Below are 56,040 nucleotides of genomic sequence, written 5' to 3' on the forward strand. Positions count from 1 at the left end.
GGCTCATCGACCAACAACCGACGACCCATCCCAGCCCACTGCGAACCCTGACCAGAAAACACAAAAACCACACCGTCGCGGCACGCACCCACATGCGGGCCCACCACATTCGGCGCCGAATACCCCTGCGCCAACGCCGTCAACCCCGCAACCGCCTGCTGACGATCAACAGCAGCCACCGTGGCAAAAACCGGATACCGACTGCGATGATGATTGAGCGTATGCGCCAACTCGGCCACACCGACCCGCTCACCACCCCCACCATCAAGCCAGCTCGCCAACACCTGCGCCGTCGCCGCCACCCGCGAAGCACTCTTCCCCGAGACCACCAACGTCGACACCACACCACCATCAGGCACACCCAGCTCACCCGATGCACCCGATGCACCCGGCTCACCGGCGGGGCCACCTGGCTCACCGGCCGGCTCCGGAGCCTGCTCCAACACCACATGAGCATTGGTGCCACCAAAACCAAACGACGACACCCCAGCACGACGCACCCGCCCCGTCACCGGCCACGGCATCAACTCATCAACAACCCTCAACCCCAACTGCTCAAACGGAATATGCGGATTCGGAGTCACAAACCCCCGCGTCGCCGGCAACTTCGCACGCGAAACCGCCAACACCGCCTTGATAAACCCCGCAATACCCGCAGCAGCCTCCAAATGCCCCAAATTCGACTTCACCGCCCCCACCAACAACGGCGAACCCGCATCACGACCACGACCCAACACCGTGCCCAACGCCCGAGCCTCAATCGGATCACCTAACAACGTGCCCGTACCATGCGCCTCCACATAATCAACCTCACGAAACCCCACACCCGCATTCGCATACGCCGCACGCAACACCGCCATCTGAGCCGACGGATTCGGCGCCATCAACCCATTAGACCGACCATCAGAATTCACCGCCGACCCACGCACCACCGCCAACACCCGATCACCATCAGCAACCGCATCAGCCAACCGCTTGAGCACCACCACCCCAGCACCCTCACCACGAACAAAACCATCCGCAGAAGCATCAAACGCATGACACTCCCCCGACACCGACATCGCCTCAGCAACATCAAAACTCCGCGTCACCGCCGGCGACAACACCACATTCACACCACCAGCGACCGCCACATCCGCATCCCCACACCGCAGACTCTGACACGCCAAATGCACCGCAACCAACGACGACGAACACGCCGTATCCACCGTCAACGACGGCCCACGCCAATCAAAAAAATACGACACCCGATTCGCAATAACACTCAACGCACCGCCAGTACCCGAATACGCATCCACACGACCCAAATCCGACGACGCCAAATACCCATACTCACCCAAACACGCACCCGCAAAAACACCAGTCAAACTGCGCCGCAAAGACTCCACCGGAATCCCAGCATCCTCCAACGCCTCATACACAACCTCCAACAACAACCGCTGCTGAGGATCCATCTTCACCGCCTCACGCGGCGACACCCCAAAAAACTCCGCATCAAAACCAGCAACATCATCCAAAAACGACCCCCACCGCGTCGTACCCGCCAACGCCGCAGCCGCCTCAGACGACCCCAACCCAAACGAATCCCACCGACCAGCAGGAACCTCACCAACAGCCGACAAACCCTCACACACAAACCGCCACAACGCCTCCGGACCACACACCCCACCCGGAAAACGACACCCCACACCCACCACAGCAACTACATCATCACCACCACCACGCGACGACGCCTGCAAATCCGGCACCGGATCAACACCCGGACTCACCAAATACTCAACCAACCCATCAACACTCGGATACGCCCAAAACTCCACCGGCGACACCAACCGCCCCACAAACTCCGACAACTCCCCCGACAACACCACCGCATCCCGAGACCCCACACCCAAATCCCAAAACAACGCACCCGAATCAACATCCCCACGACCACAACCCAAAACCACCACCAAACGATCAACCAACCAACGCCGCAGGTCCTCTTCGGTTGGAGCCGCGGTCATTCGGTCGGGCCCGCAGAGTCGGTGTCGTCCAGGCGGTGGAAGCCCTGGCTGCGGTATAAATCAGCGCACGCGGAACGGCGGATCTTTCCGCTGGTGGTGATCGGGATGGAGCCGGCATCGACCAACACCAGGTCCGCGGCGCGCACCCCGTGATACCGCGAGATGGCCGCGGTGATCTCGCGTTTGGCCTTCAGCAGACGGTTGCGCGCTTCTTCCTCGGACGCGCCTTTTCGGCGCATCTCGACGATAACCGCCAGTTGCTCGCTGCCGTCGTCACCGACGGTGATCGCCGCCGCACGGCCGTGGCTGATCTCTTGGACCGTTGCCTCGATGTCGTCGGGGTAGTGGTTGCGTCCGTCGACGATGAGCAGATCCTTGATCCGGCCGGTGACGTAGAGCTCGCCGTCGCAGAGCACGCCCAGGTCCCCGGTGCGCAACCACGAACCCTGCGGGGTCCCCGGCGACGGGTCGACCAGGTCGGCGCCGAACGTCCGCTGGGTGGCCTCGGGGTTACGCCAGTAGCCCTCGGCGATGTTGTCCCCGTGCGCCCAGATCTCCCCGACCTTTCCGGCGGGGTTCTCCGTGCGCGTCTCCGGGTCCACGATCCGAACGGTGCACGCTCGCGGCGCGCCGTTGCTGACCATCTCGACACTGGCGTCGGCCTCGCTGCGCTGCGCGTAGCCGGCGGCGAGCTTCTCGTAGTCGAACCGGGCGGTCACCGGGGCGCTCGCGGTGTCCAACGAGGTCAGATACACGTTGGCCTCGGCCAGCCCGTAGCCCGGCCGCAGTGCGGTGGCCGGCAGGTTCAGCGCCGAGAACCGGTCGATGAAGCGCCTCAGCGTGGCCGGCTGCACGCGCTCGGCTCCGCTGGCGATGCTGAGCACGCCGCTGAGGTCCAGTCCCGCCATGTCCTCCTCGGAAGTCCGGCTCACCGCAAGCTCGAACGCGAAGTTCGGCGCACCGGAGAACGCGTTGGGGTGGGTGGCCAACAGCTGCATCCAGCGCGCCGGCTTCTGCAGGAATGCCATGGGGCTCGTCGTGACCGCCTGCAGCCCGGCCAGGATCGGGTAGAAGATCCCGAATTGAAGCCCGAGGTCGTGGTAGAAGGGCAGCCACGTCACGACAGTGGTGTCTGCCGGCGGGACACCGCCGTCGCGGCCATACTGATCCGACATCATCTGCTGGAGATTCGTGATGATGTTGCGGTGGGTGACCACCACTCCCGCCGGCGAGCGCGTCGATCCGGAGGTGTACTGCAGCAATGCGGTCGTGCACACGGCGCTCTCCGGCAGCGGTGCCGGGGTCGCAGTGAAGTCCAGGGCGTCGACCTCGATGATCTGCGGATTCACCTGCCGAACGACCTTGACGCAGGCCATGACGGCGTCGACAGCGGCCGAGGTGGTCAAGACACTCACCGGCGCCGAATCGGCGAGCGCACCCGTGACCCGCTCATCGTGCACACCGAACATCGGCACGGACAACGGAACCGCGATGAATCCCGCCGCCATCGCCCCGAGCAGCCCGACGATGTACTCCAAACCCTGCGGAGCGACGATCGCGACCCGGTCACCGGGAGATCCGTGTGCGGAAAGCTCGGCGGCGACAACATTCGCCCGGTTGAAAAGATCGGCCCACGTGAGGGTTTCGGTGAACCCGTCGGGGTTGACGTCGTAATCGATGTACGTGAACGCCGGCTGATCGGGGCACTCGTGGGCACGTCTGGCGAGCACGGCCGGTATCGACGATTCGATCGTCTCCGTTGTTTCGGTCGTCAAAGTCATAAACACCCTCCCCGAGTTCCGGACTACCGATGGAGTCGACCCCCCGCGATCGACCCCCTCAGGCTAACACTACTCTCAAGTAATTTTCATTCTTCCCAGGTTAGCTACAGTAATCGGGAGGTGGATCGGAGTGGGAACGTGAATCGACCCAATGATCTAGTGTGCCACGCCAATACACATCTGAACCACCAACGCTCGTCGGCACATACAGCACCGTCGCGACGTTGCTGTCGCGTGCGATGAGGGCGACCTCGGACTAAACCGTCATACAGTGCGCAGGTGTTTCACAGGCGTCAATTCCCCCGGAGACGAGTCCGCACTGCCCCACCCGGGACGCGCACCGATAGCGCCGAGATGCCGAAGACCCCCACCCCGTGAGCGAGGACCTGGCGGTACCGAAACAGCAGCCGGACACGCGGGTTCGAACATCGCTATCAACTCCACCCCGTTAGGTGATGTCACGCTGTACGTCTACCGGACGCCGATGTCCGGCTCTCCCCGACTCGCTCGCCACGCTACCACGCTCTCGTTCCTGTGTAGAGGGTGAAGATTATTAATGCGAACGTCAAAACCGTGTTACGAGACCGTGTTTCATTTGCTCACCGCTACCCAACCGCAGGTCAGGTGATAGCGGGCCGTGCGCCGGAACCGGCTACTACGGCGCGCAGTAGACGCTGATTTTTTCTTCGATCGCCCCGGCGAGTTCGTCCAAATGGTCGTTGAGGAAGAAGTGGTGGCCGGTGAACTCCCGCGCTGCGAAGTCCGCTGTGGTGCGTTGCGCCCAGGGCGCCACCTTCTCGGCGGTCGCGACGTCGTCATCGTCACCGTGAAACGCAAAGATCGGGCACGACAGCGCCGCGTCATCGGGGCAGCTGTAGTCCACGATCGCGCGGAAGCCCCGAAGTGTGGGCAGGATCTTCGCCGCGAACTGTTCGTCTTCGAGAAATTCCGGACTCACTCCGGTCATCTCGCCGACCGCTGTGAGCAAACCTCGATCTGATTCCGGGATGTAGTCATACCCGCTGCGACCTGGCGCTGCGCATGCCGAGACGAACAGTGCGGCAATCCGGTTGCCGTCGGCTTCGAACCGACGCGCCACCTCGAAGGCCAGCAGGGCGCCCATGCTGTACCCAAAGAACGCCACGGGGGCATCCGAGGAATCCAACGGCGCAAGCGTTCGACACACACGATCGGCGAGGGCGGGGATCCCGGTGAACGAGGCCAGATCGTGGGTTCCGTCGCGCCCCGGATACTGGACCGCGACGCACTGCACAGCGCCACTGAAGGTCTTTGCCAGCGGCAGGTAGTACTGTGGCGACCCGCCGGCATGCGGAAATACGTAGAGTTTGGTTCGTCCCCCGGTCACCGCGTCAGGTTATCGCATAGTCCGACAACGGGAACCGATCCTGACTGGCAACCGTCTTGCGCACGGTCGTCGGTCGAAACAGCGGGGCGTCTCCGCTCGGGTCGAACCAGTACGAGCGTGACCCCCCGCAGCGTCCCAACCGGAAGACCGAGTCATCGAGCAACGTCGACATCCGGTTGAGAAAGCGATCGTTGGCTTCTTCGGTCACTTCGAACGTGCGCCCCTGTCGCCGCTGCAACTCGCCGAACAGTCTCTTCATGTGGCGCATCTGGCATTCGACGGTGTTGAACCACGACAGCCCCAACCAGGCGTAGGGACCGGCGACGACGAGGAGATTCGGGAAGTTCGGCACCGAAACCCCCTCGTAGGCCTGGAATCGCGTCTCTCGCCACCATTTTCCCAGGTTGCGTCCGTCTCGTCCGATCACCTCGAACGCCGGCAGGTTTTCTTCCCAGACGTCGAAACCGGTCGCCAGCACCAACGTGTCGATGCTCTGCTTGCGCCCGTCGGTGGTGACGATCCCGTCGGGTTCCACTCGGTCGATCCCGGCGGTCTCCAGGTGCACATGGTTTTTGGCGAACGTCCGGTAATAGGTGTTGGACACCGTCGGGCGCTTACATCCGTAGTCGTATCCGGGGCGCAGTTTGGCGCGCAATTCCTTGTCGCGGATCGACAGGAACCGCATCGCGGTGGAGACCCGCATGGCTGCCCTGTTGACAGAGCGGAAGCGGCGGAACCGCCACATCGCCAGCACCATCATGAACTCCAGCCCCGTGTCGGTGAACCACCGCAGCGTGCGCTGCAGTCGGGGTACCCGCGCGAACAGACGTTGCAGCATCGGGGAGAATCCGACGTCGATCTTGGGTAGAACCCAGATCGGAGTGCGTTGGTAGACGGTGAGTTCCCCGACCTCCTTGGCTAATTCAGGAATCAGTTGCACTCCGGTGGAGCCGGTGCCGATGATCGCGGCGCGCCGGCCCGTCAGGCGGTAGTCGTCATCCCAGGCTGCTGCGTGAATAGTTCGGCCCGCGAAGGTATCGATACCGGGGATGTCCGGCACCCTCGGTTGAGACAAAAAGCCCGTCGCAGCAATCAGGAACTGCGCGGTCAGCCGCTCTCCGTCGGCGAGGACCACATCCCACTGCTGGTCGTCGGCATTCCACTGGGCGCCGGTGACCGTGGTGTTGAAGCGCATGTGCCGGCGTACGTCGTACTTGTCGCTGACGTGCTCGGCGTAGCGTTTCAATTCCGGGCCCGGGGCGAACAGCCGCGACCAGTACGGATTGGGTTCAAACCAATAGGAGTACGTGCTGGAGGGCACGTCGACGGTCAACCCTGGATAGCGGTTGACATGCCAGGTCCCCCCCACGTCGTCCTCGCGGTCGAGGATCACGATGTTGTCGTAACCCAGTTGCTTGAGTTGGATCGCCGCCCCGATTCCCCCGAATCCGGCACCGACGACGATTGCGTCGAAGTGCTTCACGCAGACCAGCATAGGACCTCAGCAGAACATGCAGGTAGTTCCGCCGACGGGTTGACCGGTCCCGGTCACACCAGCGTCAAGATCTCCGCACCGTCGTCGGTGACCACCAGGGTGTGCTCGAACTGCGCTGTCCATTTGCGGTCCGCGGTCACGACGGTCCAATCGTCGTCCCAAATCTCGTAGTCCAGGGAACCGAGATTGATCATCGGTTCGATGGTGAATGTCATCCCGGGTTCGATGACGGTCTGCACGGCCGGCTGATCGTAGTGCAGCACGACCAACCCGTTGTGGAAGGTGGTGCCGATCCCGTGGCCGGTAAAATCACGAACGACGTTGTACCCGAAACGGTTAGCGTAGGATTCGATCACCCGACCGACCACCGACAGGGCGCGACCGGGTTTGACCGCCTTGATGGCGCGCATCATCGCTTCCTCGGTGCGCTCCACCAGCAGACGGTGTTCCTCGGCGACGTCGCCCGCCAGAAACGTCGCGTTGGTGTCGCCGTGCACGCCGTCGATGTAGGCGGTGACATCGATGTTGACGATGTCACCGTCGGCGATCACCGTGGAATCGGGGATGCCGTGGCAGATCACTTCATTCAGCGATGTGCAGCAGGATTTCGGATAGCCCTTGTAGCCCAGCGTCGATGGATACGCACCGTGATCGATCATGTAGGCGTGGGCGATGCGATCGAGCTCGTCGGTGGTGACCCCGACCTCCACCGCCTTGCCGGCCTCGGCGAGCGCTCCGGCGGCTATCCGGCTCGCCAGTCTCATCTTCTCGATGACCTCGGGGGTCTGCACCCAGGGTTCGCTGCCCTCTTGGGCGCTGGGTTTGCCCACGTACTCCGGGCGGACGATGGATGTGGGCACCGGCAGCGTGGGCGAGACCACGCCGGGACTCAACGGGGCGCGAACGGACATCTGGTCAGTTTAGTCAACCCCGTCGTCGCAGCCGGCTCAGCCGGGTCCGGCGACGCGGGCCGCGGATGTCCAGCGACCCGCAGATGATCCGGCCGGTGAACACCACATGCGGGCTGCCTTCGGTCGCGGGGGCCTTGCGGTGGTCATGGGCGCTACCGACGTAGACCTGCACGTCGTCGATCGAGGCGCTGGCTCCGTGCGGCAGGCGCACGTCGACCCCGCCGACGCGCATGTCCAGCTCGATGATGACCACCGGGCCGGCGAACCGCGCGCGCGTCAGATCCAGATCCACCGACCCCATCCGTCGGACCAGCGCCAGCCGGGTGGGCACCACCCATTCCCCGTGCCGTTTCAGCGAGCCGGCCCAGCCGCGCAGCTCCAGGCGGTCGGTCGTCGATGTCGCGATCGCGCCGGGCCCGGGCAGGTCGTTGACCAGGGCATCGAGTTCGGGGCGCATCCGTGCGTGCGCGACGGCCGCCGAGCGCTCCTCGAACTCATCGATGTCGATCAACCCCAGCGCCACCGCACTGTGCAGCCGGCGCAGTGTGCCGTTGCGGTCGGCATCGGAGATCCGCAGCTCGACCCGGTTGTCGTCGATCTCGGTCATGGGCCTTCCTGACGCTGGAGGTACCCCCGTAATCTACCGCGAACGCGGCGACCGGCGTCTCACGTCAGGAAGTTGTCCGGGAGGCTGTCGAACATGATCTTGGTCATCCGCACCGCGTACTCCGAGCTGCCCCCGCCGATGATCAGCGACGCGAACGCCAGGTCGCCGCGGTAGCCGGTGAACCACGAGTGCGAGCCGCCGGCGAACTCGGCCTCCCCGGTCTTCCCGAACACCGCGCCGCAGTCCCCGATGTCGCGGGCGGTGCCGTTGGTTACCACCAGCCGCATCATCGGCCGCAGCCCGTCGATCATCTTCGTGGTGATCGGGGCGGCCTGGCCGTCGGTCTCGGTGGGCCGGCCCAGAATCAGCTGCGGCACCGGGGTCCGGCCCGCCGCCACCGTCGCCGCGGCCAGGGCCATGCCGAACGGGCTGGCCAGCACCCGCCCCTGACCGAATCCGTCCTCGGTGCGCTCGACCATGTCGACGGTCGGCGGCACCGACCCGGTCACCGTGGTCAGCCCGGCGACGTCGTAGTCGACGCCGAGGCCGTAGCGGGCGGCCGCCTGGGTCAGCCCGCGCGGGGGCATCCGGCTGGCCAACTCGGCGAACGTGGTGTTGCACGAACTGGCGAACGCCCGCGCCATCGGGACCATGCCCAGATCGAACTTGTTGTAGTTGGCCACCACCCGGTGGGCGATGTCCAGGGTGCCCGGGCAGCCGAGCAGGGTGTTCGGCGTGGCCATGTCCCGTTCGATCGCCGCGGCCGCGGTGACCATCTTGAACGTCGAGCCGGGTGGGTAGAGCCCGGTGGTCGCCAACGGCCCCTCGGCGTCGGCACCCGGATTCTGGGCCACGGCGAGGATTTCACCGGTCGACGGCTTGATCACCACCATCATCGCCTGCCCGCCGCGGCTGTTCACCGCGTGCTGGGCGGCGTCCTGCACCGCACGGTCGAGGCTGATCGTGATCGACGGCGCCGGCGCCGGCGCCACCTCGTGGAGCACCGCGGTGTCCACACCGTTCTGGTTGACGCTGACCACCCGCCAGCCGGGCTCCCCGTCGAGATCGTCGGCGACGAGCCGTTTGACCTCGCTGATCACCGTCGGGGCGAAACCCTCGTCGGTGGGCATCAGCTCGGCCTGCGGGGTGATCACCACCCCGGGAAGCGGTCCGAGCAGCGGGGCGATGCGATTGTTGTCGTCGCGGCGCAGCGTGATGAGATCGCGCGGGCCGGTCAACGAGCTGGTCTCCTCGGCGAGCAGCTGCGGATCGTTGAAGCTCTCGTCCAGCGGGTGCAGCACATCGATGACGGTGCGCGCGGTGCTCATGAGGTCCGCTCCGGCGAGCTTCGCGTCCAGCGCATAGTGGTACAGATAGCCCGGCACCAGCACGTCGGTGCCGCCGACCTCGTTGACCGAGGCGCGGTGCGACGGGGTTGACTGCAACGAAAACGTTTGGTGTTCACCGAGTTTGGGGTGCAGGTTGGTCGCACTCCAGCGCACCTGCCAGGCGCCCTCGTTGCGGGCCATCTTCAGCTGTCCCTCGTAGGACCAGGTCCGGTTCTTCGGCAGATGCCAGGTGTAGCGGTAGGAGACCGTCCCGGTGTCTCCGGTGTAGCGCGAACCGAGCACCTGGGCCTCGAGGTAGCTGGCCTGCAATCCCGCCCAGGCGGCGTTGAGGGCGTCGCGCGCCTCCTCGGGGCTGTCGGCGAGGGCGGCGGCCGCCGCGGTGTCGCCGGTGGCCAGCGCCGCGAAGAAGGACTCCGCCGCCGGGGCGGGGCCGTCGGGACGCGGGGTGCAGGCACCGACGAGAGCGATCACGAGGATCGCCACGACAGCGGATGCCACTGAGGTTCGTGTTGCCATTGTGGCTGATGTTAGGAAAGTGACGCGGTGAATCGGTGGAGGCGCACCGACATCAAATCGTTATTCGCCGCCGGATCAGTCGAGCAGCACGGTGGCGAACGTGCCGACCTGGGTGAACCCGACCCGCTCGTAGGTGGCCAGTGCCACCGCGTTGAAGTCGTTGACGTACAGGCTGGCGGTGCGTCCGGTACCGACGATCACCGCCGCCAGTGCCGCCGTTCCGGCCGCGCCCAGGCCCTGGCCGCGTTGGCGGGGATGCACCCACACCCCCTGGATCTGGCTGACCGCCGGCGACTGGGCGCCGACCTCCGCCTTGAACACCACTTCGCCGTCTTCGAATCGCGCCCAGGCGCGGCCCGCCGCGATCAGGTTGGCCAAGCGGCGCCGGTAGCTGCGTCCGCCGTCGCCGAGGCGGGGATCGACGCCGACTTCGCCGATGAACATGTCGATCGCGGCCACCAGGTAGGCGTCGATCTCGTCGGGGCGGACCTGCCGCACCTCGGGATCGAGCGCGCAGGCCGGGAAGGTGTCCAACGCCATCAGGGGTTGGCGGGCCCGCACGTCGCGGGCCGGACCCCAACTGTGCTCCAGGCGTTGCCACATGGGCAGCACCAACTCGGCGTATCCCACCAGCGACGAGCAGCGCCGCGACACGCTGGCCGCCTTGTCCGCGAACGCGACCAGATCCTGCGGGTCGCCGCGCAACGGCACCAGGTTGGCCCCGGCGAAGCACAACGACTCCTCCACCCCGCGCCGGGTCCACAGTTCCCCGCCGATCGCGGCCGGTTCCACGCCGTAGTCGGCCACCCGACCGGCGACCATGCAGGAGCCGACCGGATCGGCGTCGAGCACCCGCCCCACCGCGGCCGCGTCGCGCACCACCGACACCCGGCGGTCATCGACCAGGCGAAAAATGGGCGGAGCCGACATGGCGTGACTCTTTTCCGCGGTGTGCTGGAGCTGCTGAGGCGTACGGCCCTCAGCTTACGGTCACCGACGGCGAACCGCTGGTTGTTGCGTCCGGGTCGTGTCCCTTCTCCGCGGCGATCCGGAGCGCCTCCTCGATGAGGGTCTCCACGATCTGCGCCTCCGGGACGGTCTTGATCACCTCGCCCTTGACGAAGATCTGCCCCTTGCCGTTGCCCGACGCCACCCCCAGGTCGGCCTCCCGGGCCTCGCCGGGCCCGTTGACCACGCACCCCATCACCGCGACCCGCAGCGGCACGTCGAGACCCTCTAGCCCGGCGGTCACCTCGTTGGCCAGTTTGTAGACGTCGACCTGGGCCCGTCCGCACGACGGGCAGGACACGATCTCCAGCCCCCGCGGACGCAGATTCAGCGACTCCAGAATCTGGGTTCCGACCTTGACCTCTTCCACCGGCGGCGCCGACAGCGACACCCGGATGGTGTCGCCGATGCCGCGGGAGAGCAGCGCCCCGAAGGCGACCGCCGATTTGATGGTGCCCTGAAACGCCGGTCCGGCCTCGGTCACACCGAGGTGCAGCGGATAGGAGCATTGTTCGGCGAGTTGTTCGTAGGCGGCGACCATGACGACCGGGTCGTTGTGCTTGACGCTGATCTTGATGTCGGAGAACCCGTGCTCCTCGAAGAGCGAGGCCTCCCACAGCGCCGACTCGACCAGCGCCTCCGGGGTGGCCTTGCCGTATTTGGCCAGCATCCGCGGATCCAGCGAACCGGCGTTGACCCCGATGCGGATCGGGATGCAGGCGTCGCCGGCCGCCTTGGCGACCTCGGCGACCCGGCCGTCGAACTCCTTGATGTTGCCGGGGTTGACCCGTACCGCGGCACAGCCGGCGTCGATGGCGGCGAAGATGTATTTGGGCTGGAAGTGGATGTCGGCGATCACCGGCAGCTGGCTTTTGGCCGCGATCGCCGCCAGCGCGTCGGCGTCCTCCTGACGGGGGCAGGCGACACGCACGATGTCGCAGCCGGTCGCGGTGAGCTCGGCGATCTGCTGCAGGGTGGAGTTGATGTCGTGGGTTTTGGTGGTGCACATCGACTGCACCGAGATCGGGTAGTTGCTGCCGACGCCGACATCGCCGACCATCAGCTGGCGGGTCGGGCGGCGCGGCGCCAGGGTGGGTGCCGGCGAGGACGGCATCCCCAGGCCGACGGTCATGAGGTCTCCTTCTGAGGTCGGTGTCCGGTCCGGGCCGGCTATTGGAACAGTTTGATCGGGCTGACCACGTCGGCGGTGACGGTCAACAGCATGTAGCCGACCACCAGCACCAAGATTACGTAGGTCGCCGGCATCAGCTTGAGGTAGTCGACCGGGTCGGCGGCCATCACGCCGCGCGCCGAGCGGATCATGTTGCGGATCTTCTCGTAGACCGCGATCGCGATGTGCCCACCGTCGAACGGCAGCAGCGGCACCAGGTTGATCACCCCGAGCACGAAGTTGAGCTGCGCCAGGAAGAACCAGAACGCCATCCACAGGCCGTGGTCGACGGTCTCCCCGCCGATCAGGCTGGCCCCGACCACGCTGATGGGGGTGTCCAGGTCGCGTTCGCCGCCGCCGATGGCGTGCAGCAGGGCGCCGACCTTGGTGGGGATCGCGATCAGTGCCTTGCCCAACTCGATGCCCAGATCCCCGGTGAACGCCACCGTGGCGGGGATCGCGGTCGCCACGTTGTAGTGGGTGGGTCCGTACTGGGCGGCGCTGACCCCGATCGCGCCCACCTCGGTCGGGGCGGGCTCGCCGTCGCCGTCGGCGATCCAGCGGGTGGTCGGGGTGACCTGGACATAGGCGGTCACCGACTGTCCGTCGCGCTGCACGACGACCGGCACGGTGCCGTGGCTGGCGCGCACGGCGGCGGCCATCTCGGCAAAGCTGCTCACCGGGGTGTCGCCGACCTGGGTGACCACGTCACCGGCCTGGATGCCGGCCGCGGCGGCCGGCCCGGTGCCGGTGCACTGCTCCAGTTCGCCCGGGGACACCTCCGCGGGGATGCAGCCGGTGTCACCGACCACCGCGGTGGTGGGCGGATGCAGGTTGGGCAGGCCCCAGATCACCGCGATCGCATACACCAGCACCACGCCGATGACGAAGTTCATCCCGGGCCCGGCGAACAGCACCGCGACCCGTTTCCAGGTAGCCTGCTTGTACATGGCGCGGTCGGCCTCGTCGGGTTCGAGTTCCTCGATCGCGGTCATCCCGGCGATGTCGCAGAATCCGCCCGCCGGGACGGCTTTGAGCCCGTACTCGGTTTCACCGCGCCGGGTCGACCACAGGGTCGGCCCGAAGCCGACGAAGTAGCGACGGACCTTCATCCCGGTGGCGCGCGCCACCCACATGTGGCCGCACTCATGCAGCGCCACCGACACCAGGATGGCGACGGCGAACAGCACGATGCCGACAACGAACATCATCGGGTCGGAACTACCTTCCTGGCGGTGGTGATCGCCTGCGCCGCCCGCTCCCGGGCCCAGCGCTGCGCATCGAGGACATCTTCCACGGTAGCCGGTGGGGCGGCCCACGAGTCGGCCTCGTCGAGCACGGCGGCGATGGTCGCGACGATGGCGGGAAACCCGATCCGGCCGGCGAGGAACGCTGCCGCCGCCTCCTCGTTGGCGGCGTTGTACACCGCGGGCAGGCAGCCGCCACCGCGGCCGGCCCGCCGGGCCAGCTGCACCGCCGGGAACACCGCGTCGTCGACCGGCTCGAACTGCCAGGTCGCGGCGGTGGTGAAGTCGCAGGCCGGCGCGGCCGCGGCGACGCGGTCCGGCCAGCCCAACGCCAGCGCGATCGGCAGGCGCATGTCCGGCGGGCTGGCCTGCGCCACGGTGGAGCCGTCGACGAAGGTCACCATCGAATGCACGATCGACTGGGGGTGGACCACCACGTCGATGCGGTCATAGGGCACCCCGAACAGCAGGTGGGTCTCGATCAGTTCGAGTCCCTTGTTGACCAGCGACGCCGAGTTCAGCGTGTTCATCGGACCCATCGACCAGGTGGGGTGCGCCCCCGCCTGCTCGGGGGTGACCCCGGCCAGCCCGGTGGCGGTCCAGCCCCGAAACGGCCCCCCGGAGGCGGTGAGCACGATCCGGGCGACCTCGTCGGGGCGCCCGCTGCGCAGGCACTGCGCGATCGCGGAGTGTTCGGAGTCCACCGGCACGATCTGGCCAGGCGCCGCCGCGGCGGTGACCAGCGGCCCGCCGGCGACCAGCGATTCCTTGTTGGCCAGCGCCAGGCGCGCCCCGGTGGCCAGCGCGGCCAGCGTCGGGCGCAGGCCCAACGCGCCGACCAGGGCGTTGAGGACGACATCGGCGCCGGTGTCTTCCACCAGTCGGGTGACCGCATCCGCGCCGCTGTAGGGGACGTCACCGAGGGCGGCCGCGGCACGCTCGTCGGCGACGGCGAGGTTGGCCACCCCGGTCTCGGCGCGTTGCCGGGCGAGCAGCTCGGGGTTGCCGCCGCCGGCAGCCAGCCCCACCACCTCGAAGCGGTCCGGGTTGGCGGCGATGACCTGCAGCGCCTGGGTGCCGATCGACCCGGTCGAGCCGAGGATCAGCACCCTGCGCCGCGTCGTTGTCACCCGTTCATTGTGCCTTGCCCACCGGGGCGGGTGTGCCCGGATAGCTGCCGAACGACCAGAGGTTGCCCTCCGGGTCGCGCACCGCGAACTCGCGCGACCCGTAGTCGGTGTCGGCCAGCGGCACCACCACCTCGGCGTGACTCTCGCAGACCCGCCGATACAGGGCGTCGGGGTCGGCGGTGGCGACGTAACCACCGGCGGAGCCCGGTTCGCGACACCACGCCCGTTCCGGCCGGTAGCTGCCCATCATGATCCCGCCGACGCCTTCGGGCCAGCGCAGCTCGGCGTGGGCGACGGTGCCGTCGTCGCCGTCATAGCGGGCGGCGACGACGAAGCCGAAGGTCGTCGTGTAGTAGTCGATCAGCGCCGCGGCGTCATGCGCCTGCAGGGTCAACCAGACCGTGGGATTGGGGAGCGAACGTTGCGTGGTCATGGCACCACGGTGCCTCCGCGGTGTGCCCGCCGTCTTGAATGTTTCGGAACTCCTCGGCGAGCCATCGGCGTGGGGCGATCCCGGCGAACCGGCTGAATTCGCGGGTCAGGTGCGCCTGGTCGCTGTAGCCGGTGCCCACGGCGATCGCGGCGAGATCGACACGTCCGGCGCGCGCCGCCGCGGCGATGCGGGTGCGTGCCCCGGTGAACCGCATCAGCTCGGCGACGGTTTTGGGGGTCTGGCCGACCTCGCGGCGAAACAGCGTGGTCAGGTGCCGCGGACTCAGCCCCACCCGGTCGGCGAGCGCGCCGACGCGTATCCGCCCGCCGTGGTGCTCCAGCAACCACCAGGCATGGGCGATCTCCGGGCGCGGTGCCGTCGTGTCGCGGTGGGCGGCCCTCAGATAGCCGGCGACGGCGCTGAAGGCCTGAGCCCACCCGGCGGCGTCGCTGACCCGGCCGTGAAGATCCGCGAGCCCACCACCGAGCACGGCGGCGGCGTCGAAGTCGGCGCCGGTGAGTTCGGCGGCGGGCATCCCGAACAGGGCGCGCGACGCCAGCGGGTGCACGGCGAGCTGCACACCGGCTTGGCCGCGGCGTTGCTGCACCCGGCTGGCACGGGTGCGCAGGCCCGCGAGCAGCACCGGGGTGGGGCGCGCAACCGACAGCCCGGCGAGGGTGTCGGCGGCCTGGACTCCGGCGTCGAGGCTGACGATGAAGGTCAACGCCGCCGACGGCAGCCCCCGGTGCACGGTTTCGGGCAACGCCAGGCCGCGATATCCGGTCATCGAGGTCACCCCCGGCGCGCATCCCGGGGGCGCCACCACGAACTCGCTGCCGCGTTGTTCGGCGCCCATCACCCCACGCTAGCGGTCGACCGGCCGAACCGGTATGCCACAATATGCTGACATCAGTACCCGTCCCCAGCAGGAGGAATCACCGTGGTCAGTACCGAGGTGGAACGCGACAGCGGTGTCGACACGGCCGAGGTGCCGTCCGCGGAGTGGGGCTGGAGCCGAATCAACCACAACACCTGGTACATCGTCGGTCTCGGTGTCATCGGGCTGCTGCTGCTGATGCTGCGGGGCAACCACGTCGGCCACATCGAGGACTGGTACCTCGTCGTTTTCGCCTCGCTCGCCGCCGGCGCGCTGGTGCGCGACTGGTGGTTGCGCCGCCGCGGCTGGCTGCGCTAAGCAGCTACCCGCCTTCGGCGGCCAACTGCCCGCACGCCGTACCCCATCCGCGGCGCTGCAGCTACCCGCCTTCGGCGGCCAACTGCCCGCACGCGGCGGCGATCTCACGACCGCGGGTGTCGCGCACCGTGCACGCCACCCCCTGCGCGCGGACGCGCCGCACGAATTCCCGCTCCACCGGTTTCGGACTGGCATCCCAGTCGCTGCCCGGTGTCGGGTTCAGCGGGATCAGGTTGACGTGCACGAGCGCCCCCAGTGCGGCGCGCAGCCGTTTGCCCAGCAGGTCCGCCCGCCACGGCTGATCGTTGACGTCGCGGATCAGCGCGTACTCGATCGACACCCGCCGGCCGGTGCGATCGGCGTAGTAGCGGGCCGCATCGAGCACCTCCGCCACCGCCCACCGGGTATTGACCGGCACGAGCGTGTCGCGCAGTTCGTCGTCGGGGGTGTGCAGCGACACCGCCAACGTCACCCCGAGGTCCTCGTCCGCCAATTTCCGGATGGCCGGGGCGAGCCCCACCGTCGACACCGTCACCGCCCGCGCGGAGATCCCGAACCCGTGCGGCGGCGCCGCGGTGATCCGGCGCACGGTGGCCACCACCCGCGCGTAGTTGGCCAGCGGCTCCCCCATCCCCATGAACACCACGTTGGACAGCCGGTCGCCATGGGTGTCGCGCAGCACGGCCGCCGCGGCACGCACCTGTTCGAGGATCTCCGCCGCCGACAGGTTCCGCTTGAGCCCACCCTGACCGGTGGCGCAGAACGGGCAGGCCATCCCGCACCCGGCCTGCGAGGAGATGCACACGGTGTTGCGCTGCGGATACCGCATCACCACCGACTCGAACGTGGTGGCGTCGACCGCGCGCCACAGCGTCTTGCGGGTCTGCCCGTCATCGCAGGTGATCTCGTTGACCGCGGTCAACAGCGTCGGGAACAGCGCCTCACCGACGCTGCCGCGCACCCCGGCGGGCAGATCGGTCATCTGCGCCGGGTCGGCCAGCAGCCGGCCGTAGTACTGGTGGGCCAGTTGTTTGGCCCGAAACGCCGGCAACCCCAACTCGGCGACCGCCGTGGCGCGCCCCGGTTCGTCGAGGTCGGCGAGATGGCGCGGCGGCATCGCCCGACGCGGCGCAGTGAACACCAGTGGTTGCTTCATGATCGGTTCCAGTATGGCGGGCCGGCGCCCTCCCCCGGTAGCCCAGGGCGGCTCAGTGCAGCACGGTCAGCACGATCCACGTCACCGCCGCCGCCGGTAACAGCCCGTCGAGACGGTCCATCATGCCGCCGTGGCCCGGCAGGGACCGGCCCATGTCCTTGATCCCCAGATCCCGCTTGATCTGCGATTCGACCAGGTCCCCCAGGGTCCCGGTGAGCACCAGCAGCACACCGAGCGGCAGCCCCACCCACCAGTGCCGGCCCGGCAGCAGGAAGGTGACCGCCACCACCGCCCCGCTGACCCCGAACAGCAGGGACCCGGCCAGCCCCTCCCAAGATTTCTTCGGGCTGATCGCCGGGACCATCGGATGCTTACCGAAGAGCACCCCGGCGGTGTAGCCACCCACGTCGGACAACACCACCGCGAACAGCAGGCAGAACACCGCCCCGGAGGTGAACTCCTTGCCCGAACCGTCGTCGTGGAAGATCAGCAACACCCCGAAGGCCATGAACAGCGGCACCCAGACGGTCAGCATCACCGTCGCCGACATGTCCCGCAGATAGTTGACCGGAGTGTGCGTGAGCCCCTGGCCGACCAGCCGCCACACCATGCAGACGACCACCGTGGCGCCGAACGCGCCGAGCACCCCGGTGGTCCCGAACGGCCACGACAACCAGATCATCGCCTGCCCCCCGAGGGCCACCGGGATGAACGGAACGTCGTAGCCGCCTTCGCGCAGTCGGCGCACCACTTCATGGGTGGCGATCGGGGTGGCGATCGCCAGAATCACGATCCACAGCACCGGCGCGAACACCAGGGCGCCGACCAGCATCCCCGCCAACAACAGCCCCACCGTGATCGCCACCGGCAGGTTGCGCCCGGCCCGCGAGGTTTGCTGCGGCCCGGCCGGGGGGTTGACGCTGTCTACCACGAGGATGTCGCTGGCGGTCCGCTAGACCTCCAGCAGCTCGCCTTCTTTGTGTTTGACCAGCTCGTCGATCTGGGTGACGTACTGCTGGGTGGTCTTGTCCAGATCTTTCTCCGCGCGGCCGACCTCGTCCTCACCGGCGTCACCGTCTTTGCGGATGCGGTGCAGTTCCTCCATCGCCTTGCGCCGGATGTTCCGCAAGGCGACCTTGGCTTCCTCGCCCTTGGCCTTGGCCTGTTTAACCAGCTCACGCCGGCGTTCCTCGGTCAGCTGGGGTACGGCCACCCGGATCAGCGTGCCGTCGTTGGTGGGGTTGACCCCCAGATCGGAGTTGCGGATCGCGTTCTCGATCGCGCCCAGCTGCGACGCCTCGTAGGGCTTGATCACCACCAGCCGCGCCTCGGGCACGTTGATGCTGCTCAACTGGGTGATCGGGGTGGTGGCGCCGTAGTAGTCGATGACGATCCGGGAGAACATGCCCGGGTTGGCCCGTCCGGTGCGGATCGTGGCCAGATCGTCGCGGCCGACGGTCACCGCTTTCTCCATCTTCTCCTCGGCGTCGAAGAGGGTTTCGTCAATCATGGGCGCGGCTCCTTCTGCTGGCTGCGCTGCGCGTCCTCGCTGGCGCGGATCATCTGTTCTCCCGGTTAGGTGCTGACCAGTGTGCCGATCTTCTCACCCGCCACCGCCCGGGCGATATTGCCATCGGTGAGCAGATTGAACACCAGAATCGGCATTCCGTTGTCCATACAGAGACTGAACGCGGTGGCGTCGGCGACGGCGAGGCCACGGTCGATCACTTCACGGTGGGTGACCGTGGTGAGCAACTCGGCGTCCGGATGGGTGCGCGGGTCGGCGGTGAACACCCCGTCGACCGCCTTGGCCATCAGCACCACCTCGGCGCCGATCTCCAGCGCCCGCTGCGCCGCGGTCGTATCGGTGGAGAAATACGGCAGGCCCATGCCGGCGCCGAAGATCACCACCCGCCCCTTCTCCAGGTGCCGCTGCGCACGCAACGGGATGTAGGGCTCGGCGACCTGACCCATGGTGATCGCGGTCTGCACCCGCGTGTCGATACCTTCCTTTTCCAGGAAGTCTTGCAGCGCAAGGCTGTTCATCACGGTACCGAGCATGCCCATGTAGTCCGAGCGCATCCGCTCCATACCGCGCTGTTGCAGCTGCGCGCCGCGGAAGAAGTTGCCTCCGCCGATGACGACCGCCACCTGCACGCCGCGGCGGACAACCTCGGCGATCTCACGGGCGACCTGGGCGACGACGTCGGGATCCAAACCGACCTGTCCGCCGCCGAACATCTCTCCACCGAGCTTGAGCAGCACCCGCGAATACCTGGGCTGATAGTCGGCCGGGAGCACAGGACCCGGACCGGCGCTCGTTGACTCGCCCATCGGCACCCCTCGCAGATGATCGCACGGAAGCGCCATCCGGACCACCACCGGACGGCCCCCCCATCCTGCCTCATCGCGGCCGGCCGGTGCCGCCGGGGTGTGACGCGAACCGGCGCTACGCGTCCAGATGTGCCGAGAGCAGCCAGCCGGGAACCGATTTGCGCCCGTTGGCTTCCTCGCGCAGGTCGACCACCGGGAACTCCGCCGGCATGGGGTCGGGGAAGTTGGCGTGGATGCGCGCCGGTCGGACCTCATCGATGGTCCAGTACTTGCCGACGACCTCGCGCAATTCGTCCTCGGTGACCGGGTTGGCGGGGCTCTCGGGCATACCGGCCCGGTCGAACACCAGCACGAAGTACACCGCGCCGGGTGCTGCGGCGCGCACGATCGCCTGCTGGTAGCCCTCCCGCAACTCCACCGGCATCGAGTGGAAGAGCGTCTGATCGACGATGGTGTCGAAGCGGTTCTCGCTGCCCGGCGGGTATGCGGTGAAATCGGCGATGTCGGCGACCGCGAACGAGGCGGTGCCCAGCCCTCGGCGCGCCGCCTCCGCGGTGGCCAACTCGATCGCGGTCGGCGAGGCGTCGAGCCCGACGACCTCATGGCCGCGCGAGGCCAGCTCCAACGCCAGCGCCGCTTCCCCGCAGCCGGCGTCGAGGACGGTTCCGCGGATCTTGCCCGCCGCGATCAATGCGGCGATCTCCGGCTGGGGCTCACCGAGACTCCACGGTGGCCGCTGACCGGGCCGGAACCCTTCGGCCTCACCCCGGTAGGCCGGATCGAAGTCGAAGTCGAAATCGGATGTCCCGGAGGCCCCGGGGCTCTTGGAGGTCTGGGCGTTCCGCGAGGTTTCAGTCATACCGTCGTGTTTATCAATGTGATTGATATATGTCAAGATGGTTGATATGAGCCAGTTGCGCGACGCTCCGCTCGGGTATCTGCTGCACCGGGTCCACACAGCGCTGAGGCCGCCGATCACCGACGCGCTGCGCCCCTTGGAGCTCTCCCTCGGAGAGTTCGTCTGCATGCGCATGCTGTCGCTGTCCCCGGGGCTCTCGAGCGCGGAGTTGGCACGGCTGGGCAACGTCACACCGCAGGCGATGAACACCGTGCTCCGGCGGTTGGAGGCCCTCGGCGCGGTGACCCGGCCCGAGTCGGTGCCCTCGGGCCGGTCCCTGCCGGCGTCACTGACCCGCTCCGGACGGTCGTTGTTGGCCCGGGCCGAAGCCGCCGTCGCGGTCGCCGACGCCACCCTGCTGGCCAAACTCAGCCCAGCCGAGCGCCGCGAATTCACCCGGATGCTGGCAATCCTCGGCGCCGATCCGAGCTGAGCGCACTCACAGCCGGTGCTACCGACGGTGACCCGACGCGCAAGCCCGAGCGGTTAGCGCTTGGCGGCCTGGATGCACGCCCACGGCCGGGCTTCCTCGAGCTCGTACGCCAGCTCCAACAGCCGGGCCTCGGCGCCGGGTTCGGCGGAGAACATCATGCCCTGCGGCAGACCGGCCGCGGTCTGGGTCAACGGCAGCGAGATCGCCGGATCTCCGGTGGCGTTTTGCAGCGGGGTGAACGCCACCCAGTCCATCAACCGGTCGATGATCTGCTCGTAGTCGGCGGTCGGGTCGAAGTGACCGACCTTCGGGGTCTGCTCGGCCACAGTCGGGGTGAGCAGCACGTCGTAGTCGGCGAAGAACCGCGCGCTGCGCCGCCGGGCGGCGGCCAGCCGCGCCACCGCCGCCGGAAGCCGGTGGATGTGCCGCCGTGCGTGCCGGTCGAGCCCCAGGGTGAGATTGTCGAGTTTGCCGCGGTCGAAGGTGGGGCCGAACATCCGCCGCCCGCCGCGCACCAGCGCGGTCGCCAAAAACGCCCAGTACAGCAGGAAGTCGTCGGCGAATCGAGCCGGCACCGGCGGGTCGGCGACGTGTTCGACCCGGTGGCCGAGTTCCTCGAGCAGCGCGGCGGTCTGCAGGGTCAGCGCGGTCACCTCCGGGCTCGCATCCCGGTTGATCGAGCGGGTCACCACCGCGATCGTCAGACGCCGACGGCCCGGCCCGGTGACGTCGCCGACGACGGGCAGCCGCCGCGCGGGCTGCAGTCGCTCGGCTTCCCGGAAGAACGCGGCGGTGTCGCGCACCGACCGGGTCAACACCCCGTTGAAGACGATGCGCAGCGGCATCATCCGGAAGTCTTTGTCCAGCGGCAGCCGCCCGCGGCTCGGTTTGAGGCCGACCAACCCGTTGCAGGACGCGGGGATGCGGATCGATCCGCCCCCGTCGTTGGCGTGCGCGATCGGCACCACCCCGGCGGCCACGAACGCCGCCGACCCCGACGACGACGCACCGGCGGTGTAGTCGGTGTTCCACGGGTTGCGCACCGGCCCGATACGCGGATGCTCGGCCGCGGCGCTGAACCCGAATTCGCTGAGCTGGGTTTTACCCAACACGCTCAGGCCCACCGCCCGATACAGCCGGGCGAAAGCCCCGTCGGCAGCGGCCGGGTGCGGCGACCAGGCGTCGGTGCCCTGCATCGTGGGCATCCCGGCGGCGTCGACGTTGTCTTTGAGGAATGTCGGCACGCCGTCGAAGAAGCGGGGCCGGTCCGGCGGCGGTTGGGCGGCGCGCTCGCGGGCGCTCTCGAATGCCGCGTAGGCCAACCCGTTCAGTTTCGGATTGACCCGGTGCAGCCGGGCGACGGCCGCATCGACGACCTCCGCCCGCGTCACCTGGCCGGACTGGATCGCCTCGGCGAGCCCGACGGCGTCGTGATCGCCGAGTGCGTCATCGCCGAAGGCGTGCACGTGTTCCATCACCTGAAGTTAGCAACCACGCCGCGGAAACGAGCGTGCGCCCACGGCGATCATCCGACTCGGATGCCGCCGTGGGCCCACCCCCGGTGGTTCTCGCACGCCGGGTACCCCCGGCGCACGGTGCGATCAGCTCTGGCCGACCTCGAAACGGGCGAACCGGGTCACGGTGACCCCCGCCTCGTCGAGCAGCGCCTTGACGGTCTTCTTGTTGTCCGACACCGACGGCTGGTCGAGCAGCACGATGTCTTTGAAGAACCCGTTGAGCCGGCCCTCGATGATCTTCGGCAGCGCCTGCTCGGGCTTGCCTTCTTCCTTGGCGGTCTCCTCGGCGATGCGGCGCTCGTTGGCCACCACATCGGCGGGTACCTCGTCGCGGTTGAGGTACTTCGCCTTCAGCGCTGCGATCTGCAGGGCCACCGAGTGCGCGGCCTGGCGTGCGTCGTCTCCCGAGCCGCTGTACTCGACCAGCACCCCGACCGCCGGCGGCAGATCCGATGCCCGCTTGTGCAGGTAGGTCTCCACGGTGCCGTCGAAGTAGGCGACCCGGCGCAGGGCGAGCTTCTCGCCGATCTTGGCCGACAGCGCCTCGACCGCCTCGGTGACCGTGCGGTCACCGGTGCTGGCCGCCTTGAGCACCTCGACGTCGTCGGTTTTCGCCGAGAGTGCCGCGGTGAGGATCTCGTCGGCCAGCGCCTGGAATTCCGCGTTCTTGGCGACGAAGTCGGTCTCGGAGTTGAGCTCGATCAGCGCGCCGTCGCGGGCAGCCACCAGACCTTCGGCGGTGGCCCGCTCGGCGCGTTTGCCGACGTCCTTGGCGCCCTTGATGCGCAGCGCCTCAACCGCTTTGTCGAAGTCGCCGTCCGCCTCGGCGAGGGCGTTTTTGCAGTCGAGCATTCCGGAGCCGGTCAGCTCCCGAAGCCGTTTGACATCGGCGGCAGTGAAATTCGCCATTACAGCTCTCCTAGGATGCGTCGGTGGTGGTCGAGTCGGCGGCCGGGGCGGCTGCCGCCCCCTCGGGCGCGCCGGCGGCCGGGGCGGTCGTCGCCGACGCCAGCAGCTCCTGCTCCCACTCGGCCAGCGGCTCGGCGCCGTCGGCGTCGGGCTTCCCGTCGGCGCTGCCCTGCCCGGCGCGGGCCTGCAGACCCTCGGCGACTGCGGCGGCGATGACCTTGGTCAACAGCGCCGCCGAGCGGATCGCGTCGTCGTTGCCCGGGATCGGGTAGTCGACCTCGTCGGGGTCACAGTTGGTGTCGAGGATCGCGATCACCGGGATGCCCAGCTTGCGGGCCTCGCCGACGGCGATGTGCTCCTTGTTGGTGTCGACGACCCACACGGCCGAGGGCACCTTGTTCATGTCGCGGATACCGCCGAGGCTGCGCTCCAGCTTGTTCTTCTCCCGGGTCAGGCCCAGCACCTCTTTTTTGGTGCGGCCCTCGAACCCGCCGGTCTGCTCCATCGACTCGAGTTCCTTGAGCCGCTGCAGCCGCTTGTGCACGGTGGAGAAGTTGGTGAGCATCCCGCCGAGCCAGCGCTGGTTGACATAGGGCATGCCGACGCGGGTCGCCTCGTCGGCGATGGACTCCTGAGCCTGCTTCTTGGTGCCGACGAACAGGATGCTGCCGCCGTGGGCGACGGTCTCCTTGACGAATTCGTAGGCCTTGTCGATGAAGGTCAGCGTCTGCTGCAGGTCAATGATGTAGATGCCGTTGCGGTCGGTGAAGATGAACCGCTTCATCTTGGGGTTCCACCGTCGGGTCTGATGCCCGAAGTGGGTGCCGCTGTCCAGCAGCTGTTTCATGGTTACAACAGCCATGATCGGCCAGTCCTTATTTGTTGTCGGTTGTCGCCCGGCGTCGGGTGAGGCCGGGCCCTGGTATCCGCCGGGACACCGCGCCCCTGCCGGGCAGGGGACCGTGCGATGCCACCGTTGTGGTGCGGACACGCGAAGTCAGCCCGTTGACACGGACTGCGGTGGTGAGTTTACACCCTTCGATCAGGTCGTTTGTCCACAGCGCCGCCCGGCGCTGACTGGCACGGCGGCCGGCCCGGCGCTGAACTGAACCGATGCGACGGTGGCGGGGCCCCACAGCGGCGCTGGCGGCGCTGGTAGCGGCGGTGCCGGCGGTCCTGGGGACACCGGTGGGTGCGACGCCCGCCGATTCCGGCGTCCGGCTGGCCTGGCCGCTGCGGCCGCCGCCGGCGGTGCTGCGGGGTTTCGACGCCCCCCGGCCGAACTGGCTGCGCGGCCATCGCGGCGTCGATTTGGCGGGAACAGCAGGTCAGCCGGTGTATGCCGCCGGTACTGCGACGGTGATCGTCGCGGGGATGCTGGCCGGGCGGCCCGTGGTGGCGCTGGCCCATCCCGGCGGATTGCACACCAGCTACGAGCCGGTGGCCGCCCTCGTACGCCCCGGCCAGGCGGTCACCGCCTCGACGGTGTTGGGCACCCTGGCTCCGGGGCACCCGGGGTGCGCGGCGGCATGCCTGCACTGGGGCGCGATGTGGGGTCCGGCGGCCCGCGGCGACTACGTCGACCCGCGCGGTCTGCTGGCCGCCACCCCGGTGCGGCTCAAACCGTTGCGCCCCGGCGGCCCGCGGCCGGCCGGCGGCCGCTAAAAACCCTCGGTGTGCCCGGCGGAGATGACGAAACCGTGGCGTTGCGTGCCGTTGTCCATGACGCAGGCCAGCTGCCAGGAGGCATCGCGCACGCACTGGGCCTGGTCGAACGCGTAGTCGAGAGCCGGTGGCAGCGTCCGCAGCGGGGTGCCCTCGAACTGCACGGGCCCGGGCCCGGTCTCGACCGGCGCGGCCGTGAACGCGACGGGCTCGAGCACGTTCCCGGAGCGACGCAGGTGCACCGTGTTGGCGTCGTCGGGAGCACCGGGCAACGGGCCGGAGGGGCTGAAGCAGTCCAGTGAGGACATCCCCCGATGTGTCGAGGAGGTGCAGAACACGCCTTCGGGGGTGGTGAAACCGCGCACCGAGTACACCTGGGTGTCACGCACCACGAAATCCTTGGCGTCGGCACGGGGGTAGGCGCCGAAATCCGGCAGTGCCGGCGTGGCCGCCGCGCCGCCGGCGGCGAGCACGCTCAGTGGTGCGGCCAGCGCGGCAGTCACGGCGACCAGCGCGGCGCGCGCCCCAGAAGACCTCATGGTTATCAGTATCCCCGCGCGGCGCGACGGTGCTCGGCGTTTTTCCCGACCCGCCGGCGCCGGCCGGTTCAGGCCCGCGGATGCGCCTGATCGTGCACCCGCCGCAGCCGCGCGACGCTGACGTGGGTGTACAGCTGCGTGGTGGCCAGGCTGGTGTGGCCGAGCAGTTCCTGCACGATGCGCAGGTCGGCGCCGCCTTCCAACAGGTGGGTGGCGGCACTGTGGCGCAGCCCGTGCGGACCGATGTCGGGAGCCCCGTCGACCGCGGTCACCGTCTGGTGCACGACGGTGCGGGCCTGACGGGGGCCCAGTCGCCGCCCCCGCGCCCCGAGCAGCAGGGCCGGTCCGGATTCGGCGGTCGCCAACGCCGGACGCCCCCGATCCAGCCAGGCCGCCAACGCTTCGGCGGCGGGCTCGCCGAACGGCGCACTGCGCTGTTTGTCGCCCTTGCCGAGGACCCGCAGCACGCGGCGACTGGTATCGACGTCGTCGACGTCGAGGCCGCACAGCTCACTGACCCGGATTCCGGTGGCGTAGAGCAGCTCAACGATCAGCCGGTCACGTAACGCCAGTGGATCATCTTGTTGCGCCCCTGTTTTCGCCGCCGACATGACGTCAAGGGCCTGGTCGGCGCGCAGCACCGCGGGCAGGGCGCGCCCGGTGCGCGGCGTCTGCAGCCGTACGGCCGGGTCGTCGGCGAGAAGGCCGCGCCGGCTCGCCCACGCGGTGAACGTCTTCACCGCCGAGGTGCGCCGGGCAAGGGTGCTGCGGGCGGCCCCGGCGCCGGCCTGCGAGGCCAGCCAGGACCGCAGCATCGGGAGAGTCAGACCGTCGAGTCCGCCCTCACCGAGGAACTCCAACAGCGAGCGCAGGTCGCCTCGATAGGCGCGTCGGGTGTGCGCCGAGTACCCGCGCTGCAACGCCAGGTGCTCATCGAAGTCGGCGAGGATCTGCTCCACCGGTCCACGGTGACAGAGCCCGACGCCGCCGCTCGGGCGACGCGCCGGATCGCGGGGGCGATGAGACCGATTCGCGACGATCACGCGTCCGCGGGGCGCTACAGTGCGACCGTGGAGGAGTTCGACTACGTCGTTGCCGGCGGCGGCTCGGCCGGATGTGTGGTGGCCAGTCGCCTCAGCGAGGACCCGTCAGTGCGGGTCTGTCTGCTCGAAGCCGGCGGTGAGGGCCGAAACCTGTTGATTCGCATACCACTCGGGTTCGTGGCGGGAATGCCGCGCGGCTTCAACAGCTGGCATTACGAGACGGTCCCGCAAGCGGGGTTCGCCAACGGGCGGCGAGGTTTTCAGCCGCGGGGCAAGGCGCTGGGGGGGTCCAGCACGATCAACGCGATGATCTACGCCCACGGCCACCGCTCGGATTTCGACCGCTGGGCGGCGCTGGGAAACCCCGGGTGGGGTTTCGATGATGTGCTGCCGTATTTCACCAAATCCGAGAACAACACCGTTCACCGCGATTCGCCCTACCACGGCACCGCGGGGCCGCTGACCGTCAGCGCGTTGCGCGACCCCAGTCCGCTCAACCAGGTCTTCCTGCAGGCCTGCGTCAATCAGGGCATTCCCTTCAACCCCGACTACAACGGTGCCCAGCACTTCGGCTGTTACCACGTCCAGGTCACCCAGCGCGACGGCGAGCGCCACAGTGTCGCAGCGGCGTTCATTCACCCCAACCTCGACCGTCCCAATCTGGAGGTGCGGACCAAGGCCCACATCACCGGTGTCGAGTTCAGCGACCGGCGTGCCACCGGGGTGACCTTCCGGCACGGCCGGCAGGTGCACACGGTGCGCGCCCGCCGGGAGGTGATCATGGCCGCGGGGGCCTTCGGCACGCCGCAGATCCTGATGGCGTCGGGTCTCGGGCCCGGCGAGCACCTGCAGCAGCTCGGGATCACCCCGATCCGCGAGATCGCCGGGATGGGCCAGAACCTGCAAGATCACATCTCCGCGCTGCTGATCTACCGGGCGCGGACCACCGCGGACACGGTCGGGATCTCCCCGGTGGGTGTGGCGCGGATGGCGCGGGCGGCATGGCAATGGCGCCGGCACCGCCGGGGTCTGCTGACCAGTTGCGCCGCCGAGTCGGGGGCCTATTACAAGTCCGATCCCGATGTCGAGGTGGCCGACATGGAGATGGAGTTGATCATCGGCAAAGGCGCCGATCACGGACGGACACCGCCGATCGGGCACGGCTATTCGGCGCACCTGCTGCTCGCCCGCCCCCAGAGCACCGGCGAGGTGCGGCTGGCCAGCCGCGACACCGCGGTGGCCCCGCTGATCGACCCGAAGTACTTCAGCCACCCCTACGACATGCCCACCCTGGTCAAAGGCACCCAGGTGGCCCTCGACGTGATGAACGATCCGGTCTTCGACCGCCACCGTCGAGACATGCTGATCCACTATGACCGTGACGACCCCGAGCAGATCGAGCGGACGCTGCGCGAGCACGCCGACACCGAATACCATCCGTGCGGAACGGCGAAGATGGGCCCGTCGAGCGATCCGCTGGCGGTGGTCGACGCCGACCTGCGGGTGCGTGGCGTCGACGGGCTGCGGATCGCCGACGCCTCGGTCATGCCGACCGTTCCCAGCAACAACATCCATGCACCGGTGTTGATGATCGCCGAGAAGTGTGCCGACCTGATCAAATCATCGGCGTAGAGCCGCCGACGGGCGGTGTCAGCCGGTGCGGAGCAGCGCCTCGGGGGTCAGCTCGGCGCGGGTCCGGTAGCCGTCGACGGCCATGATCAGATCGGCCTCGGCGAGCAGCGAGCGCAGCACGTGGGTCACCCCGGCGTCCCCGCCGAGAGCCAGGCCGTAGGCGTAGGGCCGACCGATGCCGACTGCGGAGGCACCCAGCGCCAGCGCTTTGACGATGTCGGCGCCGGTGCGCACCCCGGAGTCGAACAGCACCGGCAGCCCGTCGGCGGCGTCGACGACCGCAGGTAGGCAGTCCAGCGCGGCCAGCCCGCCGTTGGCCTGCCGCCCACCGTGGTTGGAGCAGTAGATGCCGTCGACCCCACCGTCTCTGGCGCGGCGCGCGTCGTCGGGATGGCAGATCCCCTTGACGATCAGCGGCAGGTCCGTCAGCGACCGCAGCCACGGAAGGTCCTGCCACGTCAAGGGATTGCCGAATGTCTGAACCCAGGCCAGCACAGCCGCCTGCGGGTTCTCCTCGGGTGGTTGCGGCAGACCCGCCCGAAACACCGGGTCGGAGGTGTAGTTGGCCAGGCAGTGGCCGCGAAGCTGCGGAAAGTTGGCCGTCGCCAGATCCCGTGGCCGCCAGCCGGGCACCCAGGTGTCGAGGGTGACGATGATGCCCCGGTAGCCGGCGGCCTCGGCGCGGGCCACCAGGCTGGCCGCCAGGTCGCGGTCCTTGGGGGTGTAGAGCTGGAAGAACCCCGGGGTGTCGCCGAGCTGGGCGGCGACGTCCTCCAGGGGGTCGGCGGTGAGGGTGGAGACCGCCAGCGGCACCCCGGTCGACGCGGCGGCGCGTGCGCACGCCAGGTCGCCGTGGCCGTCCTGGGCGCAGATGCCGGCCACCCCGATCGGTGCCATGAACACCGGCGCGGGCCACCGCACGCCGAACAGGTCCACCGCGAGGTCGCGGTGGTCGGCTCCGACGAACATCCGCGGCACAAGCCCCCACCGCTGGAACGCGGCGACGTTGGTGCGCTGGGTGTGTTCGTCGCCGGCACCGCCGGCCACGTAGGACCACACCGACGGGGACATCGCCGCGGCGGCCCGGTGTTCCAGGTCGGTGAACGTCATCGGCAGCCCGGGCACCACCCCGGCCAACCCCTGCAGATAGATCTCGAATTGGTAGTCGCCGAACGCCATGGCTGGTGAGCCTACGGGTTCGGGGGCGCGGGACGACAGCGATCAGCCGGGGGCCTCGGCCGCGGCCAGTTCCTTCTTCCATTGCCGGAAGGTCTCCTCGGTGCGTCCCCGGCGCCAATATCCGGAGATCGACGCCCGATCCGCGGGCACGCCCCGTTCCTTGCGGATGTAGGGCCGCAGGTTGTGCATGACGGCCTGGGCCTCGCCGTGGATGAACACCTGCACCTGACCGGGCAGCCATGCGGCGTTGCGCACCGCCTCGATCAGCGGCGCGTGATCCCCGGCCCGGTCGTCGGGGACCAGATCGGCGCGGCCGCCCCGATGCACCCAGTGCACCGGCACGCCCGGCGGGTGCTGCAGCGTCAACTCGTCGTCGGGACCGGCCACCTCGATGAACGCCGCGCCGACGGCGTCGGCCGGCAGCGCCTCCAGCGCCGCGGCTATCGCCGGCAGTGCCGCCTCGTCGCCGGCCAGCAGATGCCAGTCGGCCGCCGGGTCGGGGGCATAGGCTCCGCCGGGCCCCATCAGATACACCGGTGCGCCCGGGTCAACGCCGGCCGCCCAGCGACCGGCGGTGCCCTGCTCGCCGTGCACCACGACGTCGATCGCCAGTTGGCGGGTTGCGGGATCGGCCCAACGCACCGTCAGGGTGCGCACCACCGGCTGCTCGGCGGGCGGGAGCACATCGAAGCTGTCCCGGGTCAGCGGGCGCGGTAGCGCGTCGACGTCGACGTGCGCGCCGACGAAGATGACCTTGACATAGGAGTCGGTGAACTCACTCGGCGTGAAGGTGTCGAATCCCTTGCCACCGAGCACAACCCGCACCATGTGCGAGCCGACCGGCTCGGTGCGGAGCACTTCGAAGGTGTGCACGGGTCGGCCTGCCACGGTTCCTCCTCGACGGTGATTGGGGCTGCGACCGACTATACGGACGGTCCGTCCCGGCGCACGATCGCCCAGCGTCCGTCGCGGCGTTCGGCCAGACCGGCGACCTCCAGCAACGCCAACGGGCCGAGCACCTCCTCGACGGGCAGGGCGGCCCCCACGGCGATCTGCTCGACGCCGGCGGCCCCGCGCCCGGGCAGCGCTTCGTAGACCCGCCGCTGCAGACCGTCGAGCCCGTCGAGGGCGGTGGTGGGGTGGGCCATCTCCGGCGCCAGCTCCCCCATCCTGCCGACGAGCTCGACGATGTCGGCCGAGCGGGTGATCACCTCCGCGCCGGCACGCAGCAACACATGAGCGCCCACCGAGGCGGCGGAGGTGACCGGGCCGGGCACCGCGCCCACCACCCGGCCCAGCGATCGGGCCCAGGCGGCGGTGTTGGCCGCGCCGCTGCGCAGGCCCGCCTCGACGACGACGGTGGCTCCGCTGCCGACGGCGACCAACCGGTTGCGGTAGAGGAAACGGTGCCGGAAGGGCCGGGAACCCGGTGGGTATTCGCTGATCACCGCACCGGTGCGGGCGATGCGGTGCAGCAAGGCGGAATGCCCCGCCGGATAGGGCACGTCGAGCCCGCCGGCGAGCACCGCCGCGGTGGTGCCCCCGCCGGCGAGGACGGACCGGTGGGCGGCGCCGTCGATGCCGTAAGCGCCGCCGGAGATCACCGTGACGTCGGCCTCGACCAAACCCGCCGCCAGGTCGGCGGTCACCTGCTCGCCGTAGGCGGTGGCGGCGCGGGTCCCCACCAGCGCCGCACAGCGCTCGGTGAGGTCATCGAGGCGGGCGGGCCCGATCACCCACAAGGCCAGCGGGGGCAAGCAGTCCGGGCGATCCGCGGCGCCGGCAAACGCGGTGAACGCCCACGCCGGCCACTCGTCGTCGTCGGCGGTCACCAACCGCCCGCCGAGCCGATCGAGGTGTTCGAGGTCCTCGGCGGCGCAGTCGAGGTCGCGTCGTGCCGCGGTGCGGCGGGCCAGCCCGGCGGTAACCGCGGCGCGGCGAACCCGGTCGGCGGCATCAACCGGACCGACCTCACCGACCAGTGCCGACAGCTCCCGGCAGGGTGGCTCAGCCACCCGGGACAGATACGCCCAGGCGTGCCGTGTCCGGTCGGTCATCGTGCCGCTCCCGCCTGTCGGAAACTCAACGCGACGGCGATGTCGTCGCTGCTGGGGCTGAGCCGCCCGGCCAGATCGGCCAATGACCAGGCAACGCGAAGACTTCTGTCGAGCCCGCGCAGGGACAACAGACCGCGCTCCAGGGCGGTGTGCAGCGGGGCCATCACGGAGCGGTTCAGGCGGAACCGGCGCCGCAGCAGTGGACCGGCGATCTCGGCGTTGGTGCGACAGCCGTACGGTCGCCAGCGTTCGGCGGCCGCCTCCCGCGCGCGGGCCACCCGGGCGCGTACCGTCTCGGTCGACTCCGCGCGGGTCCCGTCGAATCCGCCGGCACGCACCGGATGCAGGTCGACCCGCAGGTCCACCCGATCCAGCAGCGGACCGGACAGCCGGCTCATGTACCGGCGTTTGACCGTGGGCCGACAGGTGCAGTCCCGGGGGTCCGCCGACGCGCACGGACAGGTGTTGGCCGCCAGCACCAGCTGGAACCGGGACGGATAGCAGGCGACCCCTCCCCGGCGGGCCAGCCGGATCTCGCCGTCCTCCAGCGGTGTGCGCAATGCGTCGAGGACATTGACCGGCATCTCGGCGCATTCGTCGAGGAAGAGCACCCCGCGGTGGGCCCGGCTGATCGCACCGGGCCGGGCGGTGCCCGAACCGCCGCCGACGAGTGCGGCCACGCTGGAACTGTGGTGCGGGGCGACGAACGGTGGCCGGGTGATCAGCGGGGTGTGCTCGCTGAGCAGCCCCGCCACCGAGTGGATCGCGGTGACCTCCAACGACTCCTGCTCGGTCAGACTCGGCAACAGGCCGGGAAGCCGTTGCGCCAGCATGGTTTTGCCCACGCCCGGTGGACCGGTCAACATCAGATGATGCGCCCCGGCGGCGGCCACTTCCACGGCGAACCGCGCCTGCGCCTGGCCCACCACCTCGGCGAGTTCGGGAGCGGAGTCCGCAGCGGTGCTGACGCTGGGCAGCCGGGCGCTCAGTTGCGCGCCCCCGTCCAACCAATCCTGCAGTTGTCGCAGTGAACTGACCCCACCGACGGTGATCCCGTCGACCAGGCTGGCCTCGGCCAGGTTGTCCCGGGGCACCACCACCGTCGACCAGCCTTCGGCCCGGGCCGCCAGCACCGCGGGCAGCACCCCGCGTACGGCGCGCACCCGCCCGTCGAGGGCCAGTTCACCGAGCAGCACGGTGCTCGCCAGGCGCGGCCATCTGCGCCCGCCGGCCGCGAGCACCGCGGCCGCCAGGGCCAGGTCGTAGACCGACCCGACCTTGGGCAGGGTCGCCGGCGACAGCGCCAAGGTCAGCCGCGACATGGGCCAGGAGTTGCCACAGTTGGTGATCGCCGCCCGCACCCGATCGCGCGATTCGTGCAGCGCCGCATCGGGCAACCCGACCAGGTGCACACCGGGCAGCCCCGAGGTGATGTCGGCCTCGATCTCCACGACCTGCCCGTCGAGGCCGCAGACCGCGATCGAAAACGCCCGCCCCAACGCCATCAGCCGGCCCCCCGAAGGTGATGGATGCGCGCGCCGGCACCGCGATCGAGCCGCACCCCGATCAGGTCGAGGCGGATCAGTGGATAGCGCCTTGGCTGGTCGGCCAGCCACTGCCCGGCCAGCAACCGGAGCCGCCGCACCTTCGCTGCGGTCACCGATTCGGCCAGCCCGCCGAAGCCGTCGCCGGTTCGGGTCTTGACTTCCACGAACACCAGGGTCGGCCCCTGGGGGTCGACCGCAACGATGTCGAGTTCGCCGTGGCGGCACCGCCAGTTGCGGGCCACCACCTGCCAGCCCGCGGCGGTGAGGTGGCGCACCGCCAGTTCTTCCCCGAACGCCCCGAGTCGCGCCCGTGTCCACGTCGTCATGGCCCCAGCCTGCGCCGCGCCGAGGACACCGGCGCCTCACCACCACCGCCACCCGGGGGTGCACCGGCGAGTTATCCCCAGTGCGGTCGCGCTGCACAGCCCGGCGCGCCACCATTCGGCGCGGCGGGAACAGTCAGTACCGGTGATCGGCGACGTCAACCCCGGCCGGACCACCGGTGACGAGGGCGGGCACCATCTCGCTGGTCACCAGACCGTCGACGCCCGTGAGTTCATCGACCACCGAGAACGATTCGGCGATCCCGGCCGGGGTGTCGATGATGATCGTCGCCACCGGGACTCGCCGGGTCACCGCGAGCAGCCGATCGCCGTGCGGGCGGTGCTCACCGTGGAAACCCCAGATGCCGCGCAGCACGGTGGCCCCGCGTGCACCCGGCCGCTGATGCAGCCGCCGTGCCAGCGCCCGGTGGATGGGTTCACCGTCGTAGCGTGCCGCTGCGGAGGTGTAGACCGTCAGCTTCTGCCACAGGGGCAGGCCCCTCTCATCGCTGCCCGGCAATGCGTGTGGGGCTCCCAGCAACGCGCCGTCACGTTTACACACCTGGACCCGTTCGACGGTCAGCGACGCATCGGGGACCGCACGCGTCACCTCCGGCAGCGTCGCGGTCAGCGCCGCGGTGTCGCCGACCACGACGATCATCGTCGGCACCGCGGTGTTGCGGCCGAAAAATCGCGCCCGCTGCCGCTGCCCGAAGACGGTGCCGTCCACACCCAGGAACACCGAGGCGCCGGCCAGCCCATGCCGATGCATCAGGGCACAGATCGCCACATGGGCGGCGGTGCCGTCGACGCGCTGCTTGCGACCCAGATAGACCGTGAGCTTGCTCGCGTCGGCGTGCTCCGGCCCGGCCAAAACCTCGCCGGCAGCGAGCAGCTGTGCCCGCTCGAGGGTGAACAGCCCGCGGATGCCGGTCGCGCGCACCGACGCCAACAACCCCTCGATACCCGCACGGGAGTCCACGGCGGTGACCATCACCGGCGGATCCTCCGACAGACTCAACGACCGGTCGGTGCGCAGGATGCGCCGCGGGCCGAAACCCCCGACACCGCGCAGCAGAATGCTGGAGGCAACCCGGTTGCGTTCATACAGGTCCATCAATTCGTCGGCGACGAAACGGTTTTCGATGCGTTGCCGTTCGTCGAAATAGCCGGTGAGCTTGAGACAATCGTTGTTCATCGATGCTCACTCCCCATGCGCTCCAACCGGTATCGCTGCTAGTCTGCCATCACCCGGCGCCGGAAGTGTTCGCGCCGGCGGTGCGGCGGCGGCCGGCCCCGCTGCCGGAACTGCCGTGTCGGCCACCGGCCACCGTCATGGACGTCGAGGGAGCCGCAATGAGCACTGTCACCCGGGTGTATCTGGCCCGCCACGGACGCACCGCACTCAACGCGCACGGGCAACTGCGCGGCTTGAGCGACCCACCTCTCGACGAGATCGGTCGCAGCGAAGTGGCGCGGCTGGCGCAGGCGCTCGCCGGATTCAAGCCCGAAATTGTCGTGTGCAGTCCGTTGCAGCGCGCGGTCGCCACCGCGCGTGCCATCGGCGCCGCCGCCGCGGCCGAAGTCCGTATCGATGATCGACTCAACGACCGCGACTACGGCCCCCAAACCGGGCTGTTACGCACCGACGTCGAAAACCGCTACGGCAGTGTCGATGCCGCCCCGGGGGTGGAACCATTGGCCGCGTTGACGACGCGGGCTCGACGGGCGTTCTTTGAACTGGTCGACGAACTCGGACCGGGCCCGGTGGTCATGGTCTCCCACGACGCATTCAACCGGGCACTGCTGGGCCGACTCGACCCCACACTCACCGAGGTCGCGCAGGACACGGCCTGCTGGAACCAGCTCAGCCTCGTCGACGGCGCCTGGCGTGTCGACGCGTACAACCGCACCGCCGACTCCTGAACGAACCGGAAAAATTCCTTTCCTCACGGCCTTTCGTGTGTAGAATCAAATCGGCGATGAAGCTCGCCCTTAACCGCCGAACCCGGCTGATGGCTTCTACCCGAAGATGATTCGTGGTGGAAGGAGGCTGGGTGATGAGCGAACCCACTCCTTTGGCGGTATCTTCTGCGGCATCTGCCCACGCTGTGCATTCCGGTGACGCGTCCGCCCAAGGTCGCGCCCCTCCCCGATCGCATCGACATCCCCACCCCACCTGACGGAATCGTGTAACGCGATCCCGCGATGTCTGCTGCGTTCGTCCGGCCTGCCGCCGGAACTCCTCTGATTGTCACTGTCCCCCAACTACGTTCAGGAGCGACTCATGTCCTACATCACCACCGACCCCGCCTTGCTGGCGGCTGCCGCCGGCGACCTCCACGGCATCGGCGCGACCGTCACCGCGGGCAATGCCGCTGCCGCGGCGCCCACGACCGCGATCGTCCCGGCGGCGGCCGACGAGGTCTCGGCGCTGACCGCAGCCAGGTTCGCAGCCCACGCCCAGCTGTATCAGGAGATCAGTGTGCAGGCCGCGGCGGTGCACGAGATGATCGTGGCCACCCTGTCGGCCAACGCCGGCTCCTACGCGGCCGCCGAGGCAGCCAACGCCGCGGCGATCGGCTGAGCGGGCACCGACGATGCTCGACTTCGGCGCCCTGCCACCGGAGATCAACTCGGCACGCATGTACCTGGGTGCGGGCGCGGGTCCCCTGCTGGCCGCGGCGGCGGCATGGGACGGGCTGGCCGGTGAGCTGTTCGCCGCCGCCGCGGCATACGCCGCAACGCTCACCGCGGTGGCCGCCGACTGGCTGGGTCCGTCCGCGCAGCTCATGGCGCAGGCGGCGACACCGTTTGTCACCTGGCTGCAGGAGGCGGCGGTGCGCGCCGAACAGACCGGAGCCCAGGCGAAGTCGGCGGCCATCGCCTATGAGGCGGCGTTCGCGATGACGGTGCCGCCCGAGGTGGTCGCCGCCAACCGGATGCTGGAGGCAACGTTGGTCGCGACGAACTTCTTCGGACAGAACACCCCCGCGATCGCGGCGACCGAAGCGCTCTACGCCGAGATGTGGACCCAAGACGCCACCGCCATGTACGCCTACGCCGGCGCCTCGACGGCAGCCGGCCGGCTCACGCCGTTCTCGCCGGCTCCCCCGGTCACCGACCCGGGCGGGGTCGGCACGGCCGCCACCCTGGCGCACGGCCTGGCCGGTGCCGCGACCCCGACCGCCGCGCAACTGGCCGCGCCCACGGTGACGACGACCTCACCGACCCTGGTGGATTACCTCGAGCACATCCCCAACATCGTCAACACGGTCGTCTCCGACACCAACGGGATGGTCACCGGGCGCAGCATCTCCATCACCAACACTCGGTTGAACTATCAACAGACCCGCCATCCGCTGCCCGCCTACGGCGGCGGCCAGTTGGTGGCGGCTCCGCTGGTCACCGCCGCGGTCACCGACGCTGTCATCGCCGCCAGCGGGCGGGCGGTCACGGTGGGCGGGCTGTCCGCTCCCCCGGTGTGGGCCACCGCCGCGCCGCAGACACCGCCGATCGCGGTGGGATTGGCCGCCAGCCCCGCCCCGATCGCCGAGACCGCCGCGGGGGTGCTGCCCGGCTCGGTCGCCGGACCGGCGAGCCTGGCGGCGCTGTCCGCTCCCGACACCGACCGGCGGCGGGAGAAGACCCGGCCCGAACTCGTCCGTTCAGCGGCCGTGCGCTGACCCGAAAGGCAGACCGATGGATTTTTCGCTCCTTCCCCCCGAGATCACCTCGATGCGGCTCTACACCGGTCCGGGGTCCGGCCCGCTCATCGCGGCGGCGTCCGCGTGGCGCACCCTGGCCGAGGATCTGGAGACCGCAGCGGCCGGCTTCGCCTCGGTGCTGGCCACCGTGGTCGCCGACGTCTGGCGGGGGCCGTCGTCGACGGCGATGGCGACCGCGGCGAGCACCATGCTGGCCTGGATGCATCGCACCGCCGCGCAGGCTCAGCAAACCGCCGGACAGGCCACCGCGGCGGCGGGCGCCTTTCAGACCGCGTATGCGATGGTCGTTCCGCCGCCGCTGATCGCCGCCAACCGCACCCAGTTGCTGACGTTGATCGCGAGCAATTTCTTCGGCCAGAACGCCCCAGCGATCGCGGCCACCGAGGCCCACTACGAGCAGATGTGGGCCCAGGACGTGGCCGCGATGCAGGGCTATGCGCTGTCCGCGTCGACGGCCAGCGAGTTGACCCCGTTCACCGCCCCGACGGCGGTGACCTCGGGCACGGCGCTGGCAGCGCCGTCGCCGGCCGCGGCAGCCCCGGCGGTGAGCACGCCGGGGATTCTCACCTACCTGCTGCAGATTCCGTCGTTGACCAGCGCGGCGGCCTCGGTGTCCAGCTCGTCGTTCGGCGGGGCGTCGATCTACACCACCAACCACGCGCTGGCGGTCAATGCGCTACGCGACGACGCCCAGGGCATCGGACCGTTCTGGGTCGGCGCCCCCGGCGCGGGCGGCCCACCGCCGGCAACGACCACCGGGGTGCCGCGTCCGGTGCCGGTCAGCGCCGCACTCGGAGAGGCCAGCGGGGCGGGGCGACTGTCGGTGCCGGCGACCTGGGCCAGCACCGCGCGACCGGTCGCGACCATCGCCGCGGAGCTGCCCACCGCCGCCGGCGCCGCGGCACCGGTCACATCGCTGCCGGCGAGCGGGGTCGCCGGTGAGGCGCTGCTGGGCACCTTGGCCGGGCGCGGCGTCAGTGGCGCGGCGGCCAAGACCCGTCGACGGTCGGTCATGCCCCGCCCGCCCGCGGCCGGGTGAGCGCGCTACTCGGGCAGCCGCAGTTCGGGTTTCTCGACCTCTTCGATGTTGACGTCTTTGAAGGTGACCACCCGCACCTGTTTGACGAACCGGGCCGGCCGGTACATGTCCCAGACCCACGCGTCGGCCAGGCGCAGCTCGAAATAGACGTCGCCGTCGGCGTTGCGGGGCACCATCTCCACGCTGTTGGCCAGATAAAACCGTCGCTCGGTCTCCACCACGTAGCTGAACTGCCCCACGATGTCCTTGTATTCGCGGTACAGCGAGAGTTCCATCTCGGTTTCGTATTTCTCGAGATCTTCGGCACTCATCGGTTCGGCTGTCCTTCTCGGTCGGTCCCGGTCATCCTGGCCCCATCTTCTCTCACCGGACCCCCGCGGTGGGTAGCCCGGCACGCCGGACGTTGACAAACGAGGTGCGGTGGACCGCGCTGGGACCCAACGTCTGCAACGCGGCCGTGTGTGCCGCGGTGGCGTACCCCTTGTGCCCGGCGAACCCGTAGCCGGGGTGGTCGCCGTCGAGTTCCACCATCAACGCGTCCCGGCTGACCTTGGCCAGCACGCTGGCCGCGGCGATGCAGGCGGCCGCCTCGTCGCCACCGATGACCGGCAGCGACGGCACCGCCAGCCCGGGCACCCGGAACCCATCGCTGAGCACGTAACCGGGTGAGACCGCCAGCCCGGCCACCGCGCGACGCATCCCCTCGATGTTGGCCGCGTGCACACCACGCCGGTCGACCTCGGCGACGTCGATGACCACCACGTGGTAGGCGACGGCGGTCGAGCAGATCACCGGGTAGAGCCGCTCGCGTGTTTTCACCGACAGTTTCTTCGAGTCGTCCAGATCCGCCAGCGCCGCGTGGCGCCCGGGGCCCAACACGCAGGCGGCCACCACCAGCGGACCCGCGCAGGCGCCGCGACCGGCCTCATCGACCCCGGCGACCGGGCCCAGACCGCCCCGGTGCAGCGCCGCTTCCAGGGTGCGCAGACCCGCGGTCCGGCGGATCACGGCGCGCGGCGGCCACCTGCCGGCCACCGTCATCCCCCCTGCTGCGGGTTCACCGCGGACACCGTCCCCCACCGCCCGGGCGGCCAGGCGATGAACCGGGTCTTGCCGATCACGTTGTCCACCGGCACCGTCGCCAGGATCGGGTCTTGCTCGCCGGTGCAGTACACGTTGCCGGCGGGGTTCTGCGGATCCAGATCGGCGGGGTTGTTGACGCAGTGCCCGCGCGAGTCCGAGGAGTGACTGCGGTTGTCCCCCATCACCCACAACCGGTCCGGCGGCACCGTCACCGGCCCGAACTCCATGTTCAGCCCGCCGCTGCCCAGGCAGGGGAACTCGCGCGGGTCGGCGCCCATGGTGGCCGGGTCCAGGTACGGCTCGACGAGGCGCTCGCCGTCGACGGTCAGGCCGGTGTCGAGTCGGCACTGCACCGTCTGCCCACCCACCGCGATGACCCGTTTGACCAGGTCGTTCTCGTCGGGGGGCACGAAGCCGACCACGCTGAGCGCGTTCTGCAGCCAGCGCAGCGCGGTGTTGTCGGAGCGGATCGACTGATAGCCGAGATTCCACGACGGCGGACCCCGGAAGACCACCACGTCCCCGGGCTGCGGGGCACTGAACCGGTAGGTGAGCTTGTCGACGACGATGCGGTCCCCGACGCACCCGGCGCACCCGTGCAGGGTGGGTTCCATCGACTCCGACGGAATCAGGTACGGCCGCGCCACGAACGTCAACATGACGTAGTAGATCGCCACCGCGATCACCACCAGTGTGGTGGTCTCGCGCAGCGCCGACTTCTTGCCCCCGCTCCCCTCACCATCGGCGACGGCGTCGTCGCGCCCCGGGTCGGGTTCGTCGGGATCGGTGGGACCGGCCTCAGAAGAGGGGTGCTCGGCGTCGGTCACGGCATCAGCGTAGTCAGCGGCCCGACGGCCACCGGATGGGCCACCGGGTTGGGCTCAGCGGCGTTCCTTGATCTTGGCCCGCTTGCCGCGGCGCTCCCGCAGGTAGTACAGCTTCGCGCGGCGCACATCACCGCGGGTCACCACCTCGACGTGGTCGATGTTGGGCGAATGCACCGGGAAGGTGCGCTCCACGCCCACCCCGTAGCTCTCCTTGCGGACGGTGAACGTCTCGCGCACCCCGCCGCCCTGGCGGCGGATGACCACGCCCTTGAACACCTGGATGCGCTCCTTGGCGCCCTCGATGACCTTCACGTGCACGTTGACGGTGTCGCCGGGCCCGAAAACCGGGATGTCGTCGCGCAGCGACGCCTTGTCGACGAAGTCCAGCGTGTTCATATCGGAAGACACATCCTTGCAGGTCGCGGCCGCGGGACCGGCGCCACGCGGGAGCGTGGCCGACGGTCACCGGACCGATGGTTCGGGCATGGTGGCTGTCATCGGCGACCGGCGGGCTGCGTCCGACCCGCCGCGAGCTGCCGAGACAACTGCTCAATTGTGCCAGACTGCCCCGGCACAGCGAAATCCAGGCAGGCCGACCGCGCTGCCCCACCGGGACCGGTCCGCATGATAAATCTGATGCTGAGCGTCGGTTCACACTCCGAGGAGGAGACATGCCCGCACGGCCACCGAGACCGGCCCGACTGGTGGCGATCGGGTTCGCCGCAGTCCTTCTCGGCGGCTGTGGGGCGCCCGGCGTGGCCGCCACCCCACCGGCGGGCCCGTCGCAGCCGCGAGTCCACTTCGTCACGCCGCTGGCCACCGCGATCGCACCGGCCCCGCAGGTGCCGTTCGGGCTGCCCAACCCGGCGCTCGACGGTGTCGCCGAACGGATCGGCGAGGCCACCGACGCCGCCGCGGCCCGCGGTGCCCAGATCTCGGTGACCGTGCTGGACCGCTCCACCGGCCAGATGCTGTCCAACGACACCGCGACCACGATGGCGATCGCCTCGGTGGCGAAGCTGTTCATCGCCGACGATGTGCTGCACAGCGGGCCGCTGGCCCCCGAGGACCGTGCCCAGCTCGACGCCATGCTGCGGTCCTCCGACGACAACGCCGCCGAGGATTTCTGGAACCGCAACGGCGGCGACGCGATCATCACCCGGGTGGCCGGGCGCTACGGATTGGGCGCCACCACACCGGGCTTCGACGGCCGGTGGTGGAACACCGTCAGCACCGCGACCGATCTGGTCCGCTACTACGACATGTTGCTCAGCGGATCCGGGGGGCTGACGGTGAGCGAGGCCAACATCATCGTGGACAACCTCGCCCAATCCACGCCCACCGGGATCGACGGCTACCCGCAGCGGTTCGGTATCCCCGACGGTCTGTTCGCCGAGCCGGTCGCGGTCAAGCAGGGCTGGATGTGTTGTGTGGGCGCGGACTGGATGCACCTGTCGACCGGGGTGATCGGCCCGGACCGGCGCTACGTGATGGCGATCGGGGCGTTGCAGCCCGGCGACGACGCGACCGCGCGGGCCACCATCACCGACGCGGTGGCCACGATCTTCCCCACCGGGCGGATTTAATCGCGGTACAGGTCCGGGCGGCGCCGCCGGGTGCGCGCGCGTGATTCCTCCCGGCGCCACGCCTCGATCCGGGCGTGGTCGCCGGAGAGCAGCACCTCCGGCACATCGAGTCCGCGCCAGCTGGCGGGCCGGGTGTAGCTGGGACCCTCCAGCAAGCCGTCCCGTCCCGGTGAATGCGAATCATCATGGTGCGACAGCGGATTGCCCAGCACGTCCGGCAGCAGCCGCAGCACCGCCTCGATCATCACCAGGGTCGCCGATTCCCCTCCGGCCAGCACATAATCACCGATCGACACCTCGGCGACACGCATCCGCCGGGCAGCATCCTCGGCCACCCGGGCGTCGATGCCCTCGTAACGCCCGCAGGCGAACACCAGATGCGACTCGCCGGCCCACCGGCGCGCGGTGTCCTGGGTGAACAGCTCACCGGCCGGGGTCGGGATCACCAGCAGCGTGTTCGGGCCGCACACGTCGTCGAGTGCGGCACCCCACACCGGGGCCTTCATCACCATCCCCGGCCCGCCCCCGTAGGGAGTGTCGTCGACCGAGCGGTGCACATCGTGGGTCCAGCGACGCAGGTCATGCACCTGCAGATCCACCCGCCCGGACTGAATCGCCTTGCCCGGCAAGGACTGGTGCACGGGTTCAAGGTAGCCGGGAAAGATCGTGACGACGTCGATACGCATCGTGTCAGGCCGGATCCAGCAATCCGTCGGGCGGGTCGATGGTGATCACCCCGTCCTCGAGACGCACCTCGGTGACGATTGCGGCCACGAACGGCACGAGCACCTCGCCGACGGCGCTGTCGCCGGCCCCGCCGGCCCCGCCGGCGTCTTCGCCGGTGCGTACCGTGAGCACCTCGCCGGCACCGGTGTGCAGGACATCGGTGACCGTACCGACCGCATCCCCGGAGACGGTGCACACCCGCAGCCCGACCAACTGGTGGTCGTAGTACTCGTCGGGGTCGTCGATCGGCGGCAGCGCCGCGGTGTCGACCAGCAGCAGCGACCCTCGCAGCGCGTCGGCGCCGTCACGGTCATCGACGCCGACAACCCGCAGCAGCAGGCGGGCACCATGGTCGCGGACGGTCTGCACCACCACCTCGCGGCGCGACGAACGGTCCCGTGGATCGGCGGCCTGCAACCGCTCACCGGGGGCGAAACGGCCCCGCGGGTCATCGGTGCGCACCTCGACCACCATCTCACCGGTGACCCCGTGGGCCTTGACCACCCGGCCGACCACCACCTGCATGGCGCTGGGCGCTACCGGTCGGTGTCCACCACGTCGACGCGGATCCCACGGCCACCGATACCGGCCACCAGCGTGCGCAGCGCGGTGGCGGTGCGCCCACCGCGGCCGATGACCTTGCCGAGATCATCGGGGTGGACGTGGACCTCCACCGTGCGGCCGCGCCGGTTGGTCAGCAAATCGACGTGAACGTCATCGGGGTTGTCGACGATCCCGCGGACCAGGTGTTCGACGGCGTCGACGACGACTGCGCTCATCGGGGCACTCAGCTCTCGGTCTTCTCGGCGGCGTCGGTGGTCTCGGCGGGCTTCTCCGCAGCCTCCTCGGCCTTGTCGGCCTTAGCGTCCTTGTCGGCCTTGGCGGTCTTCTTTTTCTTCGGGGTGGCGGCCTCGGTGGTCGGTGCCCCGTCGGCTTCGGCCAGCGCCGCGTTGAACAGGTCGAGCTTGCTCGCCTTGGGCTCCTTGACCTTGAGGGTGCCCTCGGCGCCGGGCAGACCCTTGTGCTTCTGCCAGTCGCCGGTGATCTTGAGCAGTTTGAGCACCGGCTCGGTGGGCTGGGCCCCGACCGACAGCCAGTACTGGGCGCGCTCGGAGTCGATCTCGATCAGGCTCGGCTCCTCCTTCGGGTGGTAGCGGCCGATGATCTCGATGGCGCGGCCATCGCGGCGGGTGCGCGCGTCGGCGACAGCGATGCGGTACTGGGGGTTACGGATCTTGCCCAGCCGGGTGAGCTTGATTTTCACAGCCATGATGCGGCGATACTCCTCGTGGGTGTCACGCTGCAATTCAGCGATCAGGGCGGGAGTGCCCGGATCCGGTTTTGCCTCGCGTGTGTGACTGCCGGCCAAGCACCCGAAACCTCGGGCGGGTCGCCCGACAGACAGCGCTGAATTCTGCCATAACCGCACGCCCACCCGGTAATCGACCAGTTAGACGCCCAACACCAGCTTCGCGATGAGGAAGTACACCAACAGCCCGGTGGCGTCGACGAAGGTGGAGATGAACGGATTGGAGAACACCGCCGGGTCCGCACGGATGGCGCTGGCCAACAGCGGCATGCTGCCGCCGACGGTGGCGGCCATGGTGCACACGCTGAGCAGCGACAACCCCAACACCGCTCCCAGCGAGACGTCGTAGACGACGGTGGCCAGCAGAAACGCCACACTGCCCAGCAGCAGCCCCAGCGACAGCCCCACCCGGAACTCCCGGGCCACCACTTTGGCGATGTCGCGGGACCCGATATCGCCGAGCGCCAACGCGCGGGTGACGGTGGTCGCCGCCTGGTTGCCGGTGTTGCCGCCGGTGCCGATCAGCAGCGGCACGAACAGCGCCAGCGCCACCACCTGGCTCAGGGTGGCCTCGAACACCGACAGCACCTGCACGGTCAGGGTGGCGCCGACGGCGAGAACCAGCAGCCACACCACCCGGCCGCGCACCAGGTTGCGCACCGGGTTGGTCAGGTACGGCTGGCGCAGCGGTTCGGTACCACCGGCGCGCGCCTGGTCCTCGGTTTCGGCGGTCTCCAGGATCCGCAGCGCGTCGTCGACGGTGAGGATGCCCACCAGGCGTGATTCGTTGTCGACCACCGGCAGCACCAGCGCCTTGAGGTCGGCACAGCGCCGGGCCGCGTCCTCGGCGTCGTCGGTGGCCCGTACCGGATAGGCGCGTTCCATCAGGTCGCTGATGCGCGTCTGCGGATCCGCACCCATCAACTCCCGCAGGCTGACCACCCCGACCAGGGTGCGATGGTCATCGGTGACCGGCAGGATGTAGACGGTCTCCGCGTCGACGAGATGCCGCGACACCCGCGACAATGCCACTTCAGCGGTCGAATCAGCGCGCACCGCAACGAATTCCGGGCTCATCCGGCGTCCGATCGACCCCTGCGGGTAGCCCAGGATGCTGGCGGTCATCTCGCGTTCCCGCCACGGCAGACCCTGCATCAACCGGCGCGCAACCTTGGCGGGCAACTCGTCGAGCAGCTCAACCCGGTCGTCGGGGTCCATCTCGGCGAACAGTGCTGCGACGTCGTCGTTCTGCAGGCCGCCGAGCAGGTCACTTTGCAGGCTCGCGTCGAGGTCTTCGAACACCTCCAGCGCCTGCTCCTTGGAGAGCAGCCGGTAGAGCACGGCGCGCTGCGTGCCGTCCAATCGCTCCAGCACTTCGACGATCTCGGTCGATCCCAGGGGGCGCACGGCGGTGGTCACCGCCGGCAAATCACGGTCGTCGAGGCTGCGTTCGATGGTTTTCGTCACCGCCTCGCGGTTCCAGTCCTGCATCCGTTGATCCCCTGCCCTGTGCCGTCGGCGACTCCGTCGATTGAACACGATCGCGCCACCACGTTAGGCTCGGCGTCCGTGCGCACCCTTGCCGTGTTGTTCGCCTCACTGACCATTGCGCTGACGAGTCCGTTAGCGAGCCTAGGCCTCGCACCGGCGGCGTGGGCGGACACCGCGGTTCAGCCGCCCGGCACCGCCGCGGTCCCCGACGGCCCGGCACCGAACTGGCTGATCGCCGACCTCGACAGCGGACAGGTGTTGGCGCAGCGCAACGGCGACGCCGTGCGACCGCCGGCCAGCACGATCAAGGTGCTGTTGGCGCTGACCGCCCTCAACGAGGTGCCCCTGGACGCCACCGTGGTGGCCACCCCCGCCGACACCGACGTCGAGTGCAACTGTGTGGGGATCGTGCCCGGACGCAGCTACAGCGCCCGCCAGTTGCTCGACGGGATGCTGTTGGCCTCCGGCAACGACGCGGCCACCACGATGGCCGACCTGCTCGGCGGATATGACACGGCGGTCGCCAAGATGAACGCCACCGCCGCCGCCCTGGGCGCCACCCACACCCATGCCGCCACCCCCTCGGGGCTTGACGGGCCCGGCGGGTCGGGGGCGACCACACCGCGGGACCTGGCGGTGCTGTTTCGTGCCGCGCTGGCCAACCCGGTGTTCGCCGGGATCGTCGCCTCACCCACCGCGTCGTTTCCCGGTGAGAACGGCCCGATCACGCTGGTCAACACCAACGAGTTGCTGGGGCGCTATCCGGGGGCGCTCGGCGGCAAGACCGGATTCACCAACGCCGCCAAGAAAACCTACGTCGGCGCCGCCGCCCGCGATGGGCGCCGGCTGGTCGTCGCGATGATGTACGGGTTGATCCACGAGGGTGGGCCCACCTACTGGGATCAGGCGGCGGCGCTGCTGGACTGGGGTTTCGCCCAGGACCCGCAGGCATCGGTCGGCCAGCTTTAGCCGATGCCGCCCGACCGGGCCGTGGTCACCGGAGCTGCCCGCGCAGGATGACCCGATCCGGCCGACTCAACACCGCCGCGCCCGAACGGGGGTCGCTGGCGTAGCAGACCAGGTCGGCCGGTGCGCCCGGCTCCAGGCCGGGCCGGCCCAGCCAGCTGCGCGCCGCCCAGCAGGCGGCGCCGAGCGCGTCGGTGGCGCTCATCCCCATCGCGGCCAGGGCGGCGACCTCGTCGGCGATGCGGCCGTGGCGCACCATGCCGCCGGCGTCGGTGCCGGCATAGATCGGCACCCCGGCTTCGCGCGCGGCGGCGATCCGCGGCCGGCAGCCGGCGTGCAGTGCCCGCATGTGGGCGGCGTAGGTGGGGTATTTGGTGGCCGAGTCGGCGATGCCGGGAAAGTTGTCGATGTTGATCAGCGTCGGCACCAGCGCCGTGCCGTGGGCGACCATCGCCTCGATGAGGTCGTCGGTGAGCCCGGTGCCGTGTTCGATGCAGTCGATGCCGGCGTTGATCAACCCCGGCAGCGCCTCCTCGCCGAACACGTGGGCGGTGACCCGCGCCCCTTCGGCGTGCGCGGCGTCGATCGCGGCGCACAGGGCGGCGTCCGACCACAGCGGGGCCAGGTCCCCCACGGTGCGGTCGATCCAGTCCCCGACCAGTTTCACCCAGCCATCACCGGAGCGCGCCTGCTCGGCGACCACCTCCGGCAGGCGGGCCTCGTCGTCGACGTCGATGCCCAGCCCGGGGATGTAGCGCTTGGTTTTGGCCAGGTGGCGCCCGGCGCGCAGGATCCGCGGCAGATCATCGCGGGCGTCGAGATGGCGGGTGTCGACGGGGACCCCGGCGTCGCGCACCAGCAGCACACCGGCAGCCCGTTCGGTCTCGGCCTGAGCCACCAGTTCCGCACCGGTCGCGGCGCCCCCGCCGTAGGCGATGCCGATGTGGCAGTGCGCGTCGACGAGCCCGGGAACGATCCACCCGCCGTCGAAGACGGTCGTCGCCCCGGCGATCGGGTCGGTGTGCAGCACCCCGTCGGCGATCCAGAACTCGACCGGGGTCTCCTCGGGCAGGGCAAGCCCGCGCACGTGCAGCACCACGGCCGGGTTATTTCTTGCCGGGGAACTTCAGCTTGGACAGATCGAAGTCGGCCAGCCCGGGCGGCAGCTCGTCGAGACCGGCCGGCATCTGCGACAGGTCCGGGAATCCGGCGGGCATGCCGGGCATGCCGGCACCCAGCGGGCCGCGGGCCTTCGGCGGGGTGGGGCCGCGCCGTTTGCCCTTTTTACCCTTGCCGCCCTTGGCTTTCCCGCTCTTGCGGGTCGCTGATTTGCGGCCCACGCCGGGGATGCCCATGCCGCCCATCATCGACGACATCATCTTGCGGGCCTCGAAGAACCGGTCGACGAGTTGGTTGACCTCGGTGACGGTGACCCCGGAGCCGTTGGCGATGCGCAGCCGGCGCGACGCGTTGATGATCTTCGGGTCGGCCCGCTCGGCCGGCGTCATGCCGCGGATGATGGCCTGCAGGCGGTCCAGTTGGCTGTCGTCGACGGCGGCCAGCGCGTCCTTCATCTGCCCGGCGCCGGGCAGCATGCCCAACAGGTTGCCGATCGGACCCATCTTGCGGATGGCGAGCATCTGCTCGAGGAAGTCCTCCAGGGTCAGCTCACCGGTGCCGATCTTGGCGGCGGCCGCCTCGGCCTGCTCGGCGTCGAACACCTGCTCGGCCTGCTCGATGAGGCTGAGCACATCACCCATCCCCAGGATGCGGCTGGCCATCCGGTCGGGGTGGAAGACGTCGAAGTCCTCCAGTTTCTCCCCGGTGGAGGCGAACAGGATCGGCTCGCCGGTAACCTCCCGCACCGACAGGGCCGCACCACCGCGGGCGTCACCGTCGAGCTTGGTCAACACCACCCCGGTGAATCCGACCCCTTCGCGGAACGCGTCGGCGGTGGCGACCGCGTCCTGACCGACCATGGCGTCGAGGACGAACAGCACCTCATCGGGGGTGACCGCGTCACGGATGGCGGCGGCCTGGGCCATCATCTGCTCGTCGATACCCAGGCGCCCGGCCGTGTCGACGACGACCACGTCGAAGTGTTTGCTTTTCGCCTCGGCCAGTCCCGCGGCGGCGACCGCGACCGGGTCGCCGGGGGCAGTGTCGGCGGCGGCGGACTCCGCGGAGGTGCCTGGGTGCGGGGCGAACACCGCGACCCCGGCGCGCTCCCCGACGATCTGCAGTTGGTTGACCGCGCCGGGTCGTTGCAGGTCGCAGGCCACCAGCAGCGGGGTGTGGCCCTGCCCGCGCAGCCAGGCCGCCAGCTTGCCGGCCAGCGTGGTCTTACCGGCACCCTGCAGGCCGGCGAGCATGATCACCGTCGGCGGGGTCTTGGCGAACGTCAGCGCGCGGGTCTGCCCACCGAGGATGCCGATGAGCTCCTCGTTGACGATCTTGACGACCTGCTGGGCGGGGTTGAGCGCGCCGGAGACCTCCGCGCCCTTGGCCCGCTCTTTGATCCGGGCGATGAACGCGCGCACCACCGGCAGGGAGACGTCGGCCTCCAGCAGCGCCAACCGGATCTCCCGGGTGGTGGCGTCGATGTCGGCGTCGGTGAGCCGGCCTTTACCGCGCAGGCCCTGCAGGGCCGACGTCAACCGGTCGGAGAGCGATTCAAACACGCCGCCAAGCCTAACGGCATCGCCGCGGCGACGGCGGCGGCGCTACCCCGGCGCTACAGGGCGTCGACGCCGCGCTCACCGGTGCGCACCCGCACCACGGTGTCCACCGGGGTCACCCACACCTTGCCGTCGCCGATCTTGCCGGTGCGGGCGGCCTCGATGATCGCCTCGACGGCCTCGTCGACGACGACGGCGTCGACGACGATCTCCACCCGCAGTTTCGGCACGAATCCGGGGGTGTCGGCGGCGGCGGGACCCTCCGGTTCCCGGTACTCCTCGACCAGGCCCTGCTGGCGGCCGTAGCCGCGGGCCTCGCTGATCGTCATCCCCAGCACGTCGAGCTCGGCGAGGGCGTCTTTGACCTGATCGAGCCGGGTCGGCTTGATGATCGCGGTCACCAGCTTCATTCTGTCGGCCTTCCTGTTCGGGGCGCGTGGGTGTTCGCGGACGGCGTTCGGCTCAGCCGAGCAGGGCGTCGACGAACGCCGCCGGCTCGAAGGGGGCCAGGTCGTCGGGACCCTCGCCGAGGCCGACCAGCTTGACCGGAACCCCGAGCTCTTGTTGGACCCGAAAGACGATGCCGCCCTTGGCGGTGCCGTCGAGTTTGGTCAACACGACCCCGGTGATGTCGACCACCTCGGCGAACACCTTGGCCTGGGCGAGACCGTTCTGCCCGACGGTGGCGTCGAGCACCAGCAGCACCTCGTCGACGGGGGCTCGGCGGGTGACCACCCGTTTGACCTTGCCGAGTTCGTCCATCAGCCCGGCCTTGGTGTGCAGCCGTCCGGCGGTGTCGACGAGGACCACGTCGGCGCCGGCGGCGATGCCGGTGTCGACGGCGTCGAAGGCCACCGACGCCGGGTCGGCGCCCTCGGCGCCGCGCACCACGTCGGCGCCGACCCGCGCGGCCCAGGCCTGCAGTTGGTCGGCGGCTGCGGCCCGGAACGTGTCGGCCGCGCCGAGCACCACGCGCCGTCCGTCGGCGACCAGCACCCGGGCCAGCTTGCCGACCGTGGTGGTTTTGCCGGTGCCGTTGACGCCGACGACCAGCAGCACCGAGGGTGTCTCGGCGTGCGGCAGCGCCCGGATCGACCGGTCCAGCTCGGGGCGCAACTCGGCGATGAGCACCTCGCGCAGCACCGCACGCGCCTCCGCCTCGGTGCGCACCGTGCCGGCCGCCAGCCGGGTGTGCAGCGCGGTGACCACCGAGGTGGTCGCCGTCGGCCCCAGGTCGGCGATGAGCAGGGTGTCCTCGATCTCCTCCCAGGAGTCCTCGTCGAGGTCACCACCGCCGAGCAGGCCCAGCATGCTGCGACCCAGGGTGGATTGGGAGCGCGCCAACCGGCCCCGCAGCCGTTCCAGGCGCCCCGCCACCGGTGCGATCGTCTCGGTGGGCGGCGCGGGAGGCTCCGGAGGCTTGACCGGCTCGGCAGGCTCGGGGGGTACCGCGGGCCGGGTGGGTGCCGGAGGCGCGGCAGGTTCGGCGGGTTCGGCCGGCGCGGGAGGTTCGGCGGCCGGCGGCGCGGGCGGCTCGGCGGTGGCGGTCTGGCTGAACGTGATCCCCGATCCGGTGGTGTAGCCGCCGGAGCGGTCCAGTCCGGGTGTCGGTGGGGGCGCCGACAAGCGGATCCGCCGGCGTCGGTAGCGGACCAGGCCGACGACCAGGGCGGTGAGGGCGACCAGGACGGCGGCGACCGCGAGCGCGATCCAAAGACCTTCAGACACCCGGCCATTGTTTCAGGCAGGCGCGGCGGCGACGCTGGGCCCCCGCGTCGCGGCGGGGCGCCGGTGGCCGCTACCCGGGGCTGCTGACCAGTTCCTGGCCGCGCATCCGCTGCGAGATCACCTGGGTGATGCCGTCGTTGCGCATGGTCACGCCGTAGAGCGCGTCGGCGATCTCCATCGTCGGCTTCTGGTGGGTGATGACGATCAGCTGCGAGCGGGCCCGCAGCATTTCGAACAGCGCCAGCAGTCGACGCAGGTTGGTGTCGTCGAGGGCGGCCTCCACCTCGTCCATGATGTAGAACGGCGACGGCCGGGCCCGGAAGATCGCCACCAGCATCGCCACGGCGGTCAGCGATTTCTCGCCGCCGGACAGCAGCGAGAGGCGTTTGACCTTTTTGCCCGGCGGGCGGGCCTCCACCTCGATACCGGTGGTGAGCATGTCGTTCGGGTCGGTGAGCAGCAGCCGTCCCTCCCCGCCGGGGAACAGTGCGGCGAACACGTCGCGGAACTCGCGTTCCACATCGGTGTAGGCCTCGGTGAACACCTGCAGGATCTTGGCGTCGACCTCGGCGACCACGTCGAGGAGGTCCTTGCGGGCGGCCTTGACGTCTTCGAGTTGGGTGGACAGGAAGTTGTAGCGCTCCTCCAGCGCGGCGAACTCCTCCAGCGCCAGCGGGTTGACCCGGCCCAACTCGGCGAGTTCGCGTTCCGCGCGTTTGGCCCGCCGCTCCTGGGTGGGCCGGTCGAACGGCATCGGGGCGGGCGCGCTGACCTGCTCGCCGCGCTCCCGGGCCTGCTCGTATTCGGCGATCTCCAGTTCGCTGGGCGGCAGCCCCACCTGGGGGCCGTACTCGGCGATGAGGTCCTGGCCGCTCATCCCGAACTGTTCGAGCACCGACTCCTCGAGTTGCTCGATGCGCAGCGCGGCCTGCGCCTTGGCCATCTCGTCGCGGTGCAGCGCCTCGGTGAGCTCACCGATGCGGGTGTTCAGCGTGGCCACCTCGTCGCGCAGCCGGCCCAGCGCACCGGCACGCTGCTGACGGTCGGCGGCCAGCCGGTCGCGGTGGGCCGAGGCGGTGGCCACCACCGCCGCCAGCCGCTCGGCGAGCACCCGGCCGGCGTCGGCGACCGCGGCGGCGACGGCGGCGGCGTGGGCACGCGCGGCGCGGGCCTGCTCGGCGCGGCGGCGGGCCTCCCGTTCCGCGGCGGCCTGCCGGCGCAGCGACTCGGCCTGCCCGCGCACCGCGTGGGCGCGTTCCTCGGCGGTGCGCACCGTCAGCCGGGCCTCCACCTCGACGCCGCGGGCGGCCTCGGTGGCCGCGGCGATCTGCTGACGGTCGCCCGGGTCGGCGGTGGCGACCGGCTCAGTGGTTTCGGCGTTGCGCAGCCGGGTCTCCAGGGCGCCGAGTTCCTCGACGGTGGCGGCGCGACGCGCCTCGAGTTCGTCGCGCTGGTGCAGTTGGCGCTGCCAGTCGTCCTCGGCGGTGCGGGCCTGCTGACCGAGCCGGCCGAGCTGGTCGTAGATCGCGGCGATCGCGGCGTCGGACTCCTTGAGCGCGGCCAGCGCCTGCTCGGCGGTGTCCTGACGGCTGGCCTGTTCGGCGACCGCACCGGAAAGCGCCGCTCCCAACTCGTTGACCTGCGCTTCGGCCTCGTCGAGCTGGGTGCGGGCCCGATCGATCTCGCTGGAGATCTCCAACGTCGACGGTTTGTGATCCGAGCCTCCGCTGACCCAACCGGCGCCGACGAGATCACCGTCGCGGGTCACCGCACGCAGCTGCGGGGTCGCGCCGACCACCGCCAGCGCGGCCGTCAGGTCCGGGACCACGACCACGCCGGCCAACATCGCGGTCAGCGCGCCGCGCAGCCGGGCCGGGGCCTCGACAAGGTCACGGGCCCAGATGGCCTCGGCCGGGGCGTCGCGCTGCGGCTCGCCGGCCGGGGCCGGCCAGTCCCCCACCACGATCGCCGCGCGCCCGCCGTCGGTCTCCTTCAAGGCGGTCAACGCCGCCCCGGCGGTCTCGACGGTGTCGGCGGCGACCGCGTCGGCGGCGGCACCGAGCACCGCGGCCACCGCCGCCTCGAAGCCGGGCCGCACCTTGACCAGGGTGCCGATCGAGCCGAGCAGCCCACCGATCCCGGAGTCGTTCGCCAGCCACGAGGCGCCGTCCTTACGGTCGAGCCCGACGGTCAGCGCATCGATACGGGCCTGCAGGGAGGCCACCTCGCGTTCGGCGGCGCGCTCGGCGGTTTGCAGCTCCGCCACCCGCGCGTCGGCGACGCGCACCGCGGCCACGCTGCGTTCGTGCTGCTCGTCGAGGCCTTCTTCGCCCTGATCGAGTTCGGTGACGCGGGCCTGGGCGGTCTCGAACTCCGCGTGGGCGGCCTCGGCGCGGGCGGCCGCCTCCTCGATGCGCGGGGCGAGGCGGGTGACGTTGTCGTCGATGGACTCCACCCGCGCGCGCATCGTCTCCACCTGCCCGGCCAGCCGGGCGAGCCCCTCCCGGCGGTCGGCCTCGGCGCGCACCGCGGCCAGGTGCGCCTGCTCGGCCTCGTGGGCCACCGTCTCCTGGGCGGTCAACGCGTCGCGCGCTGCGGTCAGCCGATCGCGGGCCTCGGCGAGCTCGGCGAGCAGCTGCTCCTCCCGGGCGGCGACCCGCTCGGCCTCGGCTTCCAGCTCCTCGGGTTCCGGGCCGGTGTGGGTGACCGGCTCCTGCTCCAGGTGTTGGGCGCGTTCGGTGGCGATACGCACGGTGGCGGCGACCCGCTCGGCCAGGGCGGAGAGCCCGAACCAGGTCTGCTGGGCAGCCTCGGCGCGCTCCGAGAGCCGCGCCAGGGTGGCTTCGTGGCCGGCCAGTTCCGCCGCCGCGGCCTCCAGCCGCCCCGCCGCCTCGTCGTGCTCGCGGCGCAGCGTCGCCTCGGTGGTGTTGGTGCCGTCGAACTCCGCCCTGCGGGCCACCAGGTCGTCGGCGGCCAACCGCAGCCGGGCATCGCGCAGGTCGGCCTGGATGGTGGCGGCGCGGCGGGCCACCTCCGCCTGGCGCCCCAGCGGTTTGAGTTGGCGGCGCAGTTCGGTGGTCAGATCGGTGAGCCGGGCCAGGTTGGCCTGCATCGACTCCAGCTTGCGGACCGCCTTCTCCTTGCGTTTGCGGTGTTTGAGCACCCCGGCGGCTTCTTCGATGAACGACCGGCGTTCCTCCGGGCGCGATTCGAGGATCTGGGAGAGCCGACCCTGCCCGACGATGACGTGCATCTCCCGGCCGATCCCCGAATCCGACAGCAGCTCCTGGATGTCCATCAGCCGGCAGCCCGCACCGTTGATCTCGTATTCGCTGCCGCCGTCGCGGAACATCCTGCGGGTGATCGCCACCTCGGAGTACTCGATGGGCAGCGCGTTGTCGGAGTTGTCGATGGTCAGCGTGACCTCGGCGCGGCCCAGCGGCGCCCGCGAGGAGGTGCCGGCGAAGATGACGTCTTGCATCTTGCCGCCGCGCAGCGTCTTGGCGCCCTGCTCGCCCATCACCCAGGCCAGCGCGTCGACGACGTTGGATTTTCCCGACCCGTTGGGTCCGACGACGCAGGTGATCCCGGGCTCGAATCGCAGAGTCGTCGGCGAGGCGAAGGACTTGAAGCCCTTCAACGTCAGACTCTTCAGGTGCACGGGGTGAGAGACTACCGGGCTGACGCGGCGCCGCGCCCGCGCTATCGCTCGCTGAACCCGCTGATCGGATCGCCCGGCTCGGCCCAGTCGGCGACGACGGTGTCCACCCGCCCCGGCGTGGTGTCGCCGCGCAGCAGGGCCAGCAACCGCTCACAGTCCGGCCGCGGCCCCCGGGCGACGACCTGCACCCGCCCGTCGGCCTTGTTGGCGGCGTAGCCAGTCAACCCCAGCTCCAACGCACGGCAGCGGGTCCACCAGCGAAAACCCACCCCCTGGACGTGGCCGTGCACCCAGGCGGTCAGCCGCACCGCCGGCTCAACCATCGGCGACCTCGGCCGCTTCGGTGTCCACCGTGAAGTCCACCTCGGTGCCGCTGGTGAGCGTGCGCCCCACGGTGCAGCTGGCATCGATCGCCCGGTGCACCACGGTGAGCAGACGCTGTCGCTCCGCCTCCGAGAGCCCGGAGAGATCCAGGCGCATCGTCTCCGACAGCCGCGGGTAGCGCTCCTGGTCACGGTCGGCCGGCCCGGTGACGTCGATGGTGGTGGTGTAGTCCTCGCCGAGGCGGCGGGCCAGCGGGGCGTCGCTGGCCATGCCGCTGCAGGCGGCCAGGGCGATCTTGAGCAGCTCCCCGGGGGTGAACACGCCCTCGACGTCGTCGTTGCCGATCAGCACCTGCGCGCCGCGGCTGCTGCGCCCGGTGTAGCGCCGCGGCGCGGTCCGTTCCACCCACAGTTGTGTCATGGCTTCTTTTCTACTCGGTGCGCCGCGGACCGCTGGGGCATACTGCCGGTGATGGCTACCGTGGTCGCGTTTCACGCTCACCCCGACGACGAGGTGGTGCTCACCGGCGGCACCATCGCCCGGGCGGCGGCCGAGGGCCACCGGGTGGTGATCGTGGTGGCCACCGACGGTCGGGTCCACGACACCGAGGGGGATCATCGGCTCACCGAACTTCGTTGCAGCGCCGATATTCTCGGAGCTGATCGGGTGGAGTGCCTGGGCTACGCCGACAGCGGGTACGGCCCGCAGTTCCTCCCCGATCCGCCGGGCCGGACCCGGTTCGGCCGCGCCGATGTGGAGGTGGCCGCCGGCCGGCTCGCCGCGATCCTGCGCGAGGAGTCCGCAGAATTGCTGCTGAGCTACCAGGCCAACGGCGGCTACGGGCACCGCGACCACGTCCAGGTCCACCGCGTCGGTGCACGCGCCGCCGAACTGGCCGGCACCCCACGGGTTCTGGAGGCGACGATGCCACGCGAATTGCTCTGCCGGGTAGGACAGTTGGCACGCCTGGTGGGACTGCCCGAGCCCTACGAGAAACAGATCATGGCCACCGCGTATGCGCCGCGCGCCACGATCACCCACCGGATCACCGTCGCCCGCTACGGCGGCCTCAAGCGCGACGCCCTCGCTGCGCACCGTTCACAGGTCCGCGGCGCCGGGGCCCGGCTGCTCGGTGTCCTGCGCCGGCTGCCCGCTGCGGTGTCGGGTCTGCTGTTCGCCCGGGAATGGTTCGTCGACCCGGCGCTGCCGCCGGGGGCCAGGCGCCGCACCCTCTTCGACTGACCGGGTCCGACCGACCGGGTTCAACGCCGTGGGCGCGGCTGACATTTCGGGCAGAAGAACGAGGAACGGTTCATGAACTTCTCCCGACGGATCGGCGTCCCGCAGCGCCGGCAGCCCAGCCCTTCGCGGCCGTAGACGTCCAGCGATCGGTCGAAGTACCCCGATTCGCCGTTGACGTTGACATACAGCGCATCGAAGGAGGTGCCGC

At 69.8% G+C, this 56,040-nt stretch carries 57 protein-coding genes and 1 riboswitch (1 of these 58 only partly in view); of the genes, 11 read left to right on the forward strand and 46 right to left on the reverse strand.

Features of this window, described 5'->3' with window-relative positions; genetic code table 11:
• The 13 genes from B8W67_RS11810 to B8W67_RS11870 all read right to left on the reverse strand — a co-directional run.
• On the reverse strand, positions 1–2,003 hold a 2,003-nt coding region (locus B8W67_RS11810), incomplete at its 3' end, for a type I polyketide synthase (RefSeq protein WP_234806735.1).
• Positions 2,000–3,784, reverse strand: coding sequence for an AMP-binding protein (locus B8W67_RS11815; protein WP_085304136.1), 1,785 nt, complete (start codon positions 3,782–3,784; stop codon positions 2,000–2,002). The genes B8W67_RS11810 and B8W67_RS11815, both read right to left, overlap by 4 nt.
• A gap of 655 nt (positions 3,785–4,439) precedes the next feature.
• Positions 4,440–5,150 carry a thioesterase II family protein gene (locus B8W67_RS11820; protein ID WP_085304138.1) on the reverse strand — a complete coding sequence of 237 codons (711 nt, stop codon included), beginning with the start codon at positions 5,148–5,150 and terminating at the stop codon, positions 4,440–4,442.
• Between the two features lie 4 nt (positions 5,151–5,154).
• Entirely contained in the window at positions 5,155–6,633 is a 1,479-nt protein-coding gene (locus B8W67_RS11825) for a flavin-containing monooxygenase (protein WP_372507435.1), read from the reverse strand.
• Positions 6,634–6,698: 65 nt separating this feature from the next.
• A complete protein-coding gene (gene map / locus B8W67_RS11830; RefSeq protein WP_069392698.1) occupies positions 6,699–7,556 on the reverse strand; it encodes a type I methionyl aminopeptidase in 858 nt (285 codons plus the stop codon).
• A gap of 13 nt (positions 7,557–7,569) precedes the next feature.
• Positions 7,570–8,163, reverse strand: a complete 594-nt coding sequence (locus tag B8W67_RS11835; RefSeq protein WP_069392697.1) for a DUF1707 SHOCT-like domain-containing protein — start codon at positions 8,161–8,163, stop codon at positions 7,570–7,572.
• Between the two features lie 59 nt (positions 8,164–8,222).
• A complete protein-coding gene (locus B8W67_RS11840) occupies positions 8,223–10,028 on the reverse strand; it encodes a penicillin-binding transpeptidase domain-containing protein (protein ID WP_069392696.1) in 1,806 nt (601 codons plus the stop codon).
• Between the two features lie 75 nt (positions 10,029–10,103).
• A complete protein-coding gene (locus B8W67_RS11845; protein ID WP_069392695.1) occupies positions 10,104–10,958 on the reverse strand; it encodes a GNAT family N-acetyltransferase in 855 nt (284 codons plus the stop codon).
• 49 nt (positions 10,959–11,007) lie between these two features.
• On the reverse strand, positions 11,008–12,168 hold the full coding sequence (gene ispG / locus B8W67_RS11850) for a flavodoxin-dependent (E)-4-hydroxy-3-methylbut-2-enyl-diphosphate synthase (RefSeq protein ID WP_069392694.1): 1,161 nt from the start codon (positions 12,166–12,168) through the stop codon (positions 11,008–11,010).
• Between the two features lie 38 nt (positions 12,169–12,206).
• On the reverse strand, positions 12,207–13,418 hold the full coding sequence (locus B8W67_RS11855; RefSeq protein ID WP_069392693.1) for a M50 family metallopeptidase: 1,212 nt from the start codon (positions 13,416–13,418) through the stop codon (positions 12,207–12,209).
• Entirely contained in the window at positions 13,415–14,626 is a 1,212-nt protein-coding gene (dxr, locus tag B8W67_RS11860; RefSeq protein ID WP_165607791.1) for a 1-deoxy-D-xylulose-5-phosphate reductoisomerase, read from the reverse strand. Before dxr ends, B8W67_RS11855 begins: the two co-directional genes overlap by 4 nt.
• The gene (locus B8W67_RS11865; RefSeq protein WP_085304140.1) at positions 14,589–15,017 is read right to left on the reverse strand and encodes a VOC family protein; all 429 of its coding nucleotides are present in this window, start codon (positions 15,015–15,017) and stop codon (positions 14,589–14,591) included. Before B8W67_RS11865 ends, dxr begins: the two co-directional genes overlap by 38 nt.
• Positions 14,959–15,804, reverse strand: a complete 846-nt coding sequence (locus B8W67_RS11870) for an AraC family transcriptional regulator (RefSeq protein ID WP_085304172.1) — start codon at positions 15,802–15,804, stop codon at positions 14,959–14,961. The genes B8W67_RS11865 and B8W67_RS11870 overlap by 59 nt, the downstream gene beginning before the upstream one ends.
• A gap of 153 nt (positions 15,805–15,957) precedes the next feature.
• Between B8W67_RS11870 and B8W67_RS11875 the strand changes: the two genes are divergently transcribed.
• Positions 15,958–16,212, forward strand: a complete 255-nt coding sequence (locus B8W67_RS11875; protein ID WP_069392690.1) for a DUF2631 domain-containing protein — start codon at positions 15,958–15,960, stop codon at positions 16,210–16,212.
• A gap of 61 nt (positions 16,213–16,273) precedes the next feature.
• On the opposite strand, the gene rlmN is transcribed toward B8W67_RS11875, so the two are convergent.
• From rlmN to B8W67_RS11900, 5 genes are all read right to left on the reverse strand, one after another.
• Positions 16,274–17,368 carry a dual-specificity RNA methyltransferase RlmN gene (gene rlmN / locus B8W67_RS11880; RefSeq protein WP_069392689.1) on the reverse strand — a complete coding sequence of 365 codons (1,095 nt, stop codon included), beginning with the start codon at positions 17,366–17,368 and terminating at the stop codon, positions 16,274–16,276.
• Between the two features lie 52 nt (positions 17,369–17,420).
• Positions 17,421–18,299 carry a phosphatidate cytidylyltransferase gene (locus B8W67_RS11885; protein ID WP_234806736.1) on the reverse strand — a complete coding sequence of 293 codons (879 nt, stop codon included), beginning with the start codon at positions 18,297–18,299 and terminating at the stop codon, positions 17,421–17,423.
• 21 nt (positions 18,300–18,320) lie between these two features.
• Entirely contained in the window at positions 18,321–18,878 is a 558-nt protein-coding gene (gene frr / locus B8W67_RS11890; protein ID WP_069392687.1) for a ribosome recycling factor, read from the reverse strand.
• A 65-nt stretch (positions 18,879–18,943) separates the two neighbouring features.
• Positions 18,944–19,702 carry a UMP kinase gene (gene pyrH, locus B8W67_RS11895; protein WP_069392733.1) on the reverse strand — a complete coding sequence of 253 codons (759 nt, stop codon included), beginning with the start codon at positions 19,700–19,702 and terminating at the stop codon, positions 18,944–18,946.
• A 115-nt stretch (positions 19,703–19,817) separates the two neighbouring features.
• Positions 19,818–20,561, reverse strand: a complete 744-nt coding sequence (locus B8W67_RS11900; protein WP_085304141.1) for a class I SAM-dependent methyltransferase — start codon at positions 20,559–20,561, stop codon at positions 19,818–19,820.
• 46 nt (positions 20,562–20,607) lie between these two features.
• Between B8W67_RS11900 and B8W67_RS11905 the strand changes: the two genes are divergently transcribed.
• Positions 20,608–21,033 (forward strand): MarR family winged helix-turn-helix transcriptional regulator, encoded by a 426-nt coding sequence (locus tag B8W67_RS11905; protein ID WP_069392685.1) that lies wholly within the window; start codon positions 20,608–20,610, stop codon positions 21,031–21,033.
• 53 nt (positions 21,034–21,086) lie between these two features.
• On the opposite strand, the gene B8W67_RS11910 is transcribed toward B8W67_RS11905, so the two are convergent.
• The 3 genes from B8W67_RS11910 to rpsB form a co-directional block, all read right to left on the reverse strand.
• Positions 21,087–22,508, reverse strand: coding sequence for an amidase (locus B8W67_RS11910; protein ID WP_085304142.1), 1,422 nt, complete (start codon positions 22,506–22,508; stop codon positions 21,087–21,089).
• Between the two features lie 126 nt (positions 22,509–22,634).
• Complete coding sequence (gene tsf, locus B8W67_RS11915) at positions 22,635–23,459, reverse strand: translation elongation factor Ts (RefSeq protein ID WP_069392683.1); 825 nt, start codon at positions 23,457–23,459, stop codon at positions 22,635–22,637.
• A 10-nt stretch (positions 23,460–23,469) separates the two neighbouring features.
• Entirely contained in the window at positions 23,470–24,321 is an 852-nt protein-coding gene (gene rpsB, locus B8W67_RS11920; protein WP_069392682.1) for a 30S ribosomal protein S2, read from the reverse strand.
• 251 nt (positions 24,322–24,572) lie between these two features.
• Between rpsB and B8W67_RS11925 the strand changes: the two genes are divergently transcribed.
• Complete coding sequence (locus tag B8W67_RS11925; protein WP_069392681.1) at positions 24,573–25,124, forward strand: M23 family metallopeptidase; 552 nt, start codon at positions 24,573–24,575, stop codon at positions 25,122–25,124.
• On the opposite strand, the gene B8W67_RS11930 is transcribed toward B8W67_RS11925, so the two are convergent.
• Both B8W67_RS11930 and B8W67_RS11935 read right to left on the reverse strand, forming a co-directional pair.
• Entirely contained in the window at positions 25,121–25,663 is a 543-nt protein-coding gene (locus tag B8W67_RS11930; protein ID WP_085304143.1) for a hypothetical protein, read from the reverse strand. The two genes, B8W67_RS11925 and B8W67_RS11930, sit on opposite strands and share 4 nt — an antisense overlap.
• 68 nt (positions 25,664–25,731) lie before the next feature.
• Complete coding sequence (locus tag B8W67_RS11935; protein ID WP_085304144.1) at positions 25,732–26,622, reverse strand: tyrosine recombinase XerC; 891 nt, start codon at positions 26,620–26,622, stop codon at positions 25,732–25,734.
• Between the two features lie 111 nt (positions 26,623–26,733).
• On the opposite strand from B8W67_RS11935, the gene B8W67_RS11940 reads away from it, so the two are divergent.
• Positions 26,734–28,338, forward strand: coding sequence for a GMC family oxidoreductase (locus tag B8W67_RS11940; RefSeq protein ID WP_085304176.1), 1,605 nt, complete (start codon positions 26,734–26,736; stop codon positions 28,336–28,338).
• An 18-nt stretch (positions 28,339–28,356) separates the two neighbouring features.
• Here the strand turns inward: B8W67_RS11940 and B8W67_RS11945 are convergent, their stop codons facing one another.
• The 6 genes from B8W67_RS11945 to B8W67_RS11970 all read right to left on the reverse strand — a co-directional run bounded on the left by B8W67_RS11945 (position 28,357) and on the right by B8W67_RS11970 (position 34,642).
• Positions 28,357–29,517 (reverse strand): lactate 2-monooxygenase, encoded by a 1,161-nt coding sequence (locus B8W67_RS11945; protein WP_069392678.1) that lies wholly within the window; start codon positions 29,515–29,517, stop codon positions 28,357–28,359.
• 42 nt (positions 29,518–29,559) lie between these two features.
• A complete protein-coding gene (locus B8W67_RS11950; RefSeq protein WP_085304145.1) occupies positions 29,560–30,405 on the reverse strand; it encodes a siderophore-interacting protein in 846 nt (281 codons plus the stop codon).
• Positions 30,406–30,440: 35 nt separating this feature from the next.
• Positions 30,441–31,574, reverse strand: coding sequence for a DNA-processing protein DprA (dprA, locus tag B8W67_RS11955; RefSeq protein WP_085304146.1), 1,134 nt, complete (start codon positions 31,572–31,574; stop codon positions 30,441–30,443).
• Positions 31,571–33,079, reverse strand: a complete 1,509-nt coding sequence (locus B8W67_RS11960; RefSeq protein ID WP_085304147.1) for a YifB family Mg chelatase-like AAA ATPase — start codon at positions 33,077–33,079, stop codon at positions 31,571–31,573. The genes dprA and B8W67_RS11960 overlap by 4 nt, the downstream gene beginning before the upstream one ends.
• A complete protein-coding gene (locus tag B8W67_RS11965; RefSeq protein ID WP_085304148.1) occupies positions 33,079–33,447 on the reverse strand; it encodes a YraN family protein in 369 nt (122 codons plus the stop codon). The genes B8W67_RS11960 and B8W67_RS11965 overlap by 1 nt, the downstream gene beginning before the upstream one ends.
• A gap of 133 nt (positions 33,448–33,580) precedes the next feature.
• Entirely contained in the window at positions 33,581–34,642 is a 1,062-nt protein-coding gene (locus B8W67_RS11970) for a putative PII-like signaling protein (RefSeq protein WP_085304150.1), read from the reverse strand.
• A 158-nt stretch (positions 34,643–34,800) separates the two neighbouring features.
• Between B8W67_RS11970 and B8W67_RS11975 the strand changes: the two genes are divergently transcribed.
• From B8W67_RS11975 to B8W67_RS11990, 4 genes are all read left to right on the forward strand, one after another.
• On the forward strand, positions 34,801–35,370 hold the full coding sequence (locus B8W67_RS11975; protein ID WP_085304177.1) for a histidine phosphatase family protein: 570 nt from the start codon (positions 34,801–34,803) through the stop codon (positions 35,368–35,370).
• A 43-nt stretch (positions 35,371–35,413) separates the two neighbouring features.
• Positions 35,414–35,476: riboswitch (Fluoride riboswitch) on the forward strand.
• A gap of 255 nt (positions 35,477–35,731) precedes the next feature.
• Positions 35,732–36,031: a PE family protein gene (locus tag B8W67_RS11980; protein WP_069392672.1), complete on the forward strand. Its 300-nt coding sequence runs from the start codon at positions 35,732–35,734 to the stop codon at positions 36,029–36,031.
• Between the two features lie 13 nt (positions 36,032–36,044).
• Positions 36,045–37,130 carry a PPE family protein gene (locus B8W67_RS11985; RefSeq protein WP_085304152.1) on the forward strand — a complete coding sequence of 362 codons (1,086 nt, stop codon included), beginning with the start codon at positions 36,045–36,047 and terminating at the stop codon, positions 37,128–37,130.
• A 16-nt stretch (positions 37,131–37,146) separates the two neighbouring features.
• Positions 37,147–38,211, forward strand: a complete 1,065-nt coding sequence (locus B8W67_RS11990) for a PPE family protein (protein ID WP_085304154.1) — start codon at positions 37,147–37,149, stop codon at positions 38,209–38,211.
• Positions 38,212–38,216: 5 nt separating this feature from the next.
• Here B8W67_RS11990 and B8W67_RS11995 read toward each other — a convergent pair whose 3' ends face one another.
• From B8W67_RS11995 to rplS, 4 genes are read right to left on the reverse strand one after another with little or no spacing between them, the layout of a single operon-like run.
• Positions 38,217–38,522, reverse strand: coding sequence for a DUF2469 domain-containing protein (locus B8W67_RS11995; RefSeq protein ID WP_069392669.1), 306 nt, complete (start codon positions 38,520–38,522; stop codon positions 38,217–38,219).
• Positions 38,523–38,574: 52 nt separating this feature from the next.
• Positions 38,575–39,246 carry a ribonuclease HII gene (locus tag B8W67_RS12000; protein ID WP_069392730.1) on the reverse strand — a complete coding sequence of 224 codons (672 nt, stop codon included), beginning with the start codon at positions 39,244–39,246 and terminating at the stop codon, positions 38,575–38,577.
• Positions 39,247–39,248: 2 nt separating this feature from the next.
• Positions 39,249–40,121 carry a signal peptidase I gene (gene lepB / locus B8W67_RS12005; protein WP_085304156.1) on the reverse strand — a complete coding sequence of 291 codons (873 nt, stop codon included), beginning with the start codon at positions 40,119–40,121 and terminating at the stop codon, positions 39,249–39,251.
• 54 nt (positions 40,122–40,175) lie between these two features.
• The gene (gene rplS / locus B8W67_RS12010; RefSeq protein WP_069392667.1) at positions 40,176–40,517 is read right to left on the reverse strand and encodes a 50S ribosomal protein L19; all 342 of its coding nucleotides are present in this window, start codon (positions 40,515–40,517) and stop codon (positions 40,176–40,178) included.
• A gap of 275 nt (positions 40,518–40,792) precedes the next feature.
• Here rplS and B8W67_RS12015 point away from each other — a divergent pair, with 275 nt between their 5' ends.
• Positions 40,793–41,707, forward strand: coding sequence for a serine hydrolase (locus B8W67_RS12015; RefSeq protein WP_085304158.1), 915 nt, complete (start codon positions 40,793–40,795; stop codon positions 41,705–41,707).
• Here the strand turns inward: B8W67_RS12015 and trmD are convergent.
• From trmD to mgtE, 5 genes are all read right to left on the reverse strand, one after another.
• Positions 41,704–42,393, reverse strand: a complete 690-nt coding sequence (gene trmD / locus B8W67_RS12020) for a tRNA (guanosine(37)-N1)-methyltransferase TrmD (RefSeq protein WP_069392665.1) — start codon at positions 42,391–42,393, stop codon at positions 41,704–41,706. The genes B8W67_RS12015 and trmD overlap by 4 nt on opposite strands.
• A 4-nt stretch (positions 42,394–42,397) precedes the next feature.
• Positions 42,398–42,958, reverse strand: a complete 561-nt coding sequence (gene rimM, locus B8W67_RS12025) for a ribosome maturation factor RimM (protein ID WP_069392664.1) — start codon at positions 42,956–42,958, stop codon at positions 42,398–42,400.
• An 11-nt stretch (positions 42,959–42,969) separates the two neighbouring features.
• Positions 42,970–43,212 (reverse strand): RNA-binding protein, encoded by a 243-nt coding sequence (locus tag B8W67_RS12030; RefSeq protein ID WP_066854419.1) that lies wholly within the window; start codon positions 43,210–43,212, stop codon positions 42,970–42,972.
• 8 nt (positions 43,213–43,220) lie between these two features.
• Positions 43,221–43,703, reverse strand: coding sequence for a 30S ribosomal protein S16 (rpsP, locus tag B8W67_RS12035; protein WP_085304179.1), 483 nt, complete (start codon positions 43,701–43,703; stop codon positions 43,221–43,223).
• Positions 43,704–43,883: 180 nt separating this feature from the next.
• Positions 43,884–45,233: a magnesium transporter gene (gene mgtE / locus B8W67_RS12040; RefSeq protein ID WP_069392663.1), complete on the reverse strand. Its 1,350-nt coding sequence runs from the start codon at positions 45,231–45,233 to the stop codon at positions 43,884–43,886.
• 108 nt (positions 45,234–45,341) lie between these two features.
• Here mgtE and B8W67_RS12045 point away from each other — a divergent pair, with 108 nt between their 5' ends.
• Complete coding sequence (locus tag B8W67_RS12045) at positions 45,342–46,202, forward strand: D-alanyl-D-alanine carboxypeptidase family protein (protein WP_234806737.1); 861 nt, start codon at positions 45,342–45,344, stop codon at positions 46,200–46,202.
• A gap of 25 nt (positions 46,203–46,227) precedes the next feature.
• Here the strand turns inward: B8W67_RS12045 and B8W67_RS12050 are convergent, their stop codons facing one another.
• The 7 genes from B8W67_RS12050 to B8W67_RS12080 all read right to left on the reverse strand — a co-directional run bounded on the left by B8W67_RS12050 (position 46,228) and on the right by B8W67_RS12080 (position 55,010).
• The gene (locus B8W67_RS12050) at positions 46,228–47,298 is read right to left on the reverse strand and encodes an amidohydrolase family protein (RefSeq protein WP_085304162.1); all 1,071 of its coding nucleotides are present in this window, start codon (positions 47,296–47,298) and stop codon (positions 46,228–46,230) included.
• A 7-nt stretch (positions 47,299–47,305) separates the two neighbouring features.
• Entirely contained in the window at positions 47,306–48,880 is a 1,575-nt protein-coding gene (ffh, locus tag B8W67_RS12055) for a signal recognition particle protein (RefSeq protein WP_085304163.1), read from the reverse strand.
• Between the two features lie 53 nt (positions 48,881–48,933).
• Complete coding sequence (locus B8W67_RS12060; protein ID WP_069392660.1) at positions 48,934–49,287, reverse strand: P-II family nitrogen regulator; 354 nt, start codon at positions 49,285–49,287, stop codon at positions 48,934–48,936.
• Between the two features lie 52 nt (positions 49,288–49,339).
• Entirely contained in the window at positions 49,340–50,605 is a 1,266-nt protein-coding gene (gene ftsY / locus B8W67_RS12065) for a signal recognition particle-docking protein FtsY (protein WP_085304165.1), read from the reverse strand.
• Between the two features lie 70 nt (positions 50,606–50,675).
• Positions 50,676–54,266 (reverse strand): chromosome segregation protein SMC, encoded by a 3,591-nt coding sequence (gene smc, locus B8W67_RS12070; protein ID WP_085304167.1) that lies wholly within the window; start codon positions 54,264–54,266, stop codon positions 50,676–50,678.
• A gap of 41 nt (positions 54,267–54,307) precedes the next feature.
• On the reverse strand, positions 54,308–54,589 hold the full coding sequence (locus B8W67_RS12075; RefSeq protein ID WP_069393453.1) for an acylphosphatase: 282 nt from the start codon (positions 54,587–54,589) through the stop codon (positions 54,308–54,310).
• Positions 54,582–55,010, reverse strand: coding sequence for an OsmC family protein (locus tag B8W67_RS12080; protein ID WP_069393454.1), 429 nt, complete (start codon positions 55,008–55,010; stop codon positions 54,582–54,584). The genes B8W67_RS12075 and B8W67_RS12080 overlap by 8 nt, the downstream gene beginning before the upstream one ends.
• Positions 55,011–55,061: 51 nt before the next feature.
• Here B8W67_RS12080 and B8W67_RS12085 point away from each other — a divergent pair, with 51 nt between their 5' ends.
• A complete protein-coding gene (locus tag B8W67_RS12085; RefSeq protein ID WP_069393455.1) occupies positions 55,062–55,832 on the forward strand; it encodes a PIG-L deacetylase family protein in 771 nt (256 codons plus the stop codon).
• Between the two features lie 20 nt (positions 55,833–55,852).
• On the opposite strand, the gene mutM is transcribed toward B8W67_RS12085, so the two are convergent.
• Positions 55,853–56,040, reverse strand: the final stretch of a protein-coding gene (gene mutM / locus B8W67_RS12090) for a bifunctional DNA-formamidopyrimidine glycosylase/DNA-(apurinic or apyrimidinic site) lyase (RefSeq protein WP_085304169.1). The gene runs 664 nt beyond the window's last position; 188 of the gene's 852 nt are visible here — the last part of the coding sequence; its start codon lies off the right edge, out of view — the gene reads right to left on this strand; its stop codon occupies positions 55,853–55,855.

Origin of the sequence: Mycolicibacillus koreensis (assembly GCF_002104795.1) — a bacterium.
GTDB lineage: Bacteria > Actinomycetota > Actinomycetes > Mycobacteriales > Mycobacteriaceae > Mycobacterium > Mycobacterium koreense.

What these genes read in the sequence shown, in the direction of transcription:
- B8W67_RS12075 (WP_069393453.1), bottom strand. Translation starts at nt 54,589, where the DNA reads ATGGTTGAGCCGGCGGTGCGGCTGACCGCCTGGGTGCACGGCCACGTC.
- rpsP (WP_085304179.1), bottom strand. Translation starts at nt 43,703, where the DNA reads ATGGCTGTGAAAATCAAGCTCACCCGGCTGGGCAAGATCCGTAACCCC.
- B8W67_RS12080 (WP_069393454.1), bottom strand. Translation starts at nt 55,010, where the DNA reads ATGACACAACTGTGGGTGGAACGGACCGCGCCGCGGCGCTACACCGGG.
- mgtE (WP_069392663.1), bottom strand. Translation starts at nt 45,233, where the DNA reads ATGCAGGACTGGAACCGCGAGGCGGTGACGAAAACCATCGAACGCAGC.
- B8W67_RS11965 (WP_085304148.1), bottom strand. Translation starts at nt 33,447, where the DNA reads ATGACGACGTGGACACGGGCGCGACTCGGGGCGTTCGGGGAAGAACTG.
- B8W67_RS11870 (WP_085304172.1), bottom strand. Translation starts at nt 15,804, where the DNA reads ATGACCGGATATCGCGGCCTGGCGTTGCCCGAAACCGTGCACCGGGGG.
- B8W67_RS11910 (WP_085304142.1), bottom strand. Translation starts at nt 22,508, where the DNA reads ATGGAACACGTGCACGCCTTCGGCGATGACGCACTCGGCGATCACGAC.
- B8W67_RS11905 (WP_069392685.1), top strand. Translation starts at nt 20,608, where the DNA reads ATGAGCCAGTTGCGCGACGCTCCGCTCGGGTATCTGCTGCACCGGGTC.
- B8W67_RS11925 (WP_069392681.1), top strand. Translation starts at nt 24,573, where the DNA reads ATGCGACGGTGGCGGGGCCCCACAGCGGCGCTGGCGGCGCTGGTAGCG.
- B8W67_RS11980 (WP_069392672.1), top strand. Translation starts at nt 35,732, where the DNA reads ATGTCCTACATCACCACCGACCCCGCCTTGCTGGCGGCTGCCGCCGGC.
- B8W67_RS11945 (WP_069392678.1), bottom strand. Translation starts at nt 29,517, where the DNA reads ATGGCGTTCGGCGACTACCAATTCGAGATCTATCTGCAGGGGTTGGCC.
- B8W67_RS11930 (WP_085304143.1), bottom strand. Translation starts at nt 25,663, where the DNA reads ATGAGGTCTTCTGGGGCGCGCGCCGCGCTGGTCGCCGTGACTGCCGCG.
- dprA (WP_085304146.1), bottom strand. Translation starts at nt 31,574, where the DNA reads ATGACCGACCGGACACGGCACGCCTGGGCGTATCTGTCCCGGGTGGCT.
- ispG (WP_069392694.1), bottom strand. Translation starts at nt 12,168, where the DNA reads ATGACCGTCGGCCTGGGGATGCCGTCCTCGCCGGCACCCACCCTGGCG.
- rpsB (WP_069392682.1), bottom strand. Translation starts at nt 24,321, where the DNA reads ATGGCTGTTGTAACCATGAAACAGCTGCTGGACAGCGGCACCCACTTC.
- B8W67_RS11840 (WP_069392696.1), bottom strand. Translation starts at nt 10,028, where the DNA reads ATGGCAACACGAACCTCAGTGGCATCCGCTGTCGTGGCGATCCTCGTG.
- B8W67_RS12085 (WP_069393455.1), top strand. Translation starts at nt 55,062, where the DNA reads ATGGCTACCGTGGTCGCGTTTCACGCTCACCCCGACGACGAGGTGGTG.
- map (WP_069392698.1), bottom strand. Translation starts at nt 7,556, where the DNA reads ATGTCCGTTCGCGCCCCGTTGAGTCCCGGCGTGGTCTCGCCCACGCTG.
- rplS (WP_069392667.1), bottom strand. Translation starts at nt 40,517, where the DNA reads ATGAACACGCTGGACTTCGTCGACAAGGCGTCGCTGCGCGACGACATC.
- B8W67_RS11985 (WP_085304152.1), top strand. Translation starts at nt 36,045, where the DNA reads ATGCTCGACTTCGGCGCCCTGCCACCGGAGATCAACTCGGCACGCATG.
- frr (WP_069392687.1), bottom strand. Translation starts at nt 18,878, where the DNA reads ATGATTGACGAAACCCTCTTCGACGCCGAGGAGAAGATGGAGAAAGCG.
- tsf (WP_069392683.1), bottom strand. Translation starts at nt 23,459, where the DNA reads ATGGCGAATTTCACTGCCGCCGATGTCAAACGGCTTCGGGAGCTGACC.
- B8W67_RS11855 (WP_069392693.1), bottom strand. Translation starts at nt 13,418, where the DNA reads ATGATGTTCGTTGTCGGCATCGTGCTGTTCGCCGTCGCCATCCTGGTG.
- B8W67_RS11835 (WP_069392697.1), bottom strand. Translation starts at nt 8,163, where the DNA reads ATGACCGAGATCGACGACAACCGGGTCGAGCTGCGGATCTCCGATGCC.
- B8W67_RS11960 (WP_085304147.1), bottom strand. Translation starts at nt 33,079, where the DNA reads ATGGCGTTGGGGCGGGCGTTTTCGATCGCGGTCTGCGGCCTCGACGGG.
- rimM (WP_069392664.1), bottom strand. Translation starts at nt 42,958, where the DNA reads ATGCAGGTGGTGGTCGGCCGGGTGGTCAAGGCCCACGGGGTCACCGGT.
- B8W67_RS12015 (WP_085304158.1), top strand. Translation starts at nt 40,793, where the DNA reads ATGCCCGCACGGCCACCGAGACCGGCCCGACTGGTGGCGATCGGGTTC.
- B8W67_RS11900 (WP_085304141.1), bottom strand. Translation starts at nt 20,561, where the DNA reads ATGACTGAAACCTCGCGGAACGCCCAGACCTCCAAGAGCCCCGGGGCC.
- rlmN (WP_069392689.1), bottom strand. Translation starts at nt 17,368, where the DNA reads ATGAAGCAACCACTGGTGTTCACTGCGCCGCGTCGGGCGATGCCGCCG.
- B8W67_RS11970 (WP_085304150.1), bottom strand. Translation starts at nt 34,642, where the DNA reads ATGAACAACGATTGTCTCAAGCTCACCGGCTATTTCGACGAACGGCAA.
- B8W67_RS11845 (WP_069392695.1), bottom strand. Translation starts at nt 10,958, where the DNA reads ATGTCGGCTCCGCCCATTTTTCGCCTGGTCGATGACCGCCGGGTGTCG.
- B8W67_RS11990 (WP_085304154.1), top strand. Translation starts at nt 37,147, where the DNA reads ATGGATTTTTCGCTCCTTCCCCCCGAGATCACCTCGATGCGGCTCTAC.
- B8W67_RS11815 (WP_085304136.1), bottom strand. Translation starts at nt 3,784, where the DNA reads ATGACTTTGACGACCGAAACAACGGAGACGATCGAATCGTCGATACCG.
- B8W67_RS12060 (WP_069392660.1), bottom strand. Translation starts at nt 49,287, where the DNA reads ATGAAGCTGGTGACCGCGATCATCAAGCCGACCCGGCTCGATCAGGTC.
- pyrH (WP_069392733.1), bottom strand. Translation starts at nt 19,702, where the DNA reads ATGGGCGAGTCAACGAGCGCCGGTCCGGGTCCTGTGCTCCCGGCCGAC.
- B8W67_RS11865 (WP_085304140.1), bottom strand. Translation starts at nt 15,017, where the DNA reads ATGACCACGCAACGTTCGCTCCCCAATCCCACGGTCTGGTTGACCCTG.
- trmD (WP_069392665.1), bottom strand. Translation starts at nt 42,393, where the DNA reads ATGCGTATCGACGTCGTCACGATCTTTCCCGGCTACCTTGAACCCGTG.
- B8W67_RS11995 (WP_069392669.1), bottom strand. Translation starts at nt 38,522, where the DNA reads ATGAGTGCCGAAGATCTCGAGAAATACGAAACCGAGATGGAACTCTCG.
- B8W67_RS12030 (WP_066854419.1), bottom strand. Translation starts at nt 43,212, where the DNA reads ATGAGCGCAGTCGTCGTCGACGCCGTCGAACACCTGGTCCGCGGGATC.
- B8W67_RS11975 (WP_085304177.1), top strand. Translation starts at nt 34,801, where the DNA reads ATGAGCACTGTCACCCGGGTGTATCTGGCCCGCCACGGACGCACCGCA.